Source organism: Bradyrhizobium denitrificans, assembly GCF_013179005.1.
Classification (GTDB): domain Bacteria; phylum Pseudomonadota; class Alphaproteobacteria; order Rhizobiales; family Xanthobacteraceae; genus Bradyrhizobium; species Bradyrhizobium denitrificans.
The window spans coordinates 56,656-113,816 of sequence record NZ_JABFDP010000027.1 but is presented as its reverse complement, the minus strand read 5'-3'; the positions used below and the strand labels follow the sequence as shown (position 1 = coordinate 113,816).

The window sequence follows — 57,161 nt, the reverse complement described above, 5'->3', positions numbered from 1 at the left end:
CTCTCTCTCCGTGCCGGCACCTATTCTGGCGTATTCACGCTGTTGCCGCTCCTCAGCGGCGAAGGCCGCGCGCATCACGGGGAAATCCTACGCGAGGCGACCAAATTCGTAGAAGCTGCGCCTCCACCCGCGCCGGTTCAACCTGTCGAATGTCGACGCGGCACATGCGTCGGTCGACGACCGGTCGGCAGAAAGGGAAGATTCTGGTCGAATTCCAATAGCGATCTGAGGCAATCGGTCTCACCTGCGCCCGTATGTGAAAGGAAACCCAACATGCCATTCGTCAATGTTAAACTGGTTGAAGGCGTTTTCACCACTGAAGAAAAGCATGCAATGGCTAAAGCGCTTACCGACGTGATGGTCAAGTTCGAGGGATCGGAGGCCTTTCGCGAAGTCGTCTGGGTCTTGATTGAGGAGCTTCACACCGACGGTTGGCACATCGGCGGCCGGCCGTTCGCGGGGCCAAAGTCGTTGAAGGAATCGTTGGGTAACTCAAAGGCTATCTACGAGACGATCAACGGCGATCCTACCACGCGCGCCGAATGGGCGGCCGCAGCACCTGTTCGTAACACCTGACGACAACAAGGTCGATCAAGGACGTCAATCTCGAAAAACTGCCGAGACCTGCGCTTAGTATCATCGTGCACGGAGGCTCGATCGATGGACATAGAACCAAACCAATTCGCGGCGAGTGCCACGTCGTCTACGCGTTAGGAGAACGATCGGCGTTCAAGATTGGCGATCTTATCAGCTCGCGGTTGACAATGAGCAGGAGAGGATGCGCCGGTGAGGCAGGCTGAAATGATGCAAGCTGCCATTCTTGATGCACCGCAGCTGCCATTTCGGCTTGCCTCGATCCCGCGGCTCAAGCGGCTGCTGGCGGACGCCATGCTGGGCAATGCCGCCCTGAAGGATCTCCTGGGAAAGAAGTGGTGACGCCTGCGGCGAAGCGGAAAGCTGTCGCACATCTCGTGCGNGAAAGAAGTGGTGACGCCTGCGGCGAAGCGGAAAGCTGTCGCACATCTCGTGCGCGTTCACGGGATGAGCGAACGGCGGGCGTGTAAAGCCATCGGCTGTTGCCGCATGACGGTCAGATATCGGACGAGCCGGGCTGATGATGCCGGGCTGCGGGAGCGGATGAGGGCGATCGCCCATGAGCGTCGCCGCTTCGGCTATCGTCGCCTGCACGTCCTGCTCAAGCGGGAGGGCTACCTGGTCAATCACAAGAAGCTGTTCCGGCTGTACCTGGAGGAACGGCTCACGGTGCGCCGCAGAGGTGGCCGCAAGCGCGCTATCGGGACGCGAGCGCCGATGACGGTGCCGCTGCTCCCGAATGATCGCTGGTCACTCGACTTTGTGTCGGATCAGATGACCGATGGCCGGCGATTCCGCACCCTGACCGTGGTCGACGACTGCACCCGCGAGTGCCTGGCGCTGGTGGCTGACACTTCACTCTCGGGCGTCCGGGTCGCACGAGAGTTAGACCGGCTGGTCGCCGAGCGCGGCAAGCCCAAGATGGTGGTGAGCGACAGCGGTAGTGAGCTCACAAGCAATGCCATCCTGACATGGACCGATCAGAGCCGTGTCGCCTGGCACAACATTGCGCCGGGCAAGCCCATGAAGAACGCCTTCATCGAGAGCTTCAACGGTCGCCTGCGGGATGAACTGCTGAACGAGACGCTGTTCACCTCGCTTGCTCAGGCCCGCGTCGCGCTCCGATGCTGGCGGACCGACTATAACGACGCTCGGCCACACTCCCAGCTCGGATGGAAGACGCCATCCGAATTCGCCGCCACCTTCAATCCGCGTCGGGATCTGGCGCTGCGCTATGCCGAGAGCTCCGCGCCAGCTCCCGCTGCTACGACCGCCCAGATGGGCACATCAAACCGCCCGAACGAACTCAGATCTGGATAAAAATTGGGGGCAAGGGCATCCGGGCCGAATTGGATTTATCTCAGCAGCAATCACCTCAAGGCTCGCTGTTGGCCGAAAATGATTTGGGCTTATTAGCCGGGCGCGAGTGAATGAATGTGCAAGAGCGCGTGCTCGAACTTGTCGATCGCTTCAATGCAGAGACGTGACGATTGGCCTTGCCGATCAAATTGGTCGATCGGAGCGCCCTAATATCTCTGATAGAATTGGACCACGCGAGGCCGTTGACGCTCGGATCTACTCTGTGGGAATGCGTCTCTGTGGCCGCTCGCGCCACAGGATCAAGAAGGCAGAACGTCCTCGTTATCTGCAGTGGTTGGCTCGTTGAGCTGCGTTGCGGCGCTGCCAGCGGAATTCTGCCGTCGGCGCGATTGACTGATCCTGGAGTGTCTTGAGATTGGTCGAGGAATCTCAAGGCTTTGTGGGCTCAGCTTAAGATACGACGCTCTCGTGTCCGTTTCTTGATCGCCGTCGAAAAGGAATCCGTTTGCGGCCAACATCGGTCCACTGCTCAATCGGTTCTCAGCCGATTGGCGCGGATCTGTGCGATTGCCGAGAGCTCAAGCAGAGGACAGTCGACATTAGCGGCGCTTATATCCGCAATTTTTGCTTCCAATTTTACTTCGCAAAATCCCGCCGATAGCCTCGCATCAAGATCGAAACGCAAGCGGGCCAACATCCAACGAAGGATGTCGTGCTGCCTTGTAACCAGCGGGGGTTGCTATGCGCGACAACGAGACACGCACGTCGACGGGCGAGACGGTGGGACTAAAGACCAGGCCGTCGAAAGACAGGCTGAGCCGGCGTTCATTGCTCAAGGGTGCGGCCGCGCTTGCGGGTGCAGCGGTTGGCTCGGACATCGTGCCGGGCGCGCCGACGATCTGGGCGCAGGAGATCAAGGATATCGAACTGCGCCATGTCGGCGTGTCCTATTCGGTGGTGAAGGCGATCGGTGACCAGGCCGCGAAGGATCTCGGCTTCAAGGTCACGATGCAGAACCTCGATACGTCGGCGGCGATCAACCGTTTCATCAGCCAGCCGAACAGCGTCGACATCGCCGACCTCGAGGGCTGGCAAGCCAAATTGGCCGCCAAGCGCGGCGTCATCCAGGGCATCGAGGTCAAGAAGATCAAGGAGTTCGACAACATCCTCCCGATCTTCACCAAAGGTGAGATCAATGGCCACAAGATTCCGCGCCAGGGCATTTCGCCCTATGAGGCGATGTACATCGCCAAGCCCGATGCGACCGATCTTCATGACGGTGTGACCGAGTGGGCGACCTTCCTGCCACAGGTCTACAATGCCGACTCGATCGGCTACCGGCCCGATCTCGTCGGCCACGAGGTGACCGAGTGGAAGGACCTGATCGACCCGAAGTTCAAGGGCAAGGCCGCGATCCTCGACGTGCCCGCGATCGGCATCATGGATGCCGCGCTGTGCTTCGAAAGTGCCGGACTGATCAAGTACGGCAACAAGGGCAACATGACCAAGGAGGAGATCGACTTCACCTGCAACAAGCTGATCGAGCTGAAGAAGCAGGGGCAATTCCGCGCCACCTGGACCACCTTCGATCAGTCGGTGCAACTGATGGCGGCAGGCGAGGTGGTGATCCAGTCGATGTGGTCGCCGGCGGTGGCCGCGGTGCGCGTCAAGGAGATCCCCTGCGTCTACGCGCCTGTCAACGTCAAGAACGGCAAGGAGGGCTATCGCGGCTGGTGCAACGGCATGGGTCTGATGAAGCACCTCACCGGCAAGAAGCTCGACGCCGCCTATGAGTATCTCAACTGGTACCTGTCCGGCTGGCAGGGCGGCTTCGTGGCGCGCTACGGCTATTACAGCCCGGTGCCGTCGACGGCGAAGAAGTTCCTCTCCGCTGCGGAATGGGATTTCTGGTACGAGGGCAAGCCCGCGCCGGAGGTCGTGAACGACCCCTATGGCGTGCCGATGGAGAAGGCCGGCACCAAGCGCGACGGCGGCTCGTTCCTCGACCGCGTCACCAACATCTCCTGCTGGAATACGCTGATGGACGAGGCTGCCTACATGAACAAGCGCTGGAACGACTTCAAGGTGGCCTGATTCCTGCCTCTTTCCACTGCACGGCCGGCACGATCCCGTGCCGGCGCAGGCGACAGCAAAGCAATCTCCGCGATGATGCCGAGCTCTTCTTCAACCTCTCGTTCGAGCCTGACCGGCTGGCTTTACGTGTCGCCTCTGGTCGGCGTGCTCGTGCCGTTCTTCCTGGCGCCGATCCTGGTGGTGCTGGCGGCAAGCTTCTTCGGCTCGGACGGATTCGGCGGGCTCACGCCGGGCTTCACGCTGGCGAACTACGTCGAAGTGCTGCATTCGGCGCTGACGCTCAAGCTCTATCTGGCAACGATCAAGTTCACCGTGCTGACCTGGATCTTCACGCTGCTGATCGGCTTCTTCGTGGCATACTTCCTGGTCTTTCACGTGCGCAACCAGCTGCTCGCAATCGGGCTGTTCCTGCTGTGCACCGTGCCGTTCTGGACCTCGAACATCATCCGCATGATCTCGTGGATCCCGCTGCTCGGCAAGGAAGGGCTGATCAACGCGGCCCTGATCTCGACCGGGGTGATCCGCCAGCCGCTGGAAGTGCTGCTGTTCTCGGATCTCGCCGTCGTCATCGCCTATGTGCACCAGCTGACGATCTTCATGATCGTGCCGATCTTCAATGCCATGGCGCGGATCGACAAGCGGCTGATCGAGGCCGCGATCGATGCCGGCGCCAGCCGCTTCGACATCCTGCGCCTGATCGTGGTGCCGATGGCCAAGAGCGGCATCGCGCTCGGCTCGATCTTCGTGGTCTCGATCGTGATGGGCGACTTCTTTGTCGTCAAGGTGATGTCCGGCGGCGGCTCCGCCTCGGTGGTCAGCGCCTTCTATGAGGACGTCGGCGTGCTGCAATATCCGACGGCAGCGGCGAGCGCGGTGCTGCTGACGCTGGTGCTCGTCGCCATCGTGTCGCTGATCCTGCGCAGCGTCGACATCCGCCGGGAGATCACCCGATGAGCGCCGTCGTGGTCGACAATCCCGAGCAGGGGATCTCCGCGCGCAAGGCGATCGCGCCGAGCAGGGGCAAGCGGCCCTGGACCTTCTACGTGCTGGCGTCGCTGTTTACAGCCTATGTGCTCGCGCTCTACGGCCCGATGTTCTGCATCTACATCCTGTCGTTCCAGGACATTCGCGGCGGCCTCGTGTTTCCGATGAAGGGGCGTTCGCTGCACTGGTTCATCGACCTGTTCACCCAGGTGCGTACCGGCGACGTCAAGGGCTCGTTCGACCGTTCGATCAAGCTCGCGGTGATCGTCACCATCATCACGGTGGTGATCTCGTTCCTGGCCGGCCTCGGCTTCCGTCGCCGCTTCAAGGGCGACAGCATCGTATTCTACATGATGATCGGCAGCCTCGTGGCGCCCGGCCTGGTGCTCGGGCTCGGCACTGGCCTGCTGTTCCAGGCGCTGGGACTGAACCCGGCCTGGTACTCCTCGGCGCTCGGCGCGCAGCTGTCGTGGACGTTGCCGTTCGGCGTGCTCGTGATGTTCGCGGTGATGTCGCGCTTCAACAATGCCTGGGACGAGGCGGCGCGCGATCTCGGCGCCAGCCGCTGGCAGGCGATCCGGCTCGTCATGATCCCGGTGCTGGCGCCTGGACTGGTTGCGGTCGCCTTGTTCGGCTTCACGCTGTCCTACGACGAGTTCGCGCGTACCCTGCAGACGGCGGGCTCTCTCAACACGCTGCCGCTGGAGATCTGGAGCATGACGTTGAACGTCACCTCGCCCTCGCTCTACGCGCTCGGCACCGTGACAACGATCGTGTCCTTCGTCGTCATCGGCGTCAGCCTGGGAAGCATCGTGCTGATCCAGAAGAAGCGCGGCGCGCAGAAGATCAAGGGATAAGGCTTGGACGGATGCGGATCGAACGAGGCGATATTGAGCTCGCAGGTGTCTGCAAGAGCTATGACGGTGTCGTCAATGCCGTCGACGGCGTCAATCTCAGGATTGCCGACGGCGCTTATTGCTGCTTCATCGGCCCGTCCGGCTGCGGCAAGACCACCATCCTGCGCATGATTGCCGGCCATGAGGACCCGACCGCGGGAGAGATCGTGATCGGCGGCCACAACGTGGTCGGCCTGCCGCCGGTGCAGCGGCGCACCGCGATGATGTTCCAGTCCTACGCGCTGTTTCCGCACCTGACGGTGCGCGAGAACATCGCCTTTGCGCTGCAGGTCCGCGGCCAGTCCAAGGCCGAACGGCTGCGGGCGGCTGACGCGATGATCGAGAAGGTGCGCCTGACGCAGTTTGCCGACCGGCTGCCGGCGCAGCTCTCCGGCGGGCAGCAGCAGCGCGTGGCGCTGGCGCGGGCCGCGATCACCGAGCCGCGCGTGCTGCTGCTCGACGAGCCGCTGTCAGCGCTCGACGAGCAGCTGCGGGTGCAGATGCGCCAGGAGTTGCGGCGGATGCAGCGCGAGCTCGGCATTACCTTCATCCACGTCACCCACACCCAGCTCGAGGCGATCGCGCTTGCCGATCTCGTCGTGGTGATGGAGCAGGGGCGGATCAAGCAGGCCGGGCCGGCGCGCGAGGTCTACGCCCATCCGCGCGACCGGTACGTCGCCGAGTTCATGGGCGGCCAGAACGTGCTGTCCGGCCGGGTCGCGAAGGTCAATGGCGGGAGCTTCCTGCTGAAGCAGGGCGCGCGAGAGGCCATCGAGGTGCCGCTGCAGGCGCGTCGCGGCATCGGCGTCGGCGACACTATCGATATCGCCGTGCGCCGCGACGATGTTGCGCTGGTCCGGCCCGGCGCGTCGCTGCCGCCCGGTTGCGGCACCGCGCTGCCGAGTCGCGTGACCGCGATCGAGTATCAGGGCTATTTCGTCAAGGTCATGCTCGACACCGTGCCGGACGACGAGTTCGTCGCCTATGTGCCCGAAAAGACCTTCTTCGCAGATCCCTTCAACGTCGGCGACGTCGTTCTGGCCACCTGGGTGGCGGATCGCGCCCGCCCGCTCGCCTGACCCTTTTCGACAACGGAGAGTAGACCGTGCAGATCTCCTTCACCCTCAATGGCCGTCCGACCACGGTCGACGTGGCGCCGGCAACGCTCGTCAGCGATCTCCTGCGTGAGCAGCTCAGCCTCACGGGGACGCATGTCGGCTGCGATACCAGCCAGTGCGGCGCCTGCGTCGTGCATCTCGACGGTGCGCCCGTGAAGAGCTGCACCTTGCTGGCGCCGTCGCTGGACGGCGCGACCTTGCTGACCATCGAGGGGCTCGGCGCCACCGCAGGCTCGAACGGGCTGCATCCAATGCAGGAAGCGTTCCGCGAGCATCATGGCCTGCAATGCGGCTTCTGTACGCCGGGCATGGTGATGACCGCGACCGCTCTCGCTGCCGCCAATCCGGCACCGACCGAGGCCGAGGTCCGGCGCGGGCTCGAAGGCAACATTTGCCGGTGCACCGGCTATCAGAACATCGTCATCGCGGTCATGGCCGGCGCGGCCGCCATGCACGCCACGTCAGCGGGAGAGTGACCATGGGGCAGGTGATCGGGATCGGCGCGGCGCCGAAGCGCAAGGAAGATCAGCGCTTCCTCACCGGGCGCGGCAACTACGTGTCGGACATCAAGCGGCCGGGCATGACGGCGGGTGTTTTCATCCGTTCGCCGCATGCCCATGCCGTGCTGCGCGGCATCGACAAATCCGCCGCGCTGGCGGCGCCGGGCGTGGTCGCGGTGCTGACCGGCGAGGATGTCGCAACCGACGGCCTGGGCTCGCTGCCCTGCGGCTGGGGCATCAGCGACGCCAAGGGCGTCCCGATGAAAGAGCCGCCATTCCCGATGCTGGCGCAGGGCAAGGTGCGCTTCGTCGGCGACATGGTGGCCTTCGTCATCGCCGAGACGCTCGAACAGGCGAAGTCGGCGGCGGAGCTGGTGAATGTCAACTATGAGGTGCTGCCCTCGGTCGTCGGCGTGCTCGATGCGGTCAGGCCCGACGCGCCGCAATTGTTCGACGACGTCCCGAACAATGTCTGCTGCGACTGGGAGCTCGGCGATAAGGCCGCGGTGGAGGCGGCGTTCCGCAAGGCGGCGCATGTCGCCAAGCTGGGCCTGGTCAACAATCGTCTGATCGGCAATCCGATGGAGCCGCGGGCGGCGATTGCCGAATATGATCCGGGCAAGGGCCACCACACGCTGTGGACCACCAGCCAGTTTCCCCATGTCGTGCGCTTCCTGATGAGCGCGCTGGTGCTGAAGCTGCCGGAGCACAAGGTGCGCGTCGTGGCGCCCGATGTCGGCGGCGGTTTCGGCGTCAAGCAGTTCCATTATGGCGAGGAGGCCGTTGTCACCTGGGCGGCCAAGCGCGTGCTGCGCCCAGTGAAATGGGTGGCGGATCGCTCGGAAGGCTATCTGTCGGACCGTCACGGCCGCGATCACGTCACCGAGGCCGAGCTGGCGCTCGACGAGAACGGGAAATTCCTGGCGCTCCGGGTCAAGACGCTCGCCAACATGGGCGGTTATCTCTCGACTTTCGGCCCGAACATCCCGACCAATCTGTACGCCCCGCTGCTCGGCGGCGTCTACACGACGCCGGCGATCTACTGCAACGTCAAGGTCGTATTCACCAACACCGTGCCCGTGGACGCCTATCGCGGCGCCGGTCGGCCCGAGGCGACCTTCGTGGTCGAGCGCATCGTCGATGTCGCCGCGGCCGAGATGGGGATCGACCGCGTCGAGCTGCGCCGGCGCAACATGATCCCGAAGGAGGCCTATCCGTACCAGACGCCGGTGCTGGTGCAGTACGATTCCGGCGATCCGATGGGGTGTCTCGACGGCGCGCTGGTCGCCGCCGACGTGAAGAATTTCGGCGTACGCAAGGCGGAATCGGCGCGCAATGGCAAGTTCCGCGGGCTCGGCTTCTCGACCTATGTCGAGGCCTGCGGACTCGCGCCGTCGCGCTTCGCTGGACGGTTGGGCGCGCGTGGCGGCCTCTATGAGAGCGCCACTGTGCGGGTGCATCCGGCGGGGCAGGTGACCGTGATGATCGGGACGCATAATCACGGCCAGGGCCATGAGACGACCTTCGCGCAGATCGTGTGCGAGAAGCTCGGCGTCCCCTTCGAGAATGTCGACATCGTGTTCGGCGACACCGACCGCGTCCAGTTCGGCATGGGCACCTATGGCTCGCGCTCCCTGGTGGTCGGCGGTGCGGCGCTGTCGAAGGCCGCCGACAAGGTGATCGTCAAAGGCAAGAAGATTGCCGCGCATCTGCTGGAAGCCAGCGAGCAGGACATCCATTTCGAGGCCGGCAAGTTCTCGGTTGCCGGCACTGACCGGGTCAAGACGATCGAGGAGATCGCAGGCGCGGCCTACGTGCCGCACAATTATCCGTTGGAGATCCTCGAGCCGGGACTGGAGGAGCAGGCCTATTACGACCCGGTCAACTTCACCTATCCGGGCGGCTGCCACATCGCCGAGGTCGAGATCGATCCGGAGACCGGCATCGTCACGTTGGTCAACTATACGGCGATGGACGATGTCGGCACCGTCATCAACCCGATGATCGTGGAGGGCCAGCTGCATGGCGGCATCGTGCAGGGCGTCGGCCAGGCGCTCTATGAGAATGCAGTCTATGACGAGAGCTCCGGGCAGTTGGTCTCGGGCTCGCTGATGGATTATTGCGTGCCGCGCGCCGACCATCTGCCGATGATGAAGGTGGCCACGCACTCGACGCTGTGCACGCATACGCCGATGGGCGTGAAGGGCTGCGGCGAGGTCGGCACCATCGGCTCGCCGGCCGCCGTGATCAACGCGGTGGTCGATGCGCTGGCACATCTCGGCGTCACCCATGTCGACATGCCGGCGACGCCGAACCGCATCTGGCGCCTGCTGCAGAACGCGTCGCTGCCAGTGGCCGCAGAGTAGGGGGGAAACATGCGTGCATTTGCCTATCACCAGCCGAACGAGATCTCGGAGGCGGTCAAGCTGCTCACGTCGGTCGAGGACTGCAAGGTCCTCGGCGGCGGCATGACCCTGATCCCCACGCTGAAGCAGCGCCTCGCGGCGCCAGCCGCCGTGGTGGATCTCGCGAAACTGCCTGCTTTGAAAGGGATCAGCGACGACGGCGTGACCGTGACGATCGGCGCCATGACCCCACATGCGGTGGTCGCTGCGTCACCGATCGTGCAGGCGCGCATTCCCGCGCTCGCTCATCTTGCATCCGAGATCGGCGATCCAGCCGTCCGCAACCGCGGCACGCTGGGCGGCTCTGTCGCCAACAACGACCCGGCCGCTGACTATCCCGCCGCCGTGCTCGGCCTCGGCGCCACTATTATCACCAGCGCGCGTGAGATCGCGGCGGATCGGTTCTTTGTCGGCCTGTTCGAGACCGCCTTGGAGCCCGGCGAGATCATCACGGCGATCCGCTTTCCCGTGCCGGTGGCGGCGGGTTACGCGAAGTTCAAGGCGCCGGCGTCGCGCTATGCGCTGGTCGGCGTGTTCGTCGCCAGGTTTGCCGACGGCGTGCGCGTCGCGGTGACCGGCGCCGGGGCGGGCGTGTTCCGCGTTGCGGCGATGGAGCAGGCGCTGAGCCAGAGCTTCGAGCCGACCAGCATCGCCTCCATCAAGATCGATGCGGCCGGGCTGACATCCGACATCCATGCCGAAGCCGACTACCGGGCGCATCTCGTCACGGTCATGGCCAAGCGCGCCGTCACGGCCGCATCGAGGTAGCCTTCAGGACCCATCATGACAGCCTTGTCTGCCCACGCGGCCGCTGCGGACGCGCCGTCCGATCTCGCTCGTTTGTCTGCCGTCGATCTGCTGGCGGGGTATCGGCGCAAGCGCTTCACTCCGGTTGACGTGGTCGAGGACATCATTGCGGCGCTGGACGCCACGCACACTCGCTGTAACGTCGTGGTGACCGCGATGTACGAGCAGGCGCGTGCCGACGCCAAGCGCCTCGCCGCCGCGATGCGTGCGGGCGAGCCGTGTGGTCCGCTGGCCGGCGTGCCCGTCACCATCAAGGATCTCGTGTTCGTCGCGGGCGTGCCGGCCTATGCCGGCTCGCCGATGAACAAGAGCTTCGTCCCCGACGCCGATGCGGCTGTGGTGTCGGCGCTGAAGGCTGCGGGCGCGATCATCACCTGCAAGACCACGACCTGCGAGTCCGGTTACAAGCTGACCGCCGACAGTCCGGTGACGGGACTGACGCGCAATCCGTGGAATCCGGCACACACCAGCGGCGGGTCGAGCGGTGGTGCGGCTGCGGCGGTCGCTTCGGGCTGCGGTCCGATCGCGATCGGCACCGACGGCGTCGGCTCGATCCGGGTGCCGTCGTCGTTCTGCGGTGTGTTCGGCTTGAAGCCGACCTTTGGCCTGGTGCCGCGCTCGCCCGGCTTCGCGCCGCCCTCCTGGGCCTCGCTGGCGCATACCGGCCCGATCACGCGCACGGTGGCAGACGCCGCGCTGGCGCTCGAGACGATCGCCATCCACGATCTGCGCGATGCGGCGAGCCTCGCGGTCGCGCAGCGCCGCTTCGACGCGAGCCCGCGGCCGCTGACCGGCCTGCGCATCGGCGCCAGCGCCGATCTCGGCTATGCCGCCGTCGCGCCCGATGTGCGCGCGGCCTTCGCCAAGGCGGTCGCTGTGCTGGAGGACTGCGGCGCGCGCATCAGCGGCGATCATCCCGGCATCGACAGCCGAATCCTGGAACGGACGCTGAAGCCGATTGCCTTCATCGAGCAGGCCGCAGCGGTCGCGCACAAGACCGGAGACGAGCTCGCCGATTGCGACACCGATTATCGCGATGTGATCGCGGCGGGCCGCAGTTACGCCGGCGTCGATTATGTCGAGGCCGGCTATCGCCGCACCCAGATGCGCGCCGCCTTCGTCGATTTGTTCTCCCGCGTCGATGCGCTGGTGACGCCGACAGTCGCGGTGACCGCGTTCGGTGCGGGGCAGCTCGGGGTCGCGAGCATCGACGGCACGCCGGTCGATCCGCATCTCGGCTGGTCGCCGTTCTCCTGGCCGATCAATCTGGCCGGCCTGCCGGCCGCCACCGTGCCGTGCGGCTTCGATCGCGACGGCCTGCCGATCGGCCTGCAGATCATCGCGCCCTGGCTCGACGAGCCCACGATCTTCAAGATCGCCGCGGCCTTCGAGGAGGCGCAGCCGTGGGCCGGGAGGTGGCCGGAGATGCGCCGTTAGTTGGTGCGCGATGTGTGCCGGTTGCACCCGCACGCAACCCATGACGCACCCTTAAGCTCATCACCTGCGCTGCATTGGGCCGCGAAACGCTGATTGAGCCCACCGTCCTGCTGATGAGATCGCTGCGCGACGATGGGCATGCGGCGGCGGCTGCTTTGCCCACCCTGCGAACTCATGCCGTGTTGCGCGGGCGTGGTGCGAAGATGTGCCGGCGACCCGCATGCGCTCAGCCCATATCGATAGGGACCCCGGTCTCGCCGAGCTGATCGCCGAGGCGCAGATAATGCGCGAGGTAATCGTGCAGCGCGGTGGCCGCCTTCGAGGTGGCGCCGCTCGACTTGTACAGCAGCAGCTCGACCTGCGGCAGCGCGGGAAGTCCGTCGGCGGGGCCGAGCTCGCGCATGCCCGCGACCAGCGCGCTGCGGCCGAGCACGGTCACCGCCATTCCGGCGAACGCCGCGGCCTGCAGGCCGCCGACGCTCTCGCTCTGACAGGCGATGCGCCAACGCAAATTTGCGGCCTCCAGCGCCGCGATCGCGTGGTCGCGATAGATGTTGCCCTGGGGAAGCAGCGCCAGCGGGATCGGCCGCTCTTGATGGGCCGCCGACTGTTCCCCGGTCATCCACACCAGCTGCTCCCGCCTTACGACCTGGCCGCCGGTGAAATCATTCATGCGCGTGACCAGTGCGATATCGACCTCGCTGCGCTTCACCAGCTCCACCAGCGGCGTCGACAGCGCGCAGTTCAGCTCGACCTGGATGCGCGGAAAGGATTTGCGGAAGACGCTGAGGATCGACGGGAGGATGAAGGCCGCGTAGAGGTCGGGCGTGCCGAGCACGACTTGGCCCTCGATCTCCTGCGATGCCAGCTGCGAGATCAGCTCGTCATGCAGCCGCAGGATGGAACGGGCGTAGGTCAGCACGATGCCGCCGTCCTCGGTCAGCGCCAGCCGTCGCCCGCCATGGACGAACAGCTGCTTGCCCGTGAGCTCCTCGAGACGCTGGAGCTGCAAGGTGATCGCCGGCTGGGTGCGTCCCAGCCGCCGCGCGGTTTCAGTGATGCTGCCGGTCTCGACGACGGAGATCAGCGACCGGAGCATGCGAATGTCGAGGCTGATGAGGTTCATTCTTGATCCATACCGTGTCTCATGCAAATTTTATGCAACGACGATGTCGCAGCGTCGGCCAGGCGTTGCGCGGCTATGGTTCGGGTCGGAGCGCGCCCATCCGCTACCGAAAACTCGACGAGTCCTGTCCGTTAGGCGGCATCGCGCTGCGAATCTGGAATCCGATCAGAAATTCAATCGTGAGTTTCCAATTCAGGTTCGAACGCGTCAGCGTCGAACGCTCCGGGCCGGGGAGCGTGTGCGCTTTGCGGGCCCAGCTCGCACCTTGTGATCTCGTTCCAGTCACGCGTCTTGCGGCCGCCGAGGACAATTGAAGCTGAGCGTTCGGCGCGCATCTTGGCGCAAGCTGTGGCTTCCGGACAAGATTCGCGCGCAGGCCTTCTAGCCAAACGCCTGGCTGATCACGGCATAGCTGCTCGGCGCACCAGCGGCGCGCAACCCGGTGTCGTTGGCGTCGGTCCGCAACGACATCGTCGTCACCGTGTCATGCAGTGCGAGGCCTGCGGCGGCGATGAAGGCGCGGAATACGTTGCCCTCGCTGTGAGTATCGATCCGCAGGAACTGCCGCGCATGGGCCGCAATGTGGGGCGCGACCACCGCAATCGCATCCCTGTCGGACGCGGCGACGACCGGGCCGATGACGTGGCCGCGTCCAAACCGTCGGCACAGGGCGAAGGCGGCGAGCCGTCCGGATCGAAGCAGCCCGTAGCCGGTCGATTGCTGAAACAGCGCAGTGATCAGCTTGGTTCTCGGCGCGCCATAGGCGCGCGCGTCGGCCGCGATGACCGCGGACAGCTCGATCTCGCTCAGCGGTCGGACGCCATCGCTGTTCACCGCGGCGGCGGCCGCGCCGTTTGCCCGTCCCTGACACTGGTACAACGTCGTCTCTGGCTTGAAGTCGAGAGACCTGTACAGGCGGTCGGCCGCATGTGTCGCGTTGAGCCGCAGGGCACGTTCGCCGCACGCGGCGATCACCCGCGTCATCAGCCAGTTGCCGGTGCCGAGCGCCTGAAGTCGTGGTGAGGTAATCACCATGCCGACGGCTGCAAACGCCTCGGTGTAGGGAAACCACATCGCCGATCCGCAAACGCGGCCGATCTCGTCGAGCGCCACGAAGCCGTGTCCCTGGTCGAGCATGAACTGCCAATCCGCGGCGCGATGCGGCCAGCGGACCGAGATCGAGAGCGCCAACAACTGCGCAACGTCAACGGTGTCGATGTCGGCGAGGCGCATCTCGAAGACATCGACCGCCCGAGACTCGACGCCGGGATCATCCATTCTCATCTTCCCTGTCGGTCGCGCCAGTACCATTGATGCCGGCGCCGAACGTCTGGTTCAGTATTTTTCGGACAGATCGGCGCAACATTCCACTCGATCCTTGCTCGTATTCGGCATGGAATACGTGCCTGGCGCCGTTAGCATGGCGGATGCGGGCGGAAGGCGGATCACAGCGATCTGGCCGGCCTGCCTGGGAACGACAGTGATGACCTTCCTGTTCAACTCGGATGCCCGTCGCGGCGCGGTGTTTCGCGAGGTGCTGGCGCGCGAGCTTCCGGATCTCCCGTTCGTACTTGACCCGGCCAACGTCGCTCCCGATGACGTCCGCTACATGATCACCTGGCTGGTGCCGCCAGACCTCGATCTTTATCGCAATCTTGAGATCCTGTTCTCGATCGGCGCAGGCATCGATCAGTTCAGCGCCGCTTCGATTCCCGCGCAGGTGAAGATCGTCCGCATGGTGGAGGACGGCATCATCAGGATGATGCAGGAATACGTCACGCTGGCCGTGCTGGCGCTGCATCGGAACTGGCCGGTCTATCACGACCAGCAGCGACAGCAGCTTTGGCGCGCGGTCACGCAGCCGCAGGCGCAGGAACGTCGCGTCGGCGTGCTGGGCCTGGGCCTGCTGGGCCAGGCCGTGCTGGAGCGGCTCAAGCCGTTCGGCTTTCCGTTGTCGGGCTGGAGCCGCAGCCCGCACGCGATCGACGGTGTCACCACGCATCATGGCGCCGATGGTCTCGAGCGGCTGCTGGCGACGACCGACATCCTGATCTGTCTGCTGCCGCTGACGGACGAGACGCGTGGCCTGATGAACGCAGAGCTCTTTGCCAAGTTGCCGCGCGGCGCTGCGCTGGTGCAGACGGGGCGCGGCGCGCAGCTCGACCAGACGGCGCTGCTCGCTGCGCTGGACAGCGGACATTTGTCGGGCGCCGTGCTCGACGTGACCGAGCCGGAGCCGCTGCCGGCGGATCATCCGCTGTGGCGGCATCCGCGGGTCTTGATTACGCCGCATGTCGCCAGCGTCACGCAGCCGGAATCGGCCGCGCGCGCCGTGGCCGAGAACATCAAGCGGCATCGCGCCGGGCTCGATCCGGTCGGTCTCGTCGACCGCAGCCGCGGCTACTGAGGACCGGCGCGCCGCCACGGCTCAGCGGATCCAGTCCAGGGTCTTGTAGTAGGCGCCGACGAACGGCAGGAACCATGGCTTGCCGAAATGACCGGGCACGACCGGCCAGGGCGCATGTTTCATCGGGTTCTTGTCGGGCCGGCCGAGCATCGCATCGGCCATGATGGTGCCGAGATGGGTCGAGAGCTGCGCGCCATGGCCCGAATAGCCCATCGCGTACCACAGCCCGCCCTCGCGGCCAGCGCGCGGATAGCGATCGGCGGTCATGTCGACGAGGCCGCCCCAACAATATTCGATGTCGATGCCTGCAAGCTGCGGGAACATCCGTTCCATCGCGGCCCGCAGGATGGTGCCGCTCTTGGCGTCCGACCGCTGGTCGGATGTCGCGGAGAAGCGCGCGCGGCCGCCGAAGATCAGGCGATTGTCCGGCGACAGGCGGAAGTAGTTGCCGATGTTCATCGAGTTGACATAGGTGCGGTTGCCCGGGAGCACCGACGCCGCCTCGGCCGCCGTCAGCGGCCGGGTCGCGATGATGAAACTGCCGACGGCAATGATGCGGCGGCGGAAATAGCCGAAGGCCGACGGCGTGTAGGCGCCGGTGGCCAGCAGCACCTGCTCGGCGCGCAGCGTTCCCTTGGCCGTGGTCAGGCGATACCCTTTGGCCTCCTGTACCTGCTCGGTCACCGCGGCCTGTTCGACGATGATGGCGCCGCGGCGGTTGGCCGCCGTGGCGAGGCCGGCTGCGAAGCGGCCCATATGCATCATCGCGCTCTTCTTGAAGAGCATGCCGCCATGGAATGGTGAGCCGATCTCGGCTTTCAGATCGGTGGCCGAGAGCAGCTTCGTCTCCGGATCGACCTCGCGGTTGATGGCTTCGAAGTTCCTCGCGATCCCTTCGAAATGTCCGGGCTTCGAGGCGAGCTTGAGCTTGCCGCAGCGGCGGAAATCGCAGGCGATGTTCTCCTCCGCGATCAGGCGCTCCAGCGTATCGATCGAGTCGTCGAACGCCTTGTAGAGCGCGATGGCGCGCTCGGCGCCAAGTTCGGCTTTCGCGGCGAGGAAGCTGTGTGCCAGCCCATTGTTGAGATGGCCGCCATTGCGCCCCGATGCGCCCGAGCCGACCTGGTCGGCTTCGAGCACGATGACCTTGGCGCCGGCCTTGGCGAGTTGCAGCGCCGCGCCGAGTCCGGTGAAGCCGCCGCCGATGATGGCGACGTCGTAGTGCCCCTCCACGGGCCCGGTGTGGCCGCCGGCAAACGCGGCCGCAGTGTCGCGCCAGTAGGAGACATATTTCATTGCAGCACTCTGCTTAGAGACCGAATACGCCGGGCAGGCCGGAAATGTCCTTGATTTCGGTGTAGCCGTAATAGGGATTGGCCGGCTCGTGACCGCGGTTGACCCAGACCTTGCTCTTGATGCCGAGATCGTGCGCCGTCATCAGGTCGTAGCGGAACGAGGACGAGCAATGCGTGATGTCCTCGGGGCCGCAGCCGAGCATGTCGAACATGTATTCGAAGGCCCGCATCCGCGGCTTGTAGGCCTGCGCCTGCTCGGCGGTGAAGACGGCATGGAACGGCGCGCCGAGCTTGACGACGTTGGAGGGAATCTGCGCCGTCATGGCATTGGAGAGAATGACCAGCGGGATGTGCTTGGCCACCTTGGCGAGGCCCACCGGCACGTCGGGATGCGGTCCCCAGGTCGGGACGCGCTGATAGACCGTCTCGCCGTCCTGGGGCTTGTAGGGGATGCCGATCTTGCGGCAGCTGCGCGCCAGCGCGTTGCTGACGACCTCGGCATAAGGCTTCCAGGCGCCCAGGATCTCGTCGAGCCGATACGCAGCGAAGACGCGGATGAACTCGGTCATCGCAGGCTCGGAGAGGATTGCACCGTAGAGATCGCGCGCGGCCTCGGCCATCTCGAAATTGGTGAGCGTGCCGTAGCAGTCGAAGGTCACATATTTGGGGCGGAAGCTGCTCATGGATCCTCATGCCAGTCATCGTCTCGGCGTCCAATGATAGGCCGGCGCGCCAGCATAAGATGCGGCTTTGCCCCGGTTCTGCGGCGGAAGATGTTGTGGTCGTCATCGCCTTCAGCCGATCTGCCGGGTCTCGCTCGCCCAGACTCCTGTGGAAATGGGAGCATGACATGATGTCCGACGCCGTGAGCTTCGTCGCTTTCAGCCCGGATCACCTGGACGCTGCGACGCGGCTGTCGCGGCAGGCCGGCTGGCCGCATCGTCGCGAGGATTGGCAGATGGCGCTTGCGCTGAGCAAAGGTCGCGTGGCCGTCGCGGCTGACGCGCGCGTGATCGGCACCGCGCTGATGACGCCCTATGGCAGCGAGGCCGGCACCATCAACATGGTGATCGTCGACGAGGCCGAGCGCGGGCAGGGGCTCGGCCGGCAGCTGATGCGGGAGGTGCTGACGCTCGCGGGCGACCGGCGGCTGCAGCTCGTCGCGACCGCGGATGGCCTGCCGCTGTATGAGAAGCTCGGCTTCGCCAGAACCACCGAGATCGTGCAGCATCAGGGACAGCTCACGCAGGCTGTCACGCGGTCCGATGCCGTGCGGGCGGCCACGGCAGACGATATCACCGCCATCACCGCCATCGACGCCGCGGCTTTTGGCGCAGAGCGCAGCGATCTGGTCGCCCATCTCGCATCGGTCGGCGAATTCGCGGTGCTTGAACGACAGGCGCAGGCGGCCGGCTTCGCAGCGCTGCGTCGCTTTGGTCGCGGCCTCGTGATCGGCCCGGTCGTCGCCTTCGATCTCGATGATGCCAAGGCGCTGGTCGGGCATTTTCTCGCCGGACGGGAGAACGAATTCATTCGTGTCGACACCGGGATCGAGACCGGCCTCGCGCCATGGCTGATGAGCCTTGGCCTCGCGCATGTCGGCGGCGGCATCGTCATGCACCGTCCTGCCGCGAACGACAGCACGCCCCAGCCTCCGACATCCTTTGCATTGGCCAGCCAGGCGTTCGGCTGAACCGGAGATCGTCATGCTCAGCAACTCGCTCATCGAACTCGACCGCGCCCATCTGGTGCATCCGGTTGCGTCCTATCGCTGCCACGAGGCCTCCGGCGCGCGCGTCCTGACATCGGCCAAGGGCGCCGTCGTCACCGATGCCTCCGGCCATCAGCTGGTCGACGGCTTCGCTGGCCTGTGGTGCGTCAATGCCGGCTATGGTCACGAGAGCATCGTCGAGGCGGCCGCCAAGCAGATGCGCGAGCTGCCTTACGCCACCGGCTATTTCAGCCTCGCCTCGGAGCCTGCCATCCGCCTCGCGGCGGCGCTGGCCGAGCGTGCGCCCGGCGATCTCAACCACGTCTACTTCACGCTCGGCGGCTCGGATGCCGTCGACAGCACGGTGCGCTTCATCCACAATTACTGGCACGTGAAGGGCCAGCCGCAGCGCGACCAGTTCATCACCCTGCAGCAGGGCTATCACGGCTCCTCGACGGTCGGCGCGGGACTGACGGCGCTGCCCGCATTCCACGCCAATTTCGGCGTGCCGCTCAATTGGCAGCACAAGATTCCCTCGCACTACGCGTATCGCAATCCGGTCGGCAGCAATGCCGATGCGATCATTGCGGCTTCGCTCGCCGCGCTCGACGCCAAGATCGCCGAACTCGGCGGGCCTGAGCGGGTGGCGGCGTTCTATGCTGAGCCGATCCAGGGCTCCGGCGGCGTGCTGGTGCCGCCCGACGGCTGGATGAAGGCGATGCGCGCGCGCTGCCGGCAGCACGGCATCCTGTTCGTCGCCGACGAGGTGATCACCGGCTTCGGCCGTACCGGACCCTTGTTCGCCTGCACCGATGACGAGGTCGTCCCGGACCTCATGACCGTGGCCAAGGGCCTGACCTCCGGCTACGTCCCGATGGGCGCGGTGCTGATGTCCGATCATGTCTATGGCGTGATCGCCGATGGGGCAGGGGCGGCGGCCGTGGGGCACGGCTATACCTATTCGGCCCATCCGGTGAGTGCGGCCGTCGGCCTTGCCGTGCTCGATCTGTATGAGAGCGGCCTGTTGGAGAATGGCCGGCGTGCCGGTGCGCGGCTGATGGCGGGCCTGCGCGCGATGCAGGATCATCCGCTGGTCGGCGAGGTCCGCGGCCGCGGCCTCCTGGCCGCGATCGAACTTGTGGTCGACAAGGAGAAGAAGACGCCCTTGCCGGCCAGCGCCGAGCCGTCGCGCCGAATCTTCGATCGCGCCTGGGCCAATGGGCTCGTCATTCGCGCGTTTCCGACCGGGGTGCTCGGCTACGCGCCGCCGCTGTGCTGCAGCGAGTCCGATATCGATGCCATCATCGCGCGGACCGCGCGAACGCTCGACCAGACCCTGGCCGACCCGGACGTCCGCCAAGCCATGCCATGAAACCGGGCACCGGCAGACCGCGGCCTGTGCAGCAGCGCCGATATGTCGGCGCCCGCTCCTATTCGCAATTTTGTGCCGTGGGGTCCCCGCAATTCGGAAGTTTTCGCCGGAACCCAGCCTCACACTGGGACCGCCACAAAGAACACCGCACACCAGGATGAGCACGATGGACCTCGCCCAATTCAGGTATCTGACCTTCGATGTGGTCGGCACGCTGATCGACTTCGAAGGCGGGATCGTCACCAGCCTCGGCGACATCGCGGCGGAATCCAGCAAGGTCATCGATGGTGAGCAGGCGCTCAGCCTGTACCGCGCTGCACGCTACGCCGCCGACGCGGATCGTTTCCCGGATGATCTCGTGCGCGTCTATGACGTCATTGCACCGCAACTCGGTCTGCCCAGACAGACCACGCTCGGCGAGCGCTTCCGCGATTCGGCCGCGCGCTGGAAGGCGTTTCCCGACAGCGCCGCGGCCATGGCCCGCCTCGCCAGTCGCTACAAGCTCATCGCAATGACCAATGCGCGGCGTTGGGCGCTGGATCATTTCGAGCGCGAGCTGGGTTCGCCGTTCTACGCGACCTTTACGGTCGACGACACCGGGACGGAGAAGCCGGATCCCGCCTTCTTCACCCAGGTATTCGACTTCGTCGCACGCGACGGCGGCACCACCTCGCAGATCCTGCATGTCGCGCAGAGCCAGTATCACGACATCGGCATCTCCCGGCAGCTCGGCATCACCAATTGCTGGATCGAGCGGCGTCACGACAAGCAGGGCTATGGCGGCACCATCGCGCCCGCGTCCTTCACGAAGCCGGATTTTCATTTCCATTCGATGGCCGAACTGGCCGACGCGGTGGACCACGTGCCTGCGACATGACGAACTGCTGACGATTTCATTCTGCCGGATCGCAAACAGGGGACGGATGACATGAGCAACGGGATCACCAACTGGACTTCGCGTGACGATGTGCTGGTCGAGGCGGCGATCCGGCGCGGCGCGTCGCGCCGGGATCTCCTGAAGATGATGTTCGCCAACGGTGTCGCGCTCGCTGCAGGCAGCACCATCCTCGGCCGCGCCGAGCGCGCTGACGCGGCGACGGCGAAGAAGGGCGGGGCGATCAAGGCGGCGGGCTGGTCGACCTCGACCGCCGACACGCTCGATCCGGCCAAGGCGTCGTTCTCGACCGACTATGTCCGCTGCTGCTCGTTCTACAACCGGCTGACGACACTCGACAAGAACGGCGCGGCGCAGATGGAGCTCGCTGAAGCCGTGGAGTCGACGGATGCGCAGACCTGGACGGTCAAGCTCAAGAAGGGCGTCACCTTCCACGACGGCAAGCCGTTGACGGCTGACGACGTCGTGTTCTCGCTGAAGCGGCACCTCGACAAGGCGACCGGCTCCAAGGTGGCCAAGATCGCGGCGCAGATGACCGGCTTCAAGGCGGTCGACAAGACCACCGTCGAGATCAGCTTGGCGAGTCCGAACGCTGACCTGCCGATGATCCTCGCGCTGCATCACTTCATGATCGTGGCCGACGGCACCACCGACTTCTCCAAGGCGAACGGTACCGGCGCCTTCGTCCGCGAGCTCTTCGAACCCGGCGTGCGCTCGATTGGCGTGCGCAACAAGAACTATTTCAAGGACGGTCCCTATCTCGACCAGATCGAGTTCATCGCGATCACGGAAGAGAATGCGCGCGTCAACGCGCTGCTCTCCGGCGATATTCAGCTCGCGGCCAGCATCAATCCGCGCTCGCTCCGCCTGATCGAGGGCAAGGAGGGGATCGCGCTGTCGAAATCGACGACCGGCAACTACACCGATCTCAACATGCGGCTCGATATGGCCCCGGGCAACAAGAAAGATTTCATCGATGGCATGAAGCACATCGTCAACCGCGAGCAGATCGTCAAATCGGTCCTGCGCGGCTTCGGGGTCGTCGGCAACGACCAGCCGGTCTCGCCGGCCAACTTCTTCCACAATCCCGACCTCAAGCCGAAGCCGTTCGATCCGGACAAGGCGAAATTCCTGTTCCAGAAGGCCGGCGTGCTCGGTACGCCGATCCCGGTGGTCGCATCGGAAGCTGCGAACTCCGCGATCGAGATGGCGATGGTGATCCAGGCCTCGGCCGCGGCGGTCGGACTGACGCTCGACGTGCAGCGCGTTCCGTCGGACGGCTATTGGGACAATTACTGGCTGAAGGCCCCGGTCCATTTCGGCAACATCAATCCGCGGCCGACGCCTGACATCCTGTTTTCGCTGCTCTACGCCTCCGAGGCGCCTTGGAACGAGAGCCGCTACAAGTCCGAGACGTTCGACAAGATGATGCTCGAGGCGCGCGGGATGCTTGACCAGGCCAAGCGCAAGCAGATGTATGCCGAGATGCAGGTCAAGATCGCGGAGGAGGCGGGCACCATCATTCCGGCCTATATCTCCAATATTGATGCCACCTCGTCCAAGCTGAAGGGCTTGGAGCCGAGCCCGCTCGGCGGCATGATGGGATATGCCTTTGCTGAATATGTCTGGCTCGATTCGTGAATGTCAGAGACGCTGGCCGCCGGGGTTGAGGCCGGTGTCCAACTGACCAACATCCTCTGATCAGGCTCACGGACGCCCAGTGTGAAACATCGGATCGTCTCCCTCGTCCTTGCCCGGCTGGCCATCGCGCTGGTCACCGCGATCATTGTTTCATTCGCCGTGTTCTTCGCCACCGCGATGCTGCCGGGCGACACCGCGACCATCCTGCTCGGCCAGGCCGCGACCCCGGAGGCCGTCGAAGGCCTGCGCAAGGCGATGCACCTCGACGATCCCGCGATCTTCCGCTTCCTGCGCTGGCTCGCCGGCGTGGTGCATGGTGACCTCGGCGTCTCCTATGCCAACAACATGCCGGTCGCCAAGCTGATATCAGGACGGCTCGTCAACACCCTCAAGCTCGCCGGCCTCACAGCGGTCATCTCGGTGCCGCTGGCGCTGACGCTCGGCATCACCGCGGCGATGCTGCGCAACACGCTGTATGACCGCTGCCTCACCATCGCGATCATCGGCGTGGTTTCTGTTCCGGAGTTCATGATCGCGACGCTCGCAGTGCTGCTGTTTGCGGTCTATCTCAACTGGCTGCCGGCGGTGTCCTTCACCAGCGAGATCCGCACCGTCTATGATTTCGCGCGCGCTTACGCGATGCCGGTCGTCACGCTCACCGTCGTGATCTCGGCGCAGATGATCCGGATGAGCCGGGCGGCCGTGGTCGAGACGCTGAACACGCCCTATGTCGAGATGGCGCTGCTGAAGGGCGCCTCGCGCGGCCGGCTCGTCTTTCACCACGCGCTCCCCAATGCGCTCGGTCCGATCGTGAATGCGGTGGCGCTGTCATTGTCCTATCTCCTTGGTGGCGTCATCATCGTCGAGACCGTCTTCAACTATCCTGGCATCGCCAAGCTGATGGTCGACGCGGTGTCGACCCGCGATCTGCCGCTGATCCAGAGCTGCGCCATCATCTTCTGCTTCGGCTATCTGTTCCTGACGACCACGGCCGACATCATCGCCATCCTCTCCAATCCGAGGCTGCGATGACCAGCGTCGCGAAATCCGCTCCGCGCCATCAGCGATTTGGCTACCGCATCAATGCGGTCGGCGTGGCGGGGGCGCTGGTCGTGGGATTCTGGATCGTGGTGGCGCTCGCCGCGCCCGCGATCGTTCCGCATCCGATCGGCGACATCGTCGACACCGACTATTTCGGCCCGATCAGCCGCGAACTCTGGCTCGGCTCCGACTATCTCGGCCGTGACATGACCTCGCGCATCCTGATGGGCGCCAGATATACGCTCGGCATTTCGATTGCCTCCGTCATCATCGCCGGCGTGTCGGGGGTCATGCTCGGCATGATTGCGGCGATCACCGGCGGCGTCGTCGATATGGTGCTGAGCCGGTTTCTCGATGCGCTGAACTCGATCCCGAGCAAGCTGTTCAGCCTCGTCGTTGTCGCTGCGGTGGGATCGTCGATTCCCGTTCTCATCGTGACGATGGCGGTGATCTACATCCCCGGGGCCTTCCGCTTCGCCCGCGCGCTCGCCGTCAATATCAACACCATGGATTTCGTCGTGGTGGCCCGCATCCGCGGCGAGAGCCTGTTCTATCTGATCCGTGCGGAGATCCTGCCCAACATCATCGGTCCCGTGCTGGTCGATCTCGGCTTGCGCTTCGTCTTCATCGTGCTGCTGCTGTCGGGGCTGTCCTTCCTCGGCCTCGGCGTCAAGCCGCCCTACGCCGATTGGGGCGCGCTGGTGCGCGAGAACATCGGCGGTTTGCCCTATGCCGCGCCGGCCGTGATTGTCCCGTCGCTGGCGATTGCCAGCCTGACCATCGCGGTCAACCTCCTGATCGACAATCTGCCGACCAAGATCCGCGACCGGGAGAACTCCTAGATGACGAGCCTCGTTGAGATCCGCGAGCTTCGCGTCGAGGCGACCACCGATTCCGGCCGCACCATCGCGATCATCAAGGGCGTCGATCTCGACATCGCCGAGGGCGAGATCGTCGCGCTGATCGGCGAGAGTGGCTCCGGCAAGACGACCATTGCCATGACCCTGATGGGCTATGCGCGCGCGGGCTGCAGGATCGTCGGCGGCACGGTCGCGGTCGACGGCGTCGACATGGTGGCGCTGTCCGAAAAGGACCGGGCCGCGGTACGGGGCGCGAAGATCGCGTATGTGCCGCAGAGCGCGGCCGCGGCGTTCAATCCGGCGATCCGGATCATGGACCAGGTCATCGAGGTCGTGCGCATCCACGGCGTGATGCCGCTGGAGGAGGCGCGCGCCAAGGCGGTGGCGCTGTTCCGCGCGCTGTCGCTGCCCAATCCCGAGATGATCGGCGATCGCTATCCGCATCAGGTGTCCGGCGGCCAGCTGCAGCGGCTGGCGGCGGCCATGGCTTTGATCGCGAATCCCAAACTGCTGATCTTCGACGAGCCGACCACGGCGCTCGATGTGACGACGCAGGTCGAGGTACTCAGAGCTTTCAAATCGGTGATTTCGGCGCACCGCATCGCCGGCATCTATGTCTCGCATGATCTCGCGGTTGTCGCCCAGATCGCCGACCGTATCGTCGTGCTGCGGAACGGCGAGGTGCAGGAATCCGGAGCGACCCGCGATATTCTCGCGCGCGCGCAGCACCCCTATACGCAGCAACTGCTCGCCGCCGTGACGCCGCACCACGCGCCGCGGCCTGCAGTGAGCGGTCCCACCGCGGCCGAGGCGCTGCTCGAGGTTCATGAGGTGTCGGTCGGCTATGGTCCGCTGCGCTCGGACGGCCAGCCTGCGATCGTGGCGGTCGAGAACGTCAGCCTGCGCGTCGCGCGCGGGCGCAATCTCGGCATCATCGGCGAATCCGGCTGCGGCAAGTCGACGCTCGCCCGTGCCATCGCCGGCATCCTGCCGCCTTTCGCCGGCGGCGTCGTGTTCGACGGCCGCGAACTCGGACGCAGCGCGCGTGGCCGCAGCGCGGACCAGCTGCGCCAATTGCAGATCGTGTTCCAGCATGCCGATACGGCGCTCAATCCGGCGCAGACCGTCGAGGACATTCTCGGCCGCCCGCTGACCTTCTATCACGGCATGGCGCGCAAGCCGCGCAGCGCGCGGATCGACCAGCTGCTCGATATGGTGAAGCTGCCGCGGAGCTTGCGGCTGCGGCGTCCGGCCGAGCTCTCGGGCGGCCAGAAGCAGCGGGTCAACTTCGCCCGCGCGCTGGCGGCTGATCCGAAGCTGATCGTCTGCGACGAGATCACCTCGGCGCTCGACACCGTCGTCGCCGCCGCGATCATCGATCTGCTGAAAGAGCTGCAGCGCGAGCTCGATCTCGCTTATGTCTTCATCAGCCACGACCTGTCGGTGGTCGAGGCGATCTGCGACGACATCGTCGTGATGTATCGCGGCCGCAAGATCGAGCAGATCTCGCCCGAGGCCATGGCGCGGCCGGAGCATCCCTATACGCAGCTTCTGCTGTCGTCGGTGCCGAAGCTCGATCCGACATGGCTCGACAATCTGCGCCAGGATCCCGAACAGGTCCGCGCCTACTGCCAGCGCTGACCGCGCACCTACATCTGGAACAGGCTGGTCAGCGGCAGATAGGGCTTGACGATCGGCGACTTCAGCACGACGAAGCTGAAATATTTCTCGATGCCGATGTCCATGTCGGTCAGCCGCTCCATGATGGTCTGATACTCGCCGATCCCCGCCGTGACGAACTTCATCATGTAGTCGTAGCCGCCAGAGACGAGATGACACTCGATCACCTGGTCGATCTTCTCCACCGCGGCGAGAAAGCGCGCGAAGTCGATCTGGCGATGGTTCTTCAGGGTCACTTCGGTGAACACGGTCAGCGTCTGGCCGAGCTTGGAGACGCAGATCTGCGCCGAATAGCCTTCGATATAGCCCTCGGCCTGCAGCTTCTTCACCCGCATCAGGCAGGGGCTCGGCGACAGGTTGACCAGCTCGGCCAGCTCGACATTGGTGACGCGGCCGTTCTTCTGCAGTTCGTGCAGGATCTTGATGTCGATGCGATCGAGCTTCATGAGGCCGGGATCCCGTGTGACGACGCGTGCGGACCCATTACAGCAGAAAATGCTGCCATGGAGCCATCGGAATGTCCGTGAAGCAAGAATGGGGCCGCAATCATTCAAATTATGCAATGCAAAACAATGCACCGGCGGGGCGGTTGTCAGCAGAATCAAATGCCGTCCGGCTGCCCAATCCAGCGCCCGCCGTGCCGGATACCGCTCTAACCTGTCACAGCCGAGAGCCGGAGACCCTGCATGCCCGCACCATTGGTGCACGTCGAAACATCCCCCACGCTGCCTGAGCGTGCAGATGCCGTGGTCATCGGGGGCGGCATCGTCGGCGTGTTCGCCGCCTATTACCTTTCGCGGCGCGGCCTCTCGGTCGCGCTGGTCGAGAAGGGCCGCATCGGCGCCGAGCAGTCCAGCCGCAACTGGGGCTGGTGCCGGCAGCAGAACCGCGACGCGCGCGAGTTGCCGATGGCGACGCTCAGCCTCGATCTGTGGGAACGCTTCGCCGTCGACAGCGGCGAGGCGACCGGCTTCTCGCGCTGTGGCCTGTTCTATCTCAGCAATGACGAAGCGGAGCTCGCCGGCTGGGCGCGCTGGGGCGAGTTTGCCAGGACCGCTGGCGTCACGACGCATATGCTCGATAGTCGCCAGGCCACCGCGCGCGGCGCGGCCACGGGGCGCAGTTGGAAGGGCGGCGTGTTCTCGCCGACCGACGGCACCGCCAGTCCCGCCGATGCTGCGCCCGCCGTGGCGCGCGCGATCCTGAAGCAGGGTGGCTCGGTGCACCAGATGTGCGCCGTGCGCGGCGTCGAGACCAGCGGCGGCCGGCTTTCCGCCGTCGTCACCGAGCGCGGTACGATCCGCACGCCGACCGCGGTGCTTGCGGCCGGCGCCTGGGCCTCATCGTTCTGCCATCAGCTCGGCGTCGCGCTCCCCATTGCCTCGATCCGCGCCTCGGCGCTTGCCTTGTCGCCGTCCGCGGAGCCGCTGCCGCCGGCGCTGCACACCGCTGCGGTTTCGATCACGAGGCGCGGCGATGGCGGCCATACGCTGGCCATCAGCGGCCGCGGCCGCGTCGATCCGACCCTGCAGCAGCTGCGCTTCGCGCAACATTTCCTGCCGATGTTCGCCAAGCGCTGGCGCAGCCTGCTGCCGGGCGGCTTCGAAGGGCTGAGAATGGGGCACGAGACGCTCGGGCGCTGGCGGCTCGACGCGCCGACGCCGATGGAGTCCACGCGCATTCTCGATCCAACGCCGGATCAGGCGACCATCCGCCTCACCCATGACCGTGCCCTGGCGCTGCTGCCGGCGTTGAAACAGAGCAAGGTCACGGCGACCTGGGCGAGCTATATCGACTCCACGCCGGACGGCGTGCCGGTGATCGGCGAATTGGCTGCCATGCCCGGTTTGATCGTGGCCGCGGGCTTCAGCGGCCACGGCTTCGGCATCGGACCCGGTGCCGGTCACCTCATCGCCGACCTCCTCACAGCTGCCACGCCGATCGTCGATCCCAAGCCTTACGCCCCCGGGCGCTTTGCGCGCCATGGGGCGACGAAGGTCGCAGACTTCTGAGGGCCGGATGCCGCGACGCGGCTCGGCCCTCGGCGCTGAATGATTGGGCGTCGAGGACCGCGCTCGAATGAGGGGCGTGCGCCTTCGCCGGCGAAGGGACCAAGGCACACGCAGGCGAGGGGTCAGGCCTCCGGCATGCCGGCGTTGACCCAGTCGGTGATGTCGTCGAGCGTCGCCTTGAAGCGCTTCAGCAGTTCGTCGACCTGCGCGGCGGTGATGATCATCGGCGGACAGATCGCGATGCTGTCGCCGACGTTGCGGATGATCAGGCCGTGCTGATGGGCGCGATCGAAGAACTTCAGTCCGACCTTGCCGACCGGGTCGAAGCGGGCCTTCGTCGCCTTGTCGGCAACCAGCTCGACGGCAGCGATGAGGCCGCGGCCGCGGACCTCGCCGACCAGCGGATGATCGGCAAAACGCGACAGCCCCGCATGCAGGTGCGCACCGACCTCGGCCGCATTGGCGACCAGGTTGCGCTCCTCGATGATCGCCAGGTTCTCCAGCGCGACGGCGGTCGCGACCGGGTGGGCGCTCGCCGTATAGCCGTGGCCGAAGGTGCCGAGCCGGTCGGACTGGTCGGCCATCGCCTGGTACATCTCGTCGCTGATCAGCACCGCGGCGAGCGGCTGGTAGGACGAGGTGATCTGCTTGGAGCAGACCAGGATGTCCGGCCTGATGCCGAACGTGTCGCAGCCGAACAGGGTGCCGAGCCGGCCGAAGCCGTTGATCACCTCGTCGGCGATCACCAGCACATCGTATTTGCGGCAGACCTCCTGGATGCGCTGCCAGTAATTCACCGGCGGAACGATCACGCCGCCGGCGCCCATCAGCGGCTCGCCGATGAAGGCCGCGACCGTATCCGGGCCCTCGCTGAGGATCAGGTCCTCGAGCTCCTTGGCCAGCCGCTCGGTGAACGCCTCCTCGCTCTCGCCGGGCAGGCCGAAGCGGTAGTAATGCGGGCAGGTGAGGTGCTTGGCGAACGGCAGCGGCAGGTCGAAGCCGCGCTGATTGGCCTGCAGGCCGGTGAGGCTGCCGGCGGCGATCGTGATGCCGTGATAGGCGCCCTGGCGGGCGATGAACTTCTTCTTGTCGGTCCGCCCGAGCGCGTTGTTGTAGTACCAGACGAACTTGATGGCGGAATCGTTGGCCTCGCCGCCGGAGCTGGTGAAGAAGACGTGCTTCAGGTTGGCAGGCGCCATCGACACCAGCTTCTCGGCCAGCAGGGTCGAGGGCTCATGCGTCTTGTGCGCGAAGATGTGGTAATAGGGCAGCTTGGCCATCTGGCGTGTCGCAGCTTCGACCAGGCGCTTCTCGCCGAAGCCGACGCCCACGCTCCACAGCCCGGCCAGGCCCTCGATATACTCGCGCCCCTCGTCGTCATAGACATAGATGCCGGAGCCGCGATCGATGACGATCGGACCGACGCGTTCGTGCCGCCTCAGATTGGTCGCGGGATGGATCTGGTGGGCGATATCTTTGCTCTGCAGGGAATTGGTTCGCATGGAGGAGGGGACTTTCTGGTGGCGGAAGAGGGCAGTCTATCGCGAACCGGACGAAAACGATAATCCCATCATGGGTCGGAGGCACTGTCGCCGCGCGGGCTCGGCCCGGTGAACGGCCGAAGCGGCTTCGGCAACTGAGCTGCGCCTGGTCGCTATGACCCGAGCGGTCGGCAATGCTGACCGCGTCGACCAAGTCCGCCGAGGTCTAGGGTGATTGGTGCACGCCGACCGACAGCGTCTTTCGCCACTTCTGTATGAATTTCACAAAGACCTGCAGCGGTACGGGCACTTGGCGCCGGCTTGGGTGAAACAGGAAAATGCCTGGCATCATGTACTCCCAGCCCGGCAGGACATGCACCAATCGCCCTGCTGCCAAATGAGTCTCGACGATCGGTCTCGGCAAATAGGCGATGCCGACGCCGTTCAAGGCCGCCTCCACCAGAAGATCAAGGTCGTTCACGACAAGAGATCCTTCGACGGGGACGTCCATTTTCTGACGACCGTCGCTCAAGGTCCACTGATGGATCGAATTCTCGCCTGGCGATCTGTATTTGAGGCAGTTGTGACGACGTAGATCGCCGGGACTCAAGGGCTCCGGATGCCTCGATAAGTAGTTTGGCGATGCCACGGTCAGCATAGCAAAGTCATCGAGCATGCGCACGATCTTCATGTCTCGTCCCACGCCGCTGCCGACACGAATCCCCGCATCGAAGCGGTGTTTGACGATATCGACGTTGGCGTCGTCCAAAGCGATCTCCAGACGAATGTCCGGATACTCGGCCGAGAACGATCGGATCAATGGCGCCAGCTGTCTCAACCCGAACGGACGAACGACGGTGAGACGCAGAGTCCCGATCGGCTTCTCCCGGAACAGGTTGATGCTTTCAAGCGCCTGACCTACGCCCTCGAGCACCGGCAGGACTTCTGCAAGCAGCCGCTCTCCTGCCTCCGTCAGCGCCACGCTGCGGGTCGTCCGATTGAAGAGCCGGACCCCGAGATCCTCCTCGAGCGATCTGACAGTCTGGCTGATGGTCGGCAACGCCATCCCGAGTTCTCGGGCCGCCTTGGTGAAGCTGAGGCGCTCGGCGACAGCGACGAATGCCGTAAGCTCAGAAAGCTGAACGCGAGCCATTATCTGCAAAACCCAAATTACCCATTTCGTCCGTCCCGCCTTATCAGAACAGCGGCGCGCGCCCAAACTGGCATTTGGATCGAAACTGATCCGAGAAAGAGCAAATGCGAGTTCGTCGGCATCCTGCCCGCGCCTGGCCACCGTCTCGCGGTCGGCGGCCGCTCCCTATATTGGGCGAATTTCTCCAATCACAAGGCAGCCTTTCACATGTTCGCGAGATCGCGATACCGGCCTCACGCCGCACACTTGATCAGAACAGGATTCGGCACTCTGGCTTATCTGGCCCAGCGCGCCATCGCTGGATTTGGCTCACGTCGCCGCCTCGTCTACGCGACAATGACCGGTGCCGCCCTCCTGGGCGCCGCCGGCTGGTATCATCTGACGCTCACGATCGATCTTGTTTCGACGAACGACGCCGTCGTCCAAATGGACGCCAAATCGGATACGGCGTACGTCGTTGCCTATTTCGACGATCGCCACGCGACCCGGATAGCTGCTGGACAGCCCGTATCGATCGACATCAAGGGTCCGCCGGACCGTACGTTGTCCGGCCATGTCGTCGAGGTCTCAGAAAAGACGGCCCTGCTGCGCCTCTCGGGCGAAGACGGCGGGTCAATGCACGCGTCAGAGATCATGATCCCGGTGCTGATCGCATTTGACGATGTCATCGACGCAGCGACGTTTCCGGCGAGTGCATCGGTGATACCGACCATCAACACGAAGCCTCGCGACGGCGATCTTCGTGCCGCATCTCCAGTTTGCGTGTGCCGTTTCCCGATACCGATGTCCGGCCTGAAAATCACCGATCTGCCGTGAGCTGAAAGATAGTAACGCAAGACCTGCAAAGCTTACTCACAAAGCAATCCGGGCACCCCGGCAGACGGCGGGGAGCAAGTCTATGTTGACAGATGACGCCGCGGGAGCGGCCGGCCCGCTGCTGGGGCGACCTCCAGCGAGGCGGATAGCCGGCCAAGCCTGAAGGGATTATGCGTCGAATCCAAAGATGCTGTTTGTACCAATCCCAATTATCAAGGGCTCGCACGCGTCGCATTGTCCGCTTACGGAGTGGCAAGGATCCACTTGGCCGACCGCGGATGAGAAGGACTTTGATATGAAATCGATCTTCAGGATTGCTGTGCCCACGCTCTGTGTGGCCGGTGCATTGCTGCTGAATTCCTCATGGGCACAAGCCGCCGAATACTGCGCAAAGGATTCCGCGGTGAAGGGGTGTTTTTCGACTCTGGCGCAATGCCAAGCATCGGTTGCCGGTGCCGGTGGCAATTGCGTGGAGGCGATCGTTTGGAACGATGCCGCGGTGGCACATCAGCCAAAGCAGGGACAAGCGTCTCGCGTGCAGAACCAGACGAGATGATTGTCGCGTGATAAAGTGCCTCTACCGGTTGCGTAGACACCAGGCCTCTGAGGGTGACTTCAGAGGCCTTATTCGTTGGAGCAAACGCTGCAACGTCACACCCGCCGCAGCATTCATATCAAATCTATAAATATCTCAAATCAAAACGATCAATTTTACGAATGATCGGGGATCGCCCATCAATGGCGCGATCGGTTGGGCGCCGGCGCGTCGCATCGGCCGGTCGGGGCAAGCTCGTTTCGTAGAAAACGCGCCGCCAAGGGGGGAATGATGACGAGAGGACTGAAGCGGTCCGCTTCCGTAGCGTTGCTGCTGGCTGCAATGATCCAGGGCGCATGGGCGGCCGAGAACGCCGCCACGAACTATCCCGCGGGCTCGCCCGGCGTATTCATCGCGTCGTTCCCGCCGATCCCTGGCCTGTTCGCGATCAGCCAGACCAGCTACACCAGCGCCAACGGCCTGTATGACGGGCAGGGCAACAAACTTCCTATCAACTTCAAGCTGTCTGCTGTATCGGAGACCATGCGCTTTCTCGCCAGCTATCCCGGCGAATTCTTCGGCGCTCACGTCTATTCGCAGCTCGTGGTGCCCTTCGTGCACCTGGAAAGCACCAATCCCGGCGGCTCGTTCCAGGCCAACGGTCTTGGCAACATCACCTTCTCGCCGATCATCCTGAGCTGGGCGCTGTCTCCCGTTCAGACCGTCACGTTCGGGCTCGACATCATGCCGAACACCGGCACCTATTCGGCGCGACAGCCGCTCAACGTCGGCACCAACTATACGACCATCTCGCCGGTTGTCGCCTATCGCTATGCCGATCCGAAGGGCTTCGAGTTCGCCGTTTCGCCGCGTCTGCTGCTCAACGGCACCAACACCGACTCGGTCAATTCCTTCACGCAATTGTCGCAGCAATATCGCAGCGGCGATGCGCTGGTGGTCGACTTCAACGCAGGCTACAATATCGGCGCCTGGAAACTCGGCGTCGTCGGCGGCTATACGCACCAGTATCAGGACGACAAGATCAACGGCGTCAAGGCCTTCAATTTCGCGGGCGTGCAGGACGGCAACCGGTTGCGCTCGCTCAACGCCGGTCCGTCGCTGACCTATAATGCTGGGCCGTTTCAGATCAACGTGAACTACCAGCACACGTTCTACGTCGAGAATGGCAGCCGCGGTGATACCGTCTGGGCCAATCTGGCTTTCCCGCTCTGGGTGCCCGCGCCGCCGGCGGGAGCCGGGCCGGTCAAGCGCTGATCGGCACGGCCCGGTCTTCCATCGCACAAACGACCAGCGGCCGGCGTCCTGCGCCGGCTGTCCCACGAGCAGGACCGGCGACGATCAGGACAGCTCGGTTACGACCTCCTGCATCAGCTTGCGCAGCCATAGCAGGCCGGCATCGTTGGAGCGATAGCGGTGCCACTGCACGCGCTGCCGCAGCACTGGCAGCGCAATCGGCAGTTCGATGATGCGGATAGGCAGGCTGCGCTGCGCGGCGATGGCGAGCCGCCGGTGCACGGTGGCGAGCCGGTTCGTTCCGGCGACGAGATGCGGGATCGCCGTGAAGGCGTAGACCGACACGTCCTCGCTGCGGCTCGCGTTGCGCTGCTCCAGATAATAGGTTTCGAGCGATTGCGCCGCGATGGCTGGCCGCATCACGACGTGGGACGCCCTCGCGAAATCCTGTCGTGACAGCTTGCCCTTGCCATACTTTCCCTTGCTCCATGCGATGACGCAGAAATCGTCCTCGAAGATCACCTCGGACGGGTGCAGCTTGGAGCTGAATTCTTCCGGGATGATCAGCAGGTCGACATCGCCGCGCTCAAGCGCGCGCTCGGGCCGCTGCACCTGCTGTATGAAGTCGAAGCGGATTCCAGGCGCAAGCGCCTCGCTGCGGGCCAGCAGCCGCGGGATCAGCGTCACCAGCGTGTAGTCCGATGCCAGGATCTTGAAGCAGCGGTCGGATTGCGCCGGATCGAACTGGGCAGACGACGCGATGGCCCAATCGACCCGTACCAGAAGGTCCCGGATCGAGTCCTTCAGAACCTCCGCCCGCGGCGTCAGCTCCATCTTGCGGCCGATCTTCACCAGCAGTTCGTCATCGAAATAGGTGCGCAGCCGCAGCAAGGCGTTGCTCATCGCCGACTGCGTCATGTTCATGCGCGCGGCGGCGCCGCTGACGCTGCGCAGGTGCAGCAAATGGTCCAGCGCGACCAGCAGATTGAGATCGAACTTGTTGTTGAAGCGCATCGGCGGCCCCGCGCGAGGTATTCAGGAGATCAATGTGACGGATCTTGATAATCAATTTTTCGGAATGGTCAAACCAGGCTATTCCCCGACCCAGGGAAGAAGCGTGGAGGGGGCGCGCGGCCGATAGCGCGTCCGAAGTGCAATGATGTTCAAGTATTTTCCGACCAACTATGTCTGGAATCTCTCGGTCGATCTGGCGATCGAGATGGGCGCCCGGATCGGCGAGATCGAGGAGATGTGCGCGCCGCTGCAGGAGGCTGCGCGTCAGCCCGATGCCAGCGGTACCCAGGCCTTCCGCGAGACCTGGGCCCGGATGGCCGACAAGCTCAGTGCGCTCGCCGCCGAGGACGAGGCGAAGGGGCGGCTGTTGTCCGCCGGCGAGAAATATGGCCGCGCGGCGAGCTATCTGATCACCTGCGAGCGTCTCCAGGCGCATGATGCACCGGGACGTCTGGCGCTGTACCGCAGATGTCTCGATCTCTTCGCCAGGGGAATCGCGCTGGCACAAGAGAACTGCGAGCGCGTCGAGATTCCCTATGAAGGGTCTCATATCTCCGGTCTCCTGGTCCGTGCGGCCGGTGTCGAAGAGCCGGCGCCGCTGCTGGTGCAGGTCAACGGCCTGGATTCCACCAAGGAGATGAAATACCGCGTCGGCCTGCCGGCCTGGCTCGCCAAACGCGGCGTGTCGTCGCTGGTGATCGATCAGCCCGGATCGGGCGAAGCGCTGCGGCTGCAGGGGCTCACCGCGCGTTACGACTGCGAGCACTGGGCGTCCCGCGTCGTCGACTGGCTGGAGGCCCGCAGCGATGTCGACCCGAAGCGCATCGGTCTCGAGGGCGTCTCGCTCGGCGGCTATTACTGCCCGCGCGCGGTGGCCTTCGAGCCGCGCTTCGCCTGCGGCGTCGCCTGGGGCGCCAATCATGATTGGCGCGATGTGCAGAAGAAGCGGCTGCAGAAGGAAGGCAATTTTCCGGTCCCGCATTACTGGGCTCATGTACGCTGGGTGTGGGGCGCGAGGGATCAGGACGACTTCATGCGGATTGCCGAGCAGGTCCACCTCGACGGCATTCTCGATCGCATCAAGGTGCCGTTCCTGGTGACGCATGGCGAGAAGGACTCGCAGATCCCGCTGCATTGGGCGGAGCGGACCTATGAGCAACTGGTCAATTCGCCGAAGCGCGAGCTGAAGATCTTCACGGAGCGTGAGGGCGGCGCGCAGCATGCGAGCTTCGACAACAGCATCAATGCCGGCCACTACATCGCGGATTGGGTGGCGGAGACGCTGGGCGGACGCGTCGCCTGAGATCTCGCGTGAGGGAGCTGATCATGAAGATCGTTGGTTTGGAAAGCTTGGTATTCGCGGTCGACGACGTCGCTGGCGCGTCGCGTTTTCTCGTCGACTACGGCCTTGCGCCGGTCGGGGTCTCCGATCGCGGCGGCCGCTTCGAGGCGATGGATGGAACGGCTGTGGTCATCGCGCGGCAGGACGATCCGGCGCTGCCGCGGCCGCCCGTGCCGGGCTGCCGTCTGCGCAAGACGGTCATGGGCGTAGCCGACGAGGCGACGCTGGGGGCGATCGTGGCCGAGCTGCGGCGCGATCGCGAGGTGCGGCGGCTGGCTGATGGCTCGATTGAATCGATCGACGATTCAGGCTTCGTGATCGGCTTCCAACTGACGGCGCGGAAACCCTTCGTGCTGGCCGGCGAGATCTCGAATGCGCCGGGCGGGGTCGTGTTCCGGCCGATCAACAGTCTCGGCGTGCCGCCGCCGGGCAGCGTGATCCGTCCGCGCTCGCTGTCGCACGTCGTGTATTTCGTGCCCGATGTGGTCAAGGCGGAGGCCTTCTACGTCAATCGCCTCGGCTTCCGCTGCACCGACCGTTTCACCGGCACCGGCCCGTTCCTGCAGCCCGGCGGCTCGCTCGATCACCACACCCATTTCCTGATCGGCGCGCCGCCGCAGATGCATGGCGTCGAGCACTTCACGTTCCATTTCGGCGGCCCCTCGGAGATGATCAGCAACGGCTATCGCTTCGTGGAGAAGGGCTATCAGGCGTTCTGGGGCCCTGGCCGTCACATCCTGGGATCGAACTGGTTCTGGTACTTCAACAGCCCGTTCGGCTGCCACATCGAGATGGATGCCGACATGGACCAGCACGATGCGAGCTGGCAACCGCGCGAGGCGACGGCCTCGGCGGACAACTCGCAGGCCTTCCTGCTGAAGATGCGCAAGAAATGGTACCCGGGCCCGGGGATTCACGAGAATGGCGACTACGCGTGAGGCCGGATCGGCTGCCTTGTTGCGGCTATGTCGCGCCGATGAGATCGGCGAAGCGCAGTCGCGCGGCTTCGATCCTGACGATGAGGGCCAGGACAGCCTGTTCGTCGTGCGATGGCAGGGCCAGTTGCATGGCTGGCGCAATGCCTGTCCGCACATCGATGGCGCACCGATGGCTTGGCGCAGGGATGCGTATCTCAACGCCGAGGGCACGCGCATCGTCTGTCACGCGCATGGCGCCGAGTTCGTGCCTGATACGGGACTATGCGTGCAGGGTCCATGCCGCGGCGAGCGGCTGAGCCGGCTCGAGCTGGTCGTCATCGACGGCGAGCTGTTCGTGACATCATAACACGCCCGGAAGGGCGGACTGCAGAGGGAGGAGGGCGCCATGGCAGTGGTGAGCAGGGTGCTGACGATCGGCGGCGGCTTTTCCGGCATGGCCGCGTCGATTCAGATGCGCAAGGCCGGCATCGACGTCGATCTCGTCGAGGTCGATGCCAATTGGCGGCCGGAGGGGGCCGGCATCACGGTGAGCGGGCCGACCTTGCGCGCGCTGGAGACGCTCGGCGTGTTCGCGGAATTCGCGCGGCGCGGCTACACAGCGGATGGCGTTGATCTGGTCACGCCGGCAGGCCATCGAATCGGCGAGATCCCGACACCGAAGACCGTTGGATCGGATGTGCCCGGCGGCGGCGGCATCATGCGGCCGGAGCTCGGCCGCATCCTCGCCGATGCGACGCGTGCCGCGGGCGTTCACGTGCGGGTCGGATGCACCTACACGCAGATCACGCAGCACGACGGCGGTGTCGCGGTCACCTTCACCGATGGCACGACCGGCCACTATGATCTCGTCGTGGTCGCCGACGGCGTCCATTCGAAGACCCGTGCGCTGCTGTTTCCCGAGATCAAGCCGCCGCAATATATCGGGCAGGTGGTTTGGCGCGCCGTGTTGCCGCGGCCCGCCGAGATCGTGCGTCCGCGAATCTGGCTTGGTGGGGCGGTGAAGGTCGGCGTCAACCCGGTGTCGCCGAGCCACATGTACATGTTCATCACCGAGGCGCGGCCGGAGAAGCTGCAGGCTGAGCGCGCGTCATGGCCGCAACTGGTTGCCGACATGCTCGCGCCGTTCGGCGATCCCGTGCTGGTGGCGCTGGGTCCGCATCTGTTCACCCAGGATGCTCAGATCGATTATCGGCCGCTCGCCAACCTGCTGGTGCCGGCGCCGTGGAATCGCGGCCGCGTCATCCTGATCGGCGATACGGTGGCGGCGACCACGCCGCATCTCGCCTCGGGCGCAGGCATCGGCATCGAGAGCGGCATCGTGCTGGCCGAGGAGCTCGCACGCGCCGCGACCTTGCAGCAGGCGTTCGACCGCTTCCATGCGCGGCGCTGGGAGCGCTGCCGCATGGTGATCGAGAACTCCGCGCAGCTCTGCCGCATCGAGATGGAGAATGGCGACAAGGCGGAGCACGCCAGGATCATGCGCGAGTCCACGATCGCGCTGCTGCAGCCGATCTGAGCGGGCAACACCATCAACGAACAACAACATCAACGGGGAGGAAGCCATGACGGTGACGACGGAGACTTGGCGCGGGCGCATCGCCCTGATGGTCGCGCATTGCGCCGGGATGGTCGATCTCGTCGCGCTCCCGGTCTGGGTGGGCGCGCTGATCGAGCGCTACCGGTTCAGCCCGCAGCAGGCCGGCCTTCTGGCCACGCTGTTCCTGCTCGGTGCCGTGCTCAGCAGCCTAGTGTTTGCACCGCGCTTCAACCGGATGAACGCCCGACTGGCGGCAACTGCCGGATACGCCGTGGCCGCGCTGGTGTTCCTGGCCGCCAGCCAGACGTCAGAGTTTGCGTTGCTCGCGATGCTGCACGCGCTGGCCGGCGCGACGGCGGCCTGCGGGCTCAGCTTCACCCATGGTACGATCGCCCGCAGTGCCAATCCGCACCGGCTGTTCGCCATTGTCGGAATGGCGCTCGGTGTGTTCGCCATTCTCTTTCTCGGCATGACGCCCAATCTCGTGGCGCGCTTCGGCGGGGCTGCGCTGTTTGTGGTGTTCGCCGGCGTGATGGCGGTCGCGGCGCTGGCGGCGGCGCTGGCCTTTCCGAAGGGCGTGGTGCGCAGCGACGAGGATCTCATCGCCGAGGTGAGCCATCTTCCCCGCGCCGTATGGTTCGGCATCGCCGGCATCAGCTGCATGGCGCTGACGCAGGCGATGCTGTTCAGCTTCATCGAGCGGATCGGGGCCGACCGCGGCTTCGGTGTCGAGGCGGTCACCGGCGTGCTGATTGCGCTCGGCTTCGTCAACCTGCTGCCGGCGCCGCTTGCCGCCGTTCTGGAGCGGCGGCTGCCGGCCCGATACGTGCTGCTGGCCGGGCCCGTCTGTCAGGCGCTGATCGCCGTGACGATCACCTTCGGCTCGGGCTTCCTGACCTATGCTGTGCCGACCGCGATCTTTGCCGCGGTCATGATCTTCACCCACACCTTCGCGTTCGGGCTGTTGTCGCGCCTCGACCCCACCGCGCGGGCGCTCGCCGGCACGCCGGCGATGCTGATGATCGGCGCCGCGATCGGCCCCATCCTCGGCGGCACCTTGGTGCAGCTGTTCGGCTATCCCGCGCTCGGGCTCGGCGCCGTCATCATCTCGTCCATCGCCGCCGTGATGTTCTCACGTGTGTTTGCCGCGCGCGGCGCGGTGACCGCTGCCTCTCTCGAAATTGCCTGATCAGGAGACTTGTTGCATGACCCTTCCGCAAATCCGCCGCGTCGTCACCGGACACGACCAGCAGGGCGCCGCCGTGATCTCGTCCGACGGCGCCTTGCCGACCGTCACCGAGTTGGCGGTGATCCCCGGCACCTTCTTCCACGAGGTCTGGAGCACGCAGGCGACGCCGGCGCCGATCGACAATGGTCCCGATCCGACGATCGGGCCGCTCAAGCTGCCACCGCCGACGCATGGCAGCCGCATCCGCTTCGTCGACATTCCGCCGGACACCGAGGACTTTCTCCGCAACGGCGCGACGCGCATGAAGGCCGCGTTCAGCCAGATCGGCGATCCGCACGCCTCGACCGTGACGACGGAGTCACCGCATCCGCTGATGCACCGCACAGAGACGATCGACTACGGCATCGTGATCTCCGGCGAGATCACGCTGGTGCTCGACAAGGGCACGGCGGACCTCAAGGCCGGCGACGTCGTGATCCAGCGCGGCACCAATCACGCCTGGGCCAATCGCAGCGACAAACCGTGCCGGATGCTGTTTATCCTGGTCGACGGCAAGTTCGGTCCGGAAGCCAACCCGACCAAGGCCAGCTGATGAGACTCGCAACCTATCGGAACGGCAGCCCCGATGGCGGCCTGGTCATCGTCTCCCGGGATCAGGCGCGCGCGTGCAATGCCAGCGCCATCGCACCGGATCTGCTGACGGCGCTGCGGAATTGGCAGCAGGTCGAGCCGGCGTTGCGCCGGCTCGCCGAGAGCCTCGAGGATGGATCGGCTGCCGATGTGATGGCGTTCGATCCCACGCGATGCCTTGCACCGCTGCCGCGCGCACCGCAATGGCTGGATGGCTCGGCCTTCCTGAATCACGGACGGCTGATGGATGTCGCCTTCAACAAGCCGCCGATCCCCGACTTCGACACCATCCCGGTGATGTACCAGGGCGCCAGCGACGATTTCCTCGGGCCGCAGGCCGACGTGCCCTTCGTGACGGAGGCGGATGGCATCGACTTCGAGGGCGAGTTCGGCGTCATCGTCGATGATGTGCCGATGGCCGTGTCGCCAGAGCAGGCCGCGCAACGGATTCGGCTGCTGGTTCAGATCAATGATTGGAGCCTGCGCGCGGTCGGTGCGCGCGAGGTGCGCACCGGCTTCGGCTTCCTGCAGGCGAAGCCCTCGACGAGCTTCGCGCCGATGGCGGTGACTCCGGACGAGGTCGGCGACGCCTGGCGTGACGGCCGGCTCGACATGGCCCTCCATGTTCACCGCAATGGCGAGCGGATCGGCGCGGCCTCAGGCCGCGAGATGGCGTTCTCGTTTCCGCAACTCATCGCCCATGCCGCCCGGACGCGGCGGTTGACGGCCGGCACGATCATCGGCTCGGGCACGGTGTCGAATGCCGATCGCGCCGCCGGATCGAGTTGCCTGGCTGAGGTCAGGGCGATCGAGATGATCGAACGCGGCGAGGCGCGCACGCCCTTCCTGCGCTTCGGTGACGAGGTGACCATGCAGGCCTGCTTCGCCGATGGCCGGGGAGGCCCGTTCGGACGCATCGCGCAGCGCGTGGTTCGTGCGGCGGGCACCGATCGGCCGGAGTGAGCGATGCGTATTCTGGTCACGGGTGCCGCGGGCTTCATTGGCCGTGCGCTGCTGCAACGGCTGCTGGTCGATACGGACGGGGCCGACATCACCGGGCTCGATCTCGTCGCAGCGCCGCCGGAAGCGTCGGGTGCGCGTCTGTCCTGGATCAGCGGCGGCCTCGACGACCGCGCCGTGCTGGAGCAACTCGGCGCTGCGTCGTTCGACCGCGTGTTCCATCTCGCCAGCGTGCCCGGCGGCCGCGCCGAGGTCGAGCCTGCGCTCGGTCGCCGCGTCAATCTGGATGCGTCGCTCGATCTCCTGCAGTTGCTGGCCCAGCATGGCAACCGGCCGCGCGTGGTCTATGCCAGCAGCATCGCCGTCTATGGCGCGCTGTCCGGCGCGCCGGTCAGCGCGCAGACGGAGGCGCGGCCCCTGATCAGCTATGGCGCGCACAAGCGGATGGTGGAGATCGCGCTCGCCGATCACACCAGGCGCGGAGAGCTGTCAGGCATCGCGCTGCGGCTGCCCGGCATCGTCGCAAGGCCGCGACCGGTGAGCGGCTTCGGCTCCGCCTTCATGAGCGAACTGCTGCATGCGGTGTCCGCGGGCGAGAGCTATGCCTGCCCGGTGTCACCGGACGCGACCGCCTGGTGGCTGTCGGCCAAAGTCGCGGTCGACAATCTCATCCGCGCTGGCGAGATTGATGTCTGCGGCACTCTGCAACTCCCGGCGCTTCGACTTTCGATCGCCGAGGTGATGGCAGGCTTGGCGCTGCTCTATGGTGCTGAGCGGCCCGCGCGCGTGACGTTCGATCCTGACGACAGCATCGAGAAGGTGTTCGGACGCTTTCCAATGCTGGAGGTTGATGCCGAGTTGGCGTTGGGCTTCGCCCATGATGGATCGGCGGCGGAGATGATCACGAATGCGCTCCGCGCCGGTTACATCTGAGAGAAGGTCGAAGCCGCTGCGGCGCGCGAAGCTCGCCTCGAGCGCGCGACCGCGCTGTGCCGCCGCTAACGGGCGCGTCGGGGATAGATGATCACCGAGAGATAGGTCATCGGCGCCTTGATCAACTCCTCGGGGCCGTGACGTGCTGCGGCGTCGAAGAACAGGGCGTCGCCGGGCTCCAGCAGATAAAGCCGGTCGGCATGGCGATAGCGCACCTTTCCGCTCAGCATGTAGATGAACTCGACGCCGGCGTGGCGGAAATCCGTGTAAGGAACGGCGTCGCCCTTCAGCGTGATCAGATAGGGTTCGACCACCACGTCGCCGCCGAGCGAGTGGCCGAGCAGATCGTAGAGATGGCCGGCCTTGGTGCCGCGGCGCTCGATGCGAACGCCCTGGCCGGCCTTGACGAAGGAACAGTCGCGCTCCTCGCCATTCTCGCGGAACAGTCGCGCGATCGGCACGTTCAGCGCCTTGGCGAGCGCCGACAGTGTCGCCAGTGACGGCGAGATCGAGCCGTTCTCGATCTTGGACAGCATGCCGGCCGAGATGCCGGCCGCCGCGCCCAGTTCTGATACGGTGAGATCGAGGTCCTTGCGCAAGCGGCGCACCTCGGCGCCGATCTCCGACTCCAGGGTTGGCGTGGCCTCCTTCGGCGCGAGCGATCCTGTCAGCAGCTCGGGCTCCGCGCGGGACGTCTCGGCCTTGCTGTCCTTCCTGGGATGCTTCGCGGCACCTTTCGCCACAGGAAACCTCGTTTGCTTCTCGGCGGCCTCGCAGCAGCGCTGACCCTATGACGTCTATACGCCGCAGCGGGCGTCGCGGCCAGTACAAGCGCCCATTTTCAGGTTCTCTCGATCCGCACCAAGCCCGCCTGCCGGTCCACGTCTGAACTTTCCTGAAGTGAACAAAAGTTTCTTGACGAGAATTGCTGCTGGGCTATCCTGACGGTCGGACGGGGCGCTCAGCCCGTCCCACAATGATGTGGATCGGAGCGGCGCATGTGCGGAATCGTCGGGCTGTTTCTGAAAGCTCCCCGGTTGGAGCGGGAGCTCGGCGCGTTGCTCAGCGAGATGCTTGTCGTCATGAGCGATCGCGGACCCGACAGTGCCGGCTTCGCGGTCTACGGCGATCGCACGCAGGGCCGCGTTAAACTCACCATCTCCGGTGCCGACGAGGACGTTTTGCGGCGTGCCGTGGCCGAGCTCGGCAAGGCGATCAATGAAACGCCGGCGGTGACCCTGCACGATACCCATGCCGTGTTGTCGATCTGCTTCGACAAGGAGAAGGCGGCGCGCGCCTTCATCGAGGGACATGACGACATCAGCTTCGTCGGCGCCGGCGCGCGCATGGAGCTCTACAAGGAGGTCGGTCGGCCCGAGCAGGTGACGCAGCGCTTCGGCCTGCCGCGTATGGCCGGCAGCCATGGTATCGGCCACACCCGCATGGCGACGGAATCGGCGGTGACGACGCGTGGCGCGCATCCATTCTCGACCGGGCTCGATCAATGTCTCGTGCACAATGGCTCGCTGTCGAACCATAATGGCGTCCGGCGCATGCTGCAGCGGGAGGGCATGCGCTTTGCCACTGAGAACGACACCGAGGTTGCGGCGGGCTATCTGAGCTGGCGGATCCGCGAGGGCGCCTCGCTGAAGCAGGCGCTCACCGACAGCCTGTCCGATCTCGATGGCTTCTACACCTTCGTGGTCGGCACCGAGACCGGCTTCGCCGTGCTGCGCGACCCGATCTCCTGCAAGCCCGCAGTGATGGCCGAGACCGACGATTACGTCGCGTTCGGCTCGGAGTATCGCGCGCTCGCTGGCCTGCCCGGGGTCGACAAGGCGCATATCTTCGAGCCCGAGCCGGCCACGGTCTATGCCTGGGAGCGGCGCTGATGCCGAGCTTCGATCTTGCGAGAGCGCCGCTGCGCGAACTGAACGCTGCGCTTCATGCGCTGTCGCCCACCACCAACGAGACGCACTGGATCGTCAGCAATCCCTCAGGCAAGCACGCGGTCGCCTGCGGGCTCGACGCCCCGGTCACCGTCGAGATCGACGGTCACGTCGGCTACTATTGTGCCGGCATGAACAAGGCTGCCACCGTCGTGATTTCAGGCAATGCCGGCGTCGGCGTCGCCGAGAACATGATGTCCGGCGAGGTTCGCGTCAAAGGCGACGCCAGCCAATCGGCCGGCGCCACCGGCTGCGGCGGGCTGCTGGTGATCGAGGGCAATGCCTCGGCGCGCTGTGGCATCTCGATGAAGGGCATCGACATTGTCGTGAAAGGCTCGATCGGGCCGATGAGTGCGTTCATGGCCCAGGCGGGCAATCTGGTCGTGCTCGGCGACGCCGGCGATGCGCTCGGCGATTCGATCTATGAGGCCCGATTGTTCGTGCGTGGCCGCGTCGCCAGCCTGGGCGCCGACTGCATCGAGAAGCCGATGACGGAGGAAGACCGCGCGATCCTCGCGGCCGTGCTGAAGCGGGCCGGCGTCGAGGCGCGCGCCGATGACTTCAAGCTCTATGGCTCGGCGCGGCGCCTCTATCACTTCCACATCGACAATGTCGACGCCTATTGAGGCCATCACGATGTCCGTGCCTCCACATCGCACCCCGCCGCGTTTCTCCGCGACCTTCAACCCGAACGTGATCGCCGAGATCCAGCGGGCTGCAGCAACCGGCATTTACGATATCCGCGGCGGCGGCGCCAAGCGCGCGCTGCCGCATTTCGACGATCTCCTGTTCCTGGGCGCCTCGATCTCGCGCTATCCGCTGGAGGGCTATCGCGAGAAATGCGGCACCGACGTCACGCTCGGCACGCGCTTCGCGAGGAAGCCGATCAAGCTGAAGATCCCGGTGACCGTCGCCGGCATGAGCTTCGGCTCATTGTCCGGTCCGGCCAAGGAGGCATTGGGGCGCGGCGCCTCCGCAGCCGGCACCTCGACCACCACGGGCGACGGCGGCATGACGCCGGAGGAGCGCGGCCACTCGTCGATCCTGGTCTATCAATATCTGCCGTCGCGCTACGGCATGAATCCCGATGATCTGCGCAAAGCGGATGCGATCGAGATCGTGATCGGGCAGGGCGCCAAGCCCGGCGGCGGCGGCATGCTGCTCGGGCAGAAGATCTCGCCACGCGTCGCCAAGATGCGCACATTGCCCGAGGGCATCGACCAGCGCTCGGCCTGCCGCCACCCGGACTGGACCGGACCCGACGATCTCGAGATCAAGATCGAGGAGCTGCGCGAGATCACCGATTGGGAGAAGCCGATCTACGTCAAGGTCGGCGCCAGCCGTCCCTATTACGACACGGCGCTGGCGGCGAAGTCCGGTGCCGATGTCATCGTGCTCGACGGCATGCAGGGCGGCACCGCCGCGACCCAGGACGTCTTCATCGAACATGTCGGGCTGCCCACGCTCGCCGCGATCCGGCCCGCCGTGCAGGCGCTGCAGGATCTCGGTCTGCATCGCAAGCTGCAGCTGATCGTCTCCGGTGGCATCCGCACCGGCGCCGATGTCGCCAAGGCGCTCGCGCTCGGCGCCGACGCGGTCTCGATCGGCACCGCGGCGCTGATCGCGCTCGGCGACAATGATCCGCAATGGGAGGCCGAGTATCAGAAGCTCGGCACCACCGCCGGCGCCTATGATGATTGGCAGGAAGGTCTCGATCCCGCGGGGATCACGACCCAGGATCCCGTGCTGGCCGCGCGGCTCGATCCGGTCAAGGCCGGCCGCCGGCTCGCTAACTATCTCTCGGTGCTGACGTTGGAGGCGCAGACGATCGCGCGGGCCTGCGGCAAGAGTCATCTGCATAATCTTGAGCCGGAGGATCTCGTCGCCTTGACGATCGAGGCGGCGGCGATGGCCGGCGTGCCGCTCGCCGGCACCAACTGGATTCCGGGACGCGACAAATAGGCTGGCAGCGCTGCGCGCGCCGCCGACGCGATCGACGGATGGACGATGCCGGGGTCTTCAAGGACTCAAAGAGGGAATCATGTCGAGTAGCCTCCATGCCGTCGCCTGTGAGCGCGGCATCAAATATTTCCTGATCTCTTATACCGACCTGTTCGGCGTGCAGCGCGCCAAGCTGGTGCCGGCGGCGGCGATCGACGGCATGGTCAAGACCGGCGCTGGCTTCGCAGGCTTCGCGACCTGGCTCGACATGACCCCGGCCGATCCCGACGTGTTCGCGATGCCCGATCCGGCGAGCCTGATCCAGCTGCCGTGGAAGCCGGAGGTCGGCTGGCTCGCGGCCGATCCCTGGATGAACGGCAAGCCGGTGGCACATGCGCCGCGAAACCTGCTCAAGCGCATGGTCGCCGATGCGGCGGCGCAGGGCTATGAGCTGAAATCCGGTGTCGAATGCGAGTTCTTCCTGATCACCGCCGACGGCAGTGCGCCGTCCGATGTCGCGGACAAGCAGTCGAAGCCGTGCTACGACCAGCAGGCCCTGATGCGGCGCTACGAGGTGATCGCCGAGATTTGCGACGCCATGCTGGCGCTGGGCTGGAAGCCGTATCAGAACGATCACGAGGACGCTAACGGCCAGTTCGAGATGAACTGGGAGTTCGACACCGCGCTGACGACCGCCGATCGCCACGCCTTCTTCAAATATATGGTGCGCTCGATCGCCGAGAAGCACGGGCTGCGCGCCACCTTCATGCCGAAGCCGTTCGTCGATCTCACCGGCAATGGCTGCCATGCCCATGTCTCGGTGTGGAAGGACGGCCGCAATCTGTTCGAGGACGAGGCCGGCGAGCTCGGCGTGTCCAAATTGGGCTATCAGTTCCTCGGCGGTATCATGCATTCGGCCGATGCGCTGGCCGCGCTGTTCAACCCGACCGTCAACTCCTACAAGCGCATCAATGCGGCGAGGACGACATCGGGCGCGACCTGGGCGCCGAACTCGGTGACCTATTCCGGCAACAACCGGACCCATCTGATCCGCATTCCCGAAGCCGGCCGCTTCGAGGTCCGCCTCGCCGATGGTGCCGCCAATCCCTATCTGTTGCAGGCCGGGCTGCTCGCCGCCGGCCTCGACGGCATCGCCAATGATCGCGACCCGGGCCCGCGCCTCGACATCAACATGTATACCGACGGCCACGCCGTAAAGACCGGCAAGAAGCTGCCGCTCAACCTGCTCGATGCGATCCGCGCGCTGCAGGCCTCGCCGGTCATGGCCGAAAAGCTCGGCGATTTCATTCCCTGCTACGTCAAGCTCAAGACCGAGGAGTGGAACGCTTATGCGCGCCATTTGACGGAGTGGGAGCGCGAAACGACGTTGGATTGCTAAGTGGCCGCTGTCGTTCGCATGACGATGTGCAAGTGAGCCCAGATCGCCCCGCGCGCCATTGCGAGGAGCGAAGCGACGAAGCAATCCAGACTGTCTCCGCAGAATGATTCGGGATTGCTTCGCTACGCTCGCAATGACGCGGTGAGAGCGGAGTGTTAGTTCCCAGGCTGTGCAAAGTCATCGGGCGGCATCAGCCGCGCGAAGGCGTGGCCACCGATTGTCGCACGGATGCTCTAGGACGGCCTCACCTCGCAGCCGAACTCCGCCGCCGCCTCCGAGAACCAATGCCAGAAGCTGCGGGACAGGCTGCGGAACACGGCGATGTCGAACGAGGCGCATCCGTCCTGGTCCTCGTTGCGCCAGATGATGGCGCCGATATGTGCGGCCACCGTCGTGGCTGCCGCTCCGGGCGGAAACGCGCGCTCATGCAGGTCGATCGGAAAGCCCTTGGCGAGCACGTCGCGGATGGCGGGGCCGCCGACGCGGAACACGACATAGCCGCCGCTCTGGTCGACGATGGAGGCGAGCGGGCCGATTGCGGCCTTCAAGGCCGTGGCCAGGCGATGGCTGCTGCCGTCGGCCATGCCGAGCCAATGCTGCGGACCGAGGCCTGCGAAGGCGATCGTGTCGGCGCTGGCCACGGCGGGGCGATCCGGCAGCATGACGCCGCAATATTGCCGGATCGCCTCGCGCAAGGCCGCCTCCTGGCCCTTGCGGGCCTGCAGCGTCGCCAGCCCGAGATCGGCTCGCTCGGTGATCGTGACCTGGCTGCCGGGCGGCGCGGGCGCGGCGTCGGCGAACGTGACAGGTGACGACGACGGACTGTGCTCAGCCATGGAGCCGCGCTCCCTGTGGATCGATGAAGACCGGCGAGACGAGCTCGACCTCGGTATCGCCGTCGCGCACCGGATCATAGGCGCGCATGCGTTCGCCGTGTCGCGCCGGTCCACGCTTGACGAGGGCAAGGCCGATCCAATGCCCGAGCGCCGGTGAGAACGCGACCGACGTGACATAGCCCTCGTCGTTCTCTGTCGTCGGCGCTGCGCCCAGCGCGAGCATGTGAGCGCCAGCGCGTAGCCGCGCCATCGGATCGATCGGGCGCAGGCCGACGAGCGTCGGGCGGTCGGGATCGGTGAGGCCGGGCCGGTGCGCCAGCACGCGGCCGATGTAATCCTTTTTCTGCGACATCATCCGGCCGAGGCCGAGATCGGCGGCTGTTGTGGTGCCGTTGATCTCGTTACCGGCGACATGGCCCTTTTCGATGCGCATCACGCCGAGCGCCTCGGTGCCGTAGGGGATGATGCCGAACTCCGCGCCGGCTTCCATGATCGCGCGGATCGCCGCGTCGCCATATTGCGCCGGCACCGCGATCTCATAGCCGAGCTCGCCGGAGAATGAGACGCGGAACAGCCGCGCCGGCACGTCGCGCCAGGTGAACTCGGCGCATCCGTGATACGGCAAAGCGGCATCGGAAACATCGACGACGTCGCCGAGCAGGCGGTCCAACAGCTGTCGGGCGCGGGGGCCCGCGATGGAATATTGCGACCATTGCTCGGTGACGGAGACGAGCTGCACGTCCAATTCGGGCCATAGCACCTGGCGCGCATGTTCCAGATGCTGCATGACCTTGGCGGCGTTCGCGGTTGTCGTCGACACCACATAATGATCTGGCGCGAAGCGGGCGGCCGTGCCGTCATCCATCACCAACCCGTCCTCCCGCAACATCACGCCATAGCGGGTCTTGCCCACCGGCAAGGTCGAGAACATGTTGATATAGACGCGGTCGAGGAAGGTGCCGGCATCGCTGCCCTGGACGTCGATCTTGCCGAGTGTCGAGACATCACAGACGCCGACCTTGCTGCGGACGTCGCGCACCTCGCGCGAGACGGTGGTGAGCCAGTCGGTTTCGCCCGGTTGCGCGAACCACTGCGCGCGCAGCCAAGCGCCTGCTTCGACGAAGCTCGCATTGCTCTGCTCGGCCCAGCCGTGTCCGGCCGTCAGGCGCGTCGGCCGGAAGTCGCGGCCGCGGTGATGGCCCGCGAGCGCGCCGATCGCGACCGGCGTCGCTGGCGCGCGGAACATCGTGGTGCCGATCTCGGCCATGCTGCGGCCCGTCAGCTCGGCCATCATCGCCTGGCCATTGATGTTCGAGCTCTTCCCCTGATCGGTCGCCATGCCCAGCGTGGTGTAGCGTTTGAGAAGCTCGACCGAGCGGAAGCCCTCGCGTGCGGCGAGCGCAACATCGGCGCTGGTGACGTCGTGCTGGAAATCGATGAAAGCCTTCGATGACGAGCCGACATGCCAGAACGGCGCCAGCGCGATGGGCTCATCGTCCGCCCGCGGCGCCGGGGCGGGGGTGACGGCAAAGCCTGTCGCCTCTGCGGCAGCGGCGCCGAGCGCCGTGCCCTGCTGTAGGGCCTCGGCGAGACCGAAGGCGCCCGCCGCTGCGCCCGCGACGCTCATGCCCGGCGGCAATGCATCCGGCACGAAGGCGGCATGGGCCTCGGACCAGCGCGGCCGATGTCCCAGATGTGTGGCCAGTGCGAGATGCGGCGACCAGCCGGCGGACATGGCCAGCAGGTCGACCGGCAAGCCTTGTTCTCGCCCATCCGCGCGCCGCAGCGTGATCGCCTGCAGGCCGCGGCGGCCGCCGCGCGTCTGGGTGATGTCGGCTCCGAGATGGACGGGAATCGCGAGCCGTGTTGCTTCGGCCCGGAGTTGCGGCGCGACCGTCGCACGGTGATCGATGATGGCCGTCACCGTGACGCCGCTGCGCGCGAGGTCGAACGCGGTCGTCCAGGCGTCATCGCAGCCGGTATAGACCGCGGCCCGCCGTCCGGGCTTGACCGCGTAGCGGTTCAGATAGCTGCGTACGCCGGCGGCCATCATCACGCCGGGGCGGTCGTTCCCCCCGAACACGATCGGGCGCTCGATCGCGCCGCTCGCCAGCACCGCGCGCTTGGCGACGATCTTCCAATAGCGCTGCCGCGGCCGATGCGGCTGCGGCTCGGCGAGATGATCGGACGCCCGCTCGAGCGCGCCATAGGTGCCGCCATCATAGACGCCGAACACGCTTGTGCGACTGAGGATCCGGACATTCGGCAAAGCCTCGAGCTCGGCGGTGACGTGCCGCGCCCAGTCGGCGCCTGGCCGGCCATCGACCTCTCCGAGGTCGCTGTTGAGCCGCCCGCCGAGCGTGCAATCCTCGTCGCACAGCATGATGCGCGCGCCGCTGCGCCCGGCCGCCAGTGCCGCGGCGAGCCCGGCCGCCCCGCCGCCGATGATCAGGACGTCGCAGAAGGCGTTGATCTTCTCGTAAGTGTCGGGGTCGGCCGCGCCGCTGGCGCGGCCGAGACCGGCGGCCCGGCGGATCGCCGGCTCGTAGACCTTCTCCCAGAACGCGGCCGGCCACATGAAGGTCTTGTAGTAGAAGCCGGCGACGAACAGCGGCGACAGCAGCGAGTTGATCGCTCCGACATCGTAGCGCAGCGACGGCCAGCGGTTCTGGCTCCAGGCCTCGAGGCCGTCGAACAGCGCGATGGTGGTGGCGCGCGTGTTCGGCTCGCGACGGGCGCCAGCGCGCAGTTCGACCAGCGCGTTTGGCTCCTCGGGCCCTGCGGTCATGATGCCACGCGGACGGTGATATTTGAAGGAGCGGCCGACGAGGCGAACATCATTGGCAAGCAGCGCCGAGGCCAGCGTATCGCCGGCATAGCCTCGATAGCTGCGGCCGTCGAAGCTGAAGCCGATGGTCTTGCTGCGATCAATCAGGCCGCCGGAGGCGAGCCGGTTGGAATCCGGCATCATGCAGCGCCTCGCGTGGCGAGCGCGGCGCCGAGCACCTCGTGGGTCCGGACGTCGCGGGTCACGATCAACCAGCTGCGGCAACCCTGTGCGTGATACCAGAGTTCGCGATGCGGGCCGGCGGGATTGTCGCGCAGATAGACGGCCTCAAAGAAGCGCCGCTGACCGTCGTCGGTGGCCGGATCAGGCCGCTTTGCGGTGTCGCCGTGATAGGCGAACTCGCTGACGTCGCGCTCGCCACAGAACGGGCAGGGAATTCGCATGGTTGGCCTCAGTGCAGATTTGGCTGCGCGCCCTGACCTTTTTCGTCGATCAGGTGGCCTGTTGCGAAACGGTCGAGGCGATAGGCGCTCGCGACCGGATGCGGCTCATCGCGCGCCAGCAGATGCGCGAAGCACCAGCCGGAGCCCGGCGTGGCCTTGAAGCCGCCATAGCACCAGCCGGCGTTGAGATAGAGTCCTTGCAGCGGCGTGCGGTCGATGATCGGCGAGCCGTCCATCGACATGTCGACGAGCCCGCCCCAGGAGCGCAGCATGCGCACGCGGCCGATCGCCGGCATCAGCGCCATGCCGCCCTCACAGACGTCCTCCACGGTCGGCAGATTGCCGCGCTGCGCATAGGAATTGTAGCCGTCGATATCGCCGCCGAAGACGAGCCCGCCTTTGTCGGACTGGCTGATGTAGAAATGACCGGCGCCGAAGGTGACCACGCCGGGGATCAGCGGCTTGATGGCTTCGGAGACGAAGGCCTGCAGCACGTGGCTTTCGATCGGCAGCCGCAGGCCGGCATACTCCGCGACCCGCGAGCTGCTGCCGGCAACCGCAAGCCCGACCTTGCCGGCCTGGATCGTGCCGCGCGTCGTGGTGACCCCGGTGATGCGATCGCCGTCACGCACGAAGCCGGTGACCTCGCAGTTCTGGATGATGTCGACGCCACGCGCGCTGGCGCCGCGGGCGTAGCTCCAGACGACCGCATCGTGCCGCGCGGTGCCGCCGCGCCGCTGCAGCAGGCCGCCCTTGATCGGAAAGCGCGCATTGTCAAAATCGAGAAATGGCAGCATGCGCCTGACGGCGTCGGCATCGAGCAGCTCGGCATCGGCGCCCGCCAGCCGCATCGCATTGCCGCGCCGGGCAAACGCATCGCGCTGCGCGTCGGAATGATAGAGGTTCAGCACGCCGCGCTGGCTGACCATGGTGTTGTAGTTCAGGTCCTGCTCCAGGCCCTCCCACAGCTTCATCGACCATTCGTAGAACGGCTCGTTGCCGGGCAGCAGATAATTGGAGCGGATGATCGTGGTGTTGCGGCCGGCATTGCCGGATCCGATCCAGCCTTTTTCGAGCACGGCAATTTTGCGAATGCCGTGCTCCTTGGCGAGGTAATAGGCGGTGGCCAGCCCATGGCCGCCGCCGCCGACGATGATGATGTCGTAGCTCGCTTGCGGGGCGGCATCGCGCCAGACCGGCTGCCAGTCGCGATGGCCGCGCAGGGCTTGGCGGGCGAGAGAGAACAGCGAATAGCGCATGCGCCTTCGATCACCGGGTTGTCGCAGGCACAATGCGCTGCTATCTCTCCGAGGTGATGTCCAGAAACGACGAAAGAGGGTCTAGAAGCGACGGACCGAGGGGCGACGACGTCCGGGCGCATCGGGTTGGCTTCCTGCTGATCCCCGGCTTCGCGCTGATGTCCTATGCGTCGGCGGTCGAACCGCTGCGGGCGGCGAACGTGCTCAGCGGCCGGACGCTGTACCGCTGGCGTCACATCGCGATCCGCGGCAGCGATATCGCTGCCTCCAACGGCGTCAGGATCCCGGCCGACGCCACCATCGGCAGCGCCGCACGTCTCGACTCCATCGTGGTCTGCGCCGGCGGAAATCCGGCCACTTTCTCGCATCCACCCACTCTCTCTTATTTGCGGAGCACGGCGCGGCATGGCGTCCGGATGATCGGCGTCTCAGCGGGTCCCTTCATCCTCGCCCAGGCTGGCCTGCTCGACAGCTATCGCTGCACCCTTCATTGGGAGCACATGCCGGCGTTCACCGAGACGTTTCCGCACTTGTCGCTCAGCCGCTCGCTGTTCGAGATCGATCGCGACCGCTTCACCTGCGCTGGCGGCATCGCGGCGCTCGACATGATGCATGCGATGATCAGGATCGATCACGGCGCGCGGCTGGCGGCGGCGGTGAGCGACTGGTTTCTGCAGACGGAGGTCCGGCGCGGCGGGGCTGCACAGCGGCTGTCGCCGGCACAGCGCTTCGGGGTGCATCATCCCAAGCTGGTCGACACGCTGCTGCGCATGGAAAGGCGGATCGAACGTCCGCTGGCACCTCGCGAGCTTGCCGCCGGCGCTGACCTGTCGTTGCGGCAGCTGGAGCGTTTGTTTGCGCAACATCTCGGGACGACCCTTCATCGCCGCTATCTGCAGATTCGGCTCGAGCACGCGCGCGGGCTGCTGCGCCAGAGCACGATGGCGATCCATGAGGTCGCGCTCGCCACGGGATTTGCGACGCCGATGCATTTCGCGCGCTGCTATCGGCGTCAGTTCGGCCTGGCACCGCGCGAGGAACGCAGGGCACACCGATGACACTCCCGATCTTGTTCGGCCTCTCTCCGCGGCGCAAGCTCCGCCATCCGGCGGTGCGGTTGACGCCAAGCAAGTAATCATCCTAGACAGAATAAAGGTGGCGTTCGTCCGCAATGCCGATCTCCGGTGTCGGAAAACGCGCATTCAGGAGAGTGGTGCTGTCGTCACATGGGTTCTTCAGAAAGGCAGCCTGAAAGCTGGCGCGTCGGCGTGCTGTTTTCGCATACCGGCGTGACCTCGGGCATCGAACGCACACAACTCAACGCCACCTTGCTGGCCATCTCCGAGATCAACGCTGCCGGCGGTATTCTCGGTCGCCCCATCGAGCCGATCATCTACGACCCTGCTTCGGACCCGAAGAAGTTCCGCGCCTTTGCCGAGCGCCTGTTCCAGGTCGACCGCATCCGTCTGTTGTTCGGCTGCTACATGTCGAGCACGCGCAAGGCCGTGCTGCCTTCGGTCGAGGGCCATCGCGGTCTGCTGTTCTACCCGACCCTTTATGAAGGGTTCGAATATTCCCGCAACTGCATCTACACCGGCGCCGCGCCGAACCAGAATTCGCTGCAGCTGGCGCGCTTCCTGCTCTCGACCTATGGCAACCGCTTCCTGTTCGTTGGCTCGAACTATGTCTTCCCTTATGAGTCGAACCGCCTGATGGCCGATTTCGTGGTCCAGGGCAAAGGCAAGGTGCTGGACGAGATCTATGTTCCGCTGCTTGCGCAAGCCAAGGATTTCGACAAGGTCATCGCCCGCATCAAGAAGACGTCGCCGGACGTGATCTTCTCGACGGTCGTGGGCAGCGGGACAGCCGAGTTCTATCGCGCCTATCGCGCCGCCGATTTCGATCCGACACGGATGCCGATCGCGAGCCTCAGCACCAGCGAGGCCGAGGTGGCCGAGATGGGGGCGGAGGCCGCCGAAGGCCACATCACTGCGGCGCCGTTCTTCGAGACGTTGTCGTCGCAGGCCGCGCGGCGGTTCGTTGCAAGTTTCAAGGCGCAATATGGCGACGATGCGCCGGTGACGGCCTGCGCCGAAGCGGCCTATTTTCAGGTGCATCTGGCGATGCGCGCGGTGGCCAAATGCGGCACGGATGATCCGGAGCAGGTGCTCGGCAACATGCGCGATTTCGAGTTCGACGCGCCGCAGGGGCGGGTCCGTGTCGATCCCGAGAACAATCACACTTACCTATGGCCGCGGATCGCGCGGGTCGACGGCCAGGGGCGCTTCCAGATCGTCTGGAATCCGGGCGTGCGCGTGAAGCCCGATCCCTATTGTGTGGTCCAGAGCCTCGACGACTGGTCGGTCGACGAGCAGCAGCTCATTCGGTCCTGAGGTCCAGGGGTAGCGTGGCGGGACGGAGATCCGGGCGTGGCCATCCAAATTCTTCGTGATCTGCGCGGCCTGCGGGTCCATGTCGTGCATCCGCCGGACAGCGAGCGGACCAAGCTCGTCGAGCATCTGCGCCGTATCGGCTGCATGGTCGAGATGCAATGGCCGGTGCCGGATTGCTGGGCTGAAGGCGCCGACGTGGTGCTGCTCGCGATCGAACATGATGTGCGGTTGGAAATCCAGCGGCTGCTGAAATCGGATGCAGACCATCGGCCGACCCTGATCGCCGTCGTCTCCTACGAGGACCCATCGACGCTGCAACTGGTGCTTGAGGCGGGTGCGGTCGCTGTCATCGAGCGGCCGATCCGGCCATTCGGATTGCTTACGAATTTGACGATCGCGCGCAGCCTGTGGTTGGAGCGGCGGGAATCCGAGAAGCGCGTGCGCAAATTGGAGCGCAAGCTCGCCGGCATCCAGCGGATACAGAAAGCCAAGGCGATCCTGATGGATGGCCAGGGATTGAGCGAGGCTGATGCTTATGAGAGCATCCGCAAGCAGGCGATGTCGAAGCGCCTGTCCATGGACGACATGGCCGCGGCGATCATTCATGCCAACGAGCTCTTGCAATACCGCGCGAAAGGTGATTAGCTTTTATTAGTTGAAGGGAGAAGATCCTTCTCAACGCAGCCGGACCATCGATGATGCTGGTCTGGCATCGGCTAGGTAGCCCGAAGAACCCGTGAAGGGTTCGTCGGGCTTTTTTGTTTTTTGGACCGAGGACAGCCGCCGGCGCACAGCGCGTCGTCGGAGCTCGATCCGCTCTGGGCGAATTTTGGCAGCAAGCAACGTGCTTCGGCGCGAACGAGGACGTGTGCCTGGACAACGGGGAGTGTGCGGTATGGCAGTCGATCGACGCAAATTCTTGAAGAGCGGCGCCCTGGCGGGCGGCGCATTGATTACCTCGCCATGGGTGTTCTCGACCGGCGCGCAGGCCGCCGGCGAGATCAAGGTGGGCGTGCTGTTCTCGCTGACGGGGGGCCTCTCGATCGTGGAGAAGTCGCTGCACGACGCCACGATGATGGCGATCAGCGAGATCAACGCGGCCGGCGGCGTCAAGGGCATGAAAATCTCGGCGATCGCCGAGGACGGCGCCTCCGATCCCAAGACCTACAATGAGAAGGCCTCCAAGCTCGTCATCCAGGATCGCGTGCCGACCGTGTTCGGCTCCTATACCTCGGCGAGCCGCAAGGCGGTGCTGCCGGTGTTCGAGAAGCGCAACAATCTCTATTTCTATCCGACCTATTATGAAGGCTTCGAGTGCTCGAAGAACGTCGTCTATACCGGCGCCGTTCCGAACCAGCAGCTGTCGAATTTCATCCCTTGGATCATCAAGACGCTCGGCAAGAAGAAGTTCTTTATCGTCGGATCGAACTACATTTATCCACGCGAGATGGCCAAGGTCTCGAAGATCCTGATCGAAAAGAACGGCGGCGAATGGATCGCCGACGAATATCTCGAGCTCGGCCATTCCGAATGGGGCTCGATGGTCAACAAGATCAAGAGCTCGGGCTGCGATGTCGTGCTGTCCAACGTGGTCGGCGACTCCGTGATCGCGTTCTATCGCGAGTACAAGAACCAGGGCCTCACCCACGACAAGCTGCCGATCTGCGCGACTGTCACCTCGGAGATCGAGATTGCGGCGATGGGCGCGGAATATGCGGTCGGTTCCTTCACCTCGTTCCCGTATTTCCAGGCGATCGACACCGATCGCAACAAGGCGTTCATCGAGCGCTACCGCAAATTCGTCAAGGACCCGAAGGCGGTGACGCATCACGCGCTGGAATCGTCCTACTTCCAGGTGTTCCTGTGGAAGCAGGCGGTGGAGAAGGCGGCCGAGGTCTCGCCGGCGGCGATCCGCGAGGCCGTCAAGGGCCAGGAGTTCGACGCGCCCAACGGCCACGTCAAGATCGAGGCCGAGAACCTGCACACCTACCTGACGCCGCGCATCGCGCAGTGGCTTCCGGACGGGCAGGGCAAGATCATCGACGCCTACAAGGAGCCGGTCATGCCGCTTCCCTACGTCGCCTATGGCGAGACGCCGACGAACCTTTTCTGCACCGGGAAGGGTCTCGACGCGGCCAAGCTGAAAACCTGACGTTTGGGAAACCTCATCCACCGC

The 57,161-nt window shown here is 65.2% G+C and carries 50 protein-coding genes and 2 pseudogenes (1 of these 52 running past the window's edge); 39 read left to right on the top strand and 13 right to left on the bottom strand.

Annotation, left to right across the window (positions count from 1 at the left end; translation table 11 throughout):
- The 11 genes and pseudogenes from HL671_RS38530 to HL671_RS28125 all read left to right on the top strand — a co-directional run.
- A pseudogene (locus tag HL671_RS38530) lies at positions 1-221 on the top strand (alcohol dehydrogenase catalytic domain-containing protein) (it extends 349 nt beyond the left edge of the window).
- Positions 222-273: 52 nt separating this feature from the next.
- Entirely contained in the window at positions 274-576 is a 303-nt protein-coding gene (locus HL671_RS28170; RefSeq protein WP_172240777.1) for a tautomerase family protein, read from the top strand.
- Between the two features lie 285 nt (positions 577-861).
- Positions 862-1,914 (top strand): annotated as a pseudogene (locus HL671_RS28165) (IS3 family transposase); the annotation flags it as partial.
- 741 nt (positions 1,915-2,655) lie between these two features.
- On the top strand, positions 2,656-4,008 hold the full coding sequence (locus HL671_RS28160; protein WP_172240774.1) for an ABC transporter substrate-binding protein: 1,353 nt from the start codon (positions 2,656-2,658) through the stop codon (positions 4,006-4,008).
- 72 nt (positions 4,009-4,080) lie between these two features.
- Positions 4,081-4,962: an ABC transporter permease gene (locus tag HL671_RS28155; RefSeq protein WP_012042130.1), complete on the top strand. Its 882-nt coding sequence runs from the start codon at positions 4,081-4,083 to the stop codon at positions 4,960-4,962.
- Positions 4,959-5,849: an ABC transporter permease gene (locus tag HL671_RS28150; RefSeq protein ID WP_172240771.1), complete on the top strand. Its 891-nt coding sequence runs from the start codon at positions 4,959-4,961 to the stop codon at positions 5,847-5,849. The genes HL671_RS28155 and HL671_RS28150 overlap by 4 nt, the downstream gene beginning before the upstream one ends.
- An 11-nt stretch (positions 5,850-5,860) precedes the next feature.
- On the top strand, positions 5,861-6,967 hold the full coding sequence (locus tag HL671_RS28145) for an ABC transporter ATP-binding protein (protein WP_012042132.1): 1,107 nt from the start codon (positions 5,861-5,863) through the stop codon (positions 6,965-6,967).
- Positions 6,968-6,993: 26 nt separating this feature from the next.
- Positions 6,994-7,482, top strand: a complete 489-nt coding sequence (locus HL671_RS28140) for a (2Fe-2S)-binding protein (RefSeq protein ID WP_012042133.1) — start codon at positions 6,994-6,996, stop codon at positions 7,480-7,482.
- A 2-nt stretch (positions 7,483-7,484) separates the two neighbouring features.
- Entirely contained in the window at positions 7,485-9,872 is a 2,388-nt protein-coding gene (locus HL671_RS28135; RefSeq protein WP_172240768.1) for a xanthine dehydrogenase family protein molybdopterin-binding subunit, read from the top strand.
- A 9-nt stretch (positions 9,873-9,881) separates the two neighbouring features.
- Entirely contained in the window at positions 9,882-10,679 is a 798-nt protein-coding gene (locus HL671_RS28130) for an FAD binding domain-containing protein (protein WP_012042135.1), read from the top strand.
- A 15-nt stretch (positions 10,680-10,694) separates the two neighbouring features.
- Positions 10,695-12,155: an amidase gene (locus tag HL671_RS28125; protein WP_172240765.1), complete on the top strand. Its 1,461-nt coding sequence runs from the start codon at positions 10,695-10,697 to the stop codon at positions 12,153-12,155.
- A 226-nt stretch (positions 12,156-12,381) separates the two neighbouring features.
- Here the strand turns inward: HL671_RS28125 and HL671_RS28120 are convergent, their stop codons facing one another.
- Together HL671_RS28120 and HL671_RS28115 are read right to left on the bottom strand one after the other, a co-directional pair.
- Entirely contained in the window at positions 12,382-13,281 is a 900-nt protein-coding gene (locus HL671_RS28120) for a LysR substrate-binding domain-containing protein (RefSeq protein ID WP_041750502.1), read from the bottom strand.
- Between the two features lie 381 nt (positions 13,282-13,662).
- On the bottom strand, positions 13,663-14,559 hold the full coding sequence (locus HL671_RS28115) for a GNAT family N-acetyltransferase (RefSeq protein WP_172240761.1): 897 nt from the start codon (positions 14,557-14,559) through the stop codon (positions 13,663-13,665).
- 205 nt (positions 14,560-14,764) lie between these two features.
- Here HL671_RS28115 and HL671_RS28110 point away from each other — a divergent pair, with 205 nt between their 5' ends.
- Positions 14,765-15,688 (top strand): 2-hydroxyacid dehydrogenase, encoded by a 924-nt coding sequence (locus HL671_RS28110; protein ID WP_012042140.1) that lies wholly within the window; start codon positions 14,765-14,767, stop codon positions 15,686-15,688.
- Between the two features lie 21 nt (positions 15,689-15,709).
- On the opposite strand, the gene HL671_RS28105 is transcribed toward HL671_RS28110, so the two are convergent.
- Both HL671_RS28105 and HL671_RS28100 read right to left on the bottom strand, forming a co-directional pair.
- Positions 15,710-16,984, bottom strand: a complete 1,275-nt coding sequence (locus tag HL671_RS28105) for an NAD(P)/FAD-dependent oxidoreductase (RefSeq protein ID WP_172240758.1) — start codon at positions 16,982-16,984, stop codon at positions 15,710-15,712.
- 13 nt (positions 16,985-16,997) lie between these two features.
- Entirely contained in the window at positions 16,998-17,666 is a 669-nt protein-coding gene (locus HL671_RS28100) for a haloacid dehalogenase type II (protein ID WP_172240755.1), read from the bottom strand.
- Between the two features lie 167 nt (positions 17,667-17,833).
- Here HL671_RS28100 and HL671_RS28095 point away from each other — a divergent pair, with 167 nt between their 5' ends.
- The 7 genes from HL671_RS28095 to HL671_RS28065 all read left to right on the top strand — a co-directional run bounded on the left by HL671_RS28095 (position 17,834) and on the right by HL671_RS28065 (position 26,144).
- Complete coding sequence (locus HL671_RS28095) at positions 17,834-18,676, top strand: GNAT family N-acetyltransferase (RefSeq protein WP_172240752.1); 843 nt, start codon at positions 17,834-17,836, stop codon at positions 18,674-18,676.
- A gap of 13 nt (positions 18,677-18,689) precedes the next feature.
- The gene (locus HL671_RS28090) at positions 18,690-20,066 is read left to right on the top strand and encodes an aspartate aminotransferase family protein (protein ID WP_172240749.1); all 1,377 of its coding nucleotides are present in this window, start codon (positions 18,690-18,692) and stop codon (positions 20,064-20,066) included.
- A 157-nt stretch (positions 20,067-20,223) separates the two neighbouring features.
- Positions 20,224-20,943, top strand: a complete 720-nt coding sequence (locus tag HL671_RS28085; RefSeq protein WP_172240746.1) for an HAD-IA family hydrolase — start codon at positions 20,224-20,226, stop codon at positions 20,941-20,943.
- A 51-nt stretch (positions 20,944-20,994) separates the two neighbouring features.
- Complete coding sequence (locus tag HL671_RS28080; RefSeq protein WP_172240744.1) at positions 20,995-22,602, top strand: ABC transporter substrate-binding protein; 1,608 nt, start codon at positions 20,995-20,997, stop codon at positions 22,600-22,602.
- 81 nt (positions 22,603-22,683) lie between these two features.
- Positions 22,684-23,634: an ABC transporter permease gene (locus HL671_RS28075; RefSeq protein ID WP_012042147.1), complete on the top strand. Its 951-nt coding sequence runs from the start codon at positions 22,684-22,686 to the stop codon at positions 23,632-23,634.
- Entirely contained in the window at positions 23,631-24,485 is an 855-nt protein-coding gene (locus HL671_RS28070) for an ABC transporter permease (RefSeq protein ID WP_012042148.1), read from the top strand. The genes HL671_RS28075 and HL671_RS28070 overlap by 4 nt, the downstream gene beginning before the upstream one ends.
- Positions 24,486-26,144 (top strand): ABC transporter ATP-binding protein, encoded by a 1,659-nt coding sequence (locus tag HL671_RS28065; RefSeq protein ID WP_172240741.1) that lies wholly within the window; start codon positions 24,486-24,488, stop codon positions 26,142-26,144. It begins immediately after the preceding gene.
- An 8-nt stretch (positions 26,145-26,152) separates the two neighbouring features.
- Here the strand turns inward: HL671_RS28065 and HL671_RS28060 are convergent, their stop codons facing one another.
- On the bottom strand, positions 26,153-26,629 hold the full coding sequence (locus HL671_RS28060; RefSeq protein WP_041750504.1) for an Lrp/AsnC family transcriptional regulator: 477 nt from the start codon (positions 26,627-26,629) through the stop codon (positions 26,153-26,155).
- A 240-nt stretch (positions 26,630-26,869) separates the two neighbouring features.
- On the opposite strand from HL671_RS28060, the gene HL671_RS28055 reads away from it, so the two are divergent.
- The gene (locus HL671_RS28055; protein WP_172240738.1) at positions 26,870-28,195 is read left to right on the top strand and encodes an NAD(P)/FAD-dependent oxidoreductase; all 1,326 of its coding nucleotides are present in this window, start codon (positions 26,870-26,872) and stop codon (positions 28,193-28,195) included.
- A gap of 122 nt (positions 28,196-28,317) precedes the next feature.
- Here HL671_RS28055 and HL671_RS28050 read toward each other — a convergent pair whose 3' ends face one another.
- Both HL671_RS28050 and HL671_RS28045 read right to left on the bottom strand, forming a co-directional pair.
- A complete protein-coding gene (locus HL671_RS28050; protein WP_172240735.1) occupies positions 28,318-29,697 on the bottom strand; it encodes an aspartate aminotransferase family protein in 1,380 nt (459 codons plus the stop codon).
- Between the two features lie 205 nt (positions 29,698-29,902).
- Positions 29,903-30,970, bottom strand: a complete 1,068-nt coding sequence (locus tag HL671_RS28045) for a LysR family transcriptional regulator (RefSeq protein WP_244424391.1) — start codon at positions 30,968-30,970, stop codon at positions 29,903-29,905.
- A gap of 105 nt (positions 30,971-31,075) precedes the next feature.
- Here HL671_RS28045 and HL671_RS28040 point away from each other — a divergent pair, with 105 nt between their 5' ends.
- The 3 genes from HL671_RS28040 (at position 31,076) to HL671_RS28030 (ending at position 33,455) form a co-directional block, all read left to right on the top strand.
- On the top strand, positions 31,076-31,645 hold the full coding sequence (locus HL671_RS28040) for an HlyD family secretion protein (protein ID WP_172240732.1): 570 nt from the start codon (positions 31,076-31,078) through the stop codon (positions 31,643-31,645).
- Between the two features lie 295 nt (positions 31,646-31,940).
- A complete protein-coding gene (locus tag HL671_RS28035) occupies positions 31,941-32,201 on the top strand; it encodes a hypothetical protein (RefSeq protein ID WP_148221420.1) in 261 nt (86 codons plus the stop codon).
- 270 nt (positions 32,202-32,471) lie between these two features.
- Positions 32,472-33,455 carry a SphA family protein gene (locus HL671_RS28030; RefSeq protein WP_172240698.1) on the top strand — a complete coding sequence of 328 codons (984 nt, stop codon included), beginning with the start codon at positions 32,472-32,474 and terminating at the stop codon, positions 33,453-33,455.
- 84 nt (positions 33,456-33,539) lie between these two features.
- Here HL671_RS28030 and HL671_RS28025 read toward each other — a convergent pair whose 3' ends face one another.
- Positions 33,540-34,448 carry a LysR family transcriptional regulator gene (locus HL671_RS28025; RefSeq protein WP_172240695.1) on the bottom strand — a complete coding sequence of 303 codons (909 nt, stop codon included), beginning with the start codon at positions 34,446-34,448 and terminating at the stop codon, positions 33,540-33,542.
- 145 nt (positions 34,449-34,593) lie between these two features.
- Between HL671_RS28025 and HL671_RS28020 the strand changes: the two genes are divergently transcribed.
- Genes HL671_RS28020 through HL671_RS27985 form a run of 8 tightly spaced genes read left to right on the top strand, consistent with a single transcriptional unit; the run spans position 34,594 to position 41,977 of the window.
- Complete coding sequence (locus tag HL671_RS28020) at positions 34,594-35,751, top strand: alpha/beta hydrolase family protein (RefSeq protein WP_172240692.1); 1,158 nt, start codon at positions 34,594-34,596, stop codon at positions 35,749-35,751.
- Positions 35,752-35,774: 23 nt separating this feature from the next.
- On the top strand, positions 35,775-36,728 hold the full coding sequence (locus HL671_RS28015) for a VOC family protein (RefSeq protein ID WP_172240689.1): 954 nt from the start codon (positions 35,775-35,777) through the stop codon (positions 36,726-36,728).
- Positions 36,712-37,074, top strand: a complete 363-nt coding sequence (locus tag HL671_RS28010) for a Rieske (2Fe-2S) protein (RefSeq protein WP_172240686.1) — start codon at positions 36,712-36,714, stop codon at positions 37,072-37,074. Before HL671_RS28015 ends, HL671_RS28010 begins: the two co-directional genes overlap by 17 nt.
- A 39-nt stretch (positions 37,075-37,113) precedes the next feature.
- The gene (locus HL671_RS28005) at positions 37,114-38,244 is read left to right on the top strand and encodes an FAD-dependent oxidoreductase (protein WP_172240683.1); all 1,131 of its coding nucleotides are present in this window, start codon (positions 37,114-37,116) and stop codon (positions 38,242-38,244) included.
- A gap of 52 nt (positions 38,245-38,296) precedes the next feature.
- Entirely contained in the window at positions 38,297-39,454 is a 1,158-nt protein-coding gene (locus HL671_RS28000) for an MFS transporter (RefSeq protein ID WP_012042160.1), read from the top strand.
- 16 nt (positions 39,455-39,470) lie between these two features.
- The gene (locus HL671_RS27995; RefSeq protein ID WP_172240680.1) at positions 39,471-40,046 is read left to right on the top strand and encodes a cupin domain-containing protein; all 576 of its coding nucleotides are present in this window, start codon (positions 39,471-39,473) and stop codon (positions 40,044-40,046) included.
- Positions 40,046-41,047: a fumarylacetoacetate hydrolase family protein gene (locus tag HL671_RS27990; RefSeq protein WP_172240677.1), complete on the top strand. Its 1,002-nt coding sequence runs from the start codon at positions 40,046-40,048 to the stop codon at positions 41,045-41,047. The genes HL671_RS27995 and HL671_RS27990 overlap by 1 nt, the downstream gene beginning before the upstream one ends.
- A 3-nt stretch (positions 41,048-41,050) precedes the next feature.
- Positions 41,051-41,977: an NAD-dependent epimerase/dehydratase family protein gene (locus tag HL671_RS27985; protein ID WP_172240674.1), complete on the top strand. Its 927-nt coding sequence runs from the start codon at positions 41,051-41,053 to the stop codon at positions 41,975-41,977.
- 65 nt (positions 41,978-42,042) lie between these two features.
- Here the strand turns inward: HL671_RS27985 and HL671_RS27980 are convergent, their stop codons facing one another.
- The gene (locus tag HL671_RS27980; RefSeq protein WP_172240671.1) at positions 42,043-42,720 is read right to left on the bottom strand and encodes a helix-turn-helix domain-containing protein; all 678 of its coding nucleotides are present in this window, start codon (positions 42,718-42,720) and stop codon (positions 42,043-42,045) included.
- Between the two features lie 255 nt (positions 42,721-42,975).
- On the opposite strand from HL671_RS27980, the gene HL671_RS27975 reads away from it, so the two are divergent.
- The 4 genes from HL671_RS27975 to glnT all read left to right on the top strand — a co-directional run bounded on the left by HL671_RS27975 (position 42,976) and on the right by glnT (position 47,266).
- Positions 42,976-43,869, top strand: a complete 894-nt coding sequence (locus HL671_RS27975; protein ID WP_012042165.1) for a class II glutamine amidotransferase — start codon at positions 42,976-42,978, stop codon at positions 43,867-43,869.
- On the top strand, positions 43,869-44,552 hold the full coding sequence (locus HL671_RS27970) for a GltB/FmdC/FwdC-like GXGXG domain-containing protein (RefSeq protein WP_012042166.1): 684 nt from the start codon (positions 43,869-43,871) through the stop codon (positions 44,550-44,552). Before HL671_RS27975 ends, HL671_RS27970 begins: the two co-directional genes overlap by 1 nt.
- 10 nt (positions 44,553-44,562) lie before the next feature.
- A complete protein-coding gene (locus HL671_RS27965) occupies positions 44,563-45,888 on the top strand; it encodes an FMN-binding glutamate synthase family protein (RefSeq protein WP_012042167.1) in 1,326 nt (441 codons plus the stop codon).
- Between the two features lie 79 nt (positions 45,889-45,967).
- Positions 45,968-47,266: a type III glutamate--ammonia ligase gene (glnT, locus tag HL671_RS27960; RefSeq protein WP_172240668.1), complete on the top strand. Its 1,299-nt coding sequence runs from the start codon at positions 45,968-45,970 to the stop codon at positions 47,264-47,266.
- Between the two features lie 233 nt (positions 47,267-47,499).
- Here the strand turns inward: glnT and HL671_RS27955 are convergent, their stop codons facing one another.
- Genes HL671_RS27955 through HL671_RS27940 form a run of 4 tightly spaced genes read right to left on the bottom strand, consistent with a single transcriptional unit; the run spans position 47,500 to position 52,592 of the window.
- Complete coding sequence (locus HL671_RS27955) at positions 47,500-48,102, bottom strand: sarcosine oxidase subunit gamma (protein WP_172240666.1); 603 nt, start codon at positions 48,100-48,102, stop codon at positions 47,500-47,502.
- Positions 48,095-51,073, bottom strand: coding sequence for a sarcosine oxidase subunit alpha family protein (locus HL671_RS27950; protein ID WP_172240664.1), 2,979 nt, complete (start codon positions 51,071-51,073; stop codon positions 48,095-48,097). Before HL671_RS27950 ends, HL671_RS27955 begins: the two co-directional genes overlap by 8 nt.
- On the bottom strand, positions 51,070-51,333 hold the full coding sequence (locus HL671_RS27945) for a sarcosine oxidase subunit delta (protein WP_012042171.1): 264 nt from the start codon (positions 51,331-51,333) through the stop codon (positions 51,070-51,072). The genes HL671_RS27950 and HL671_RS27945 overlap by 4 nt, the downstream gene beginning before the upstream one ends.
- A gap of 8 nt (positions 51,334-51,341) precedes the next feature.
- A complete protein-coding gene (locus HL671_RS27940) occupies positions 51,342-52,592 on the bottom strand; it encodes a sarcosine oxidase subunit beta family protein (protein WP_172240661.1) in 1,251 nt (416 codons plus the stop codon).
- A 56-nt stretch (positions 52,593-52,648) separates the two neighbouring features.
- On the opposite strand from HL671_RS27940, the gene HL671_RS27935 reads away from it, so the two are divergent.
- The 4 genes from HL671_RS27935 (at position 52,649) to HL671_RS27920 (ending at position 57,137) form a co-directional block, all read left to right on the top strand.
- Positions 52,649-53,650 (top strand): GlxA family transcriptional regulator, encoded by a 1,002-nt coding sequence (locus HL671_RS27935; RefSeq protein WP_148221421.1) that lies wholly within the window; start codon positions 52,649-52,651, stop codon positions 53,648-53,650.
- A 168-nt stretch (positions 53,651-53,818) separates the two neighbouring features.
- Positions 53,819-54,985 (top strand): transporter substrate-binding domain-containing protein, encoded by a 1,167-nt coding sequence (locus HL671_RS27930; RefSeq protein ID WP_012042174.1) that lies wholly within the window; start codon positions 53,819-53,821, stop codon positions 54,983-54,985.
- A gap of 36 nt (positions 54,986-55,021) precedes the next feature.
- Positions 55,022-55,630 (top strand): ANTAR domain-containing response regulator, encoded by a 609-nt coding sequence (locus tag HL671_RS27925; protein WP_041750506.1) that lies wholly within the window; start codon positions 55,022-55,024, stop codon positions 55,628-55,630.
- 250 nt (positions 55,631-55,880) lie between these two features.
- On the top strand, positions 55,881-57,137 hold the full coding sequence (locus tag HL671_RS27920) for an ABC transporter substrate-binding protein (RefSeq protein ID WP_172240658.1): 1,257 nt from the start codon (positions 55,881-55,883) through the stop codon (positions 57,135-57,137).
- Positions 57,138-57,161: the final 24 nt, after the last annotated feature.

What these genes read in the sequence shown, in the direction of transcription:
- HL671_RS28085 (WP_172240746.1), top strand. Translation starts at nt 20,224, where the DNA reads ATGAGCACGATGGACCTCGCCCAATTCAGGTATCTGACCTTCGATGTG.
- HL671_RS28145 (WP_012042132.1), top strand. Translation starts at nt 5,861, where the DNA reads ATGCGGATCGAACGAGGCGATATTGAGCTCGCAGGTGTCTGCAAGAGC.
- HL671_RS28055 (WP_172240738.1), top strand. Translation starts at nt 26,870, where the DNA reads ATGCCCGCACCATTGGTGCACGTCGAAACATCCCCCACGCTGCCTGAG.
- HL671_RS27975 (WP_012042165.1), top strand. Translation starts at nt 42,976, where the DNA reads ATGTGCGGAATCGTCGGGCTGTTTCTGAAAGCTCCCCGGTTGGAGCGG.
- HL671_RS27990 (WP_172240677.1), top strand. Translation starts at nt 40,046, where the DNA reads ATGAGACTCGCAACCTATCGGAACGGCAGCCCCGATGGCGGCCTGGTC.
- HL671_RS28080 (WP_172240744.1), top strand. Translation starts at nt 20,995, where the DNA reads ATGAGCAACGGGATCACCAACTGGACTTCGCGTGACGATGTGCTGGTC.
- HL671_RS28005 (WP_172240683.1), top strand. Translation starts at nt 37,114, where the DNA reads ATGGCAGTGGTGAGCAGGGTGCTGACGATCGGCGGCGGCTTTTCCGGC.
- HL671_RS28155 (WP_012042130.1), top strand. Translation starts at nt 4,081, where the DNA reads ATGATGCCGAGCTCTTCTTCAACCTCTCGTTCGAGCCTGACCGGCTGG.
- HL671_RS28010 (WP_172240686.1), top strand. Translation starts at nt 36,712, where the DNA reads ATGGCGACTACGCGTGAGGCCGGATCGGCTGCCTTGTTGCGGCTATGT.
- HL671_RS28035 (WP_148221420.1), top strand. Translation starts at nt 31,941, where the DNA reads ATGAAATCGATCTTCAGGATTGCTGTGCCCACGCTCTGTGTGGCCGGT.
- HL671_RS28170 (WP_172240777.1), top strand. Translation starts at nt 274, where the DNA reads ATGCCATTCGTCAATGTTAAACTGGTTGAAGGCGTTTTCACCACTGAA.
- HL671_RS28065 (WP_172240741.1), top strand. Translation starts at nt 24,486, where the DNA reads ATGACGAGCCTCGTTGAGATCCGCGAGCTTCGCGTCGAGGCGACCACC.
- HL671_RS27995 (WP_172240680.1), top strand. Translation starts at nt 39,471, where the DNA reads ATGACCCTTCCGCAAATCCGCCGCGTCGTCACCGGACACGACCAGCAG.
- HL671_RS27935 (WP_148221421.1), top strand. Translation starts at nt 52,649, where the DNA reads ATGTCCAGAAACGACGAAAGAGGGTCTAGAAGCGACGGACCGAGGGGC.
- HL671_RS28060 (WP_041750504.1), bottom strand. Translation starts at nt 26,629, where the DNA reads ATGAAGCTCGATCGCATCGACATCAAGATCCTGCACGAACTGCAGAAG.
- HL671_RS28030 (WP_172240698.1), top strand. Translation starts at nt 32,472, where the DNA reads ATGACGAGAGGACTGAAGCGGTCCGCTTCCGTAGCGTTGCTGCTGGCT.
- HL671_RS28050 (WP_172240735.1), bottom strand. Translation starts at nt 29,697, where the DNA reads ATGCGAACCAATTCCCTGCAGAGCAAAGATATCGCCCACCAGATCCAT.
- HL671_RS28120 (WP_041750502.1), bottom strand. Translation starts at nt 13,281, where the DNA reads ATGAACCTCATCAGCCTCGACATTCGCATGCTCCGGTCGCTGATCTCC.
- HL671_RS28015 (WP_172240689.1), top strand. Translation starts at nt 35,775, where the DNA reads ATGAAGATCGTTGGTTTGGAAAGCTTGGTATTCGCGGTCGACGACGTC.
- HL671_RS27955 (WP_172240666.1), bottom strand. Translation starts at nt 48,102, where the DNA reads ATGGCTGAGCACAGTCCGTCGTCGTCACCTGTCACGTTCGCCGACGCC.
- HL671_RS27985 (WP_172240674.1), top strand. Translation starts at nt 41,051, where the DNA reads ATGCGTATTCTGGTCACGGGTGCCGCGGGCTTCATTGGCCGTGCGCTG.
- HL671_RS28130 (WP_012042135.1), top strand. Translation starts at nt 9,882, where the DNA reads ATGCGTGCATTTGCCTATCACCAGCCGAACGAGATCTCGGAGGCGGTC.
- glnT (WP_172240668.1), top strand. Translation starts at nt 45,968, where the DNA reads ATGTCGAGTAGCCTCCATGCCGTCGCCTGTGAGCGCGGCATCAAATAT.
- HL671_RS27970 (WP_012042166.1), top strand. Translation starts at nt 43,869, where the DNA reads ATGCCGAGCTTCGATCTTGCGAGAGCGCCGCTGCGCGAACTGAACGCT.
- HL671_RS28125 (WP_172240765.1), top strand. Translation starts at nt 10,695, where the DNA reads ATGACAGCCTTGTCTGCCCACGCGGCCGCTGCGGACGCGCCGTCCGAT.
- HL671_RS28135 (WP_172240768.1), top strand. Translation starts at nt 7,485, where the DNA reads ATGGGGCAGGTGATCGGGATCGGCGCGGCGCCGAAGCGCAAGGAAGAT.
- HL671_RS27965 (WP_012042167.1), top strand. Translation starts at nt 44,563, where the DNA reads ATGTCCGTGCCTCCACATCGCACCCCGCCGCGTTTCTCCGCGACCTTC.
- HL671_RS28110 (WP_012042140.1), top strand. Translation starts at nt 14,765, where the DNA reads ATGACCTTCCTGTTCAACTCGGATGCCCGTCGCGGCGCGGTGTTTCGC.
- HL671_RS28090 (WP_172240749.1), top strand. Translation starts at nt 18,690, where the DNA reads ATGCTCAGCAACTCGCTCATCGAACTCGACCGCGCCCATCTGGTGCAT.
- HL671_RS27940 (WP_172240661.1), bottom strand. Translation starts at nt 52,592, where the DNA reads ATGCGCTATTCGCTGTTCTCTCTCGCCCGCCAAGCCCTGCGCGGCCAT.
- HL671_RS28100 (WP_172240755.1), bottom strand. Translation starts at nt 17,666, where the DNA reads ATGAGCAGCTTCCGCCCCAAATATGTGACCTTCGACTGCTACGGCACG.
- HL671_RS28105 (WP_172240758.1), bottom strand. Translation starts at nt 16,984, where the DNA reads ATGAAATATGTCTCCTACTGGCGCGACACTGCGGCCGCGTTTGCCGGC.
- HL671_RS28070 (WP_012042148.1), top strand. Translation starts at nt 23,631, where the DNA reads ATGACCAGCGTCGCGAAATCCGCTCCGCGCCATCAGCGATTTGGCTAC.
- HL671_RS28025 (WP_172240695.1), bottom strand. Translation starts at nt 34,448, where the DNA reads ATGCGCTTCAACAACAAGTTCGATCTCAATCTGCTGGTCGCGCTGGAC.
- HL671_RS28095 (WP_172240752.1), top strand. Translation starts at nt 17,834, where the DNA reads ATGATGTCCGACGCCGTGAGCTTCGTCGCTTTCAGCCCGGATCACCTG.
- HL671_RS28115 (WP_172240761.1), bottom strand. Translation starts at nt 14,559, where the DNA reads ATGGATGATCCCGGCGTCGAGTCTCGGGCGGTCGATGTCTTCGAGATG.
- HL671_RS27920 (WP_172240658.1), top strand. Translation starts at nt 55,881, where the DNA reads ATGGCAGTCGATCGACGCAAATTCTTGAAGAGCGGCGCCCTGGCGGGC.
- HL671_RS28160 (WP_172240774.1), top strand. Translation starts at nt 2,656, where the DNA reads ATGCGCGACAACGAGACACGCACGTCGACGGGCGAGACGGTGGGACTA.
- HL671_RS27930 (WP_012042174.1), top strand. Translation starts at nt 53,819, where the DNA reads ATGGGTTCTTCAGAAAGGCAGCCTGAAAGCTGGCGCGTCGGCGTGCTG.
- HL671_RS27945 (WP_012042171.1), bottom strand. Translation starts at nt 51,333, where the DNA reads ATGCGAATTCCCTGCCCGTTCTGTGGCGAGCGCGACGTCAGCGAGTTC.
- HL671_RS27950 (WP_172240664.1), bottom strand. Translation starts at nt 51,073, where the DNA reads ATGATGCCGGATTCCAACCGGCTCGCCTCCGGCGGCCTGATTGATCGC.
- HL671_RS28150 (WP_172240771.1), top strand. Translation starts at nt 4,959, where the DNA reads ATGAGCGCCGTCGTGGTCGACAATCCCGAGCAGGGGATCTCCGCGCGC.
- HL671_RS28020 (WP_172240692.1), top strand. Translation starts at nt 34,594, where the DNA reads ATGTTCAAGTATTTTCCGACCAACTATGTCTGGAATCTCTCGGTCGAT.